The sequence below is a fragment of the Roseovarius bejariae genome, assembly GCF_009669325.1.
Taxonomy (GTDB): Bacteria; Pseudomonadota; Alphaproteobacteria; order Rhodobacterales; family Rhodobacteraceae; genus Roseovarius; species Roseovarius bejariae.
The window spans coordinates 1,297,118-1,353,319 of record NZ_SZWE01000001.1; the positions used below are offsets into that span (position 1 = coordinate 1,297,118).

Annotated in this window: 58 protein-coding genes and 1 tRNA gene (2 of these 59 only partly in view); 33 read left to right on the forward strand and 26 right to left on the reverse strand. The window is 62.0% G+C overall.

What is annotated here, in order from left to right; genetic code table 11:
• From bluB to FDP25_RS06230, 8 genes are all read left to right on the forward strand, one after another.
• A protein-coding gene (gene bluB, locus FDP25_RS06200) for a 5,6-dimethylbenzimidazole synthase (RefSeq protein WP_154149943.1) crosses the window boundary here: on the forward strand, positions 1-518 show its 3' portion. Its footprint begins 112 nt before the window's first position; the window shows 518 of its 630 coding nt (coding positions 113-630); the start codon falls outside the window, past its left edge; its stop codon occupies positions 516-518.
• A 1-nt stretch (position 519) separates the two neighbouring features.
• Complete coding sequence (locus tag FDP25_RS17045) at positions 520-663, forward strand: hypothetical protein (protein WP_172982761.1); 144 nt, start codon at positions 520-522, stop codon at positions 661-663.
• Positions 660-1,184, forward strand: coding sequence for a ribosome maturation factor RimM (gene rimM, locus FDP25_RS06205; protein WP_154149944.1), 525 nt, complete (start codon positions 660-662; stop codon positions 1,182-1,184). The genes FDP25_RS17045 and rimM overlap by 4 nt, the downstream gene beginning before the upstream one ends.
• The gene (gene trmD, locus FDP25_RS06210; protein WP_154149946.1) at positions 1,181-1,978 is read left to right on the forward strand and encodes a tRNA (guanosine(37)-N1)-methyltransferase TrmD; all 798 of its coding nucleotides are present in this window, start codon (positions 1,181-1,183) and stop codon (positions 1,976-1,978) included. Before rimM ends, trmD begins: the two co-directional genes overlap by 4 nt.
• A gap of 274 nt (positions 1,979-2,252) precedes the next feature.
• Positions 2,253-2,636 (forward strand): 50S ribosomal protein L19, encoded by a 384-nt coding sequence (gene rplS / locus FDP25_RS06215; protein WP_154149948.1) that lies wholly within the window; start codon positions 2,253-2,255, stop codon positions 2,634-2,636.
• Positions 2,637-2,647: 11 nt separating this feature from the next.
• Positions 2,648-2,869, forward strand: a complete 222-nt coding sequence (gene rpmE, locus FDP25_RS06220) for a 50S ribosomal protein L31 (protein WP_154149950.1) — start codon at positions 2,648-2,650, stop codon at positions 2,867-2,869.
• Positions 2,870-2,997: 128 nt separating this feature from the next.
• Positions 2,998-4,833: a tetratricopeptide repeat-containing sulfotransferase family protein gene (locus tag FDP25_RS06225; protein WP_154149952.1), complete on the forward strand. Its 1,836-nt coding sequence runs from the start codon at positions 2,998-3,000 to the stop codon at positions 4,831-4,833.
• A 103-nt stretch (positions 4,834-4,936) separates the two neighbouring features.
• Positions 4,937-5,746, forward strand: coding sequence for a division plane positioning ATPase MipZ (locus FDP25_RS06230; RefSeq protein ID WP_154149954.1), 810 nt, complete (start codon positions 4,937-4,939; stop codon positions 5,744-5,746).
• Positions 5,747-5,786: 40 nt separating this feature from the next.
• Here FDP25_RS06230 and FDP25_RS06235 read toward each other — a convergent pair whose 3' ends face one another.
• A complete protein-coding gene (locus FDP25_RS06235) occupies positions 5,787-6,686 on the reverse strand; it encodes a DMT family transporter (protein WP_154149956.1) in 900 nt (299 codons plus the stop codon).
• Between the two features lie 306 nt (positions 6,687-6,992).
• Entirely contained in the window at positions 6,993-7,733 is a 741-nt protein-coding gene (locus tag FDP25_RS06240; RefSeq protein ID WP_154149958.1) for a class I SAM-dependent methyltransferase, read from the reverse strand.
• Between the two features lie 63 nt (positions 7,734-7,796).
• Between FDP25_RS06240 and gloB the strand changes: the two genes are divergently transcribed.
• The 3 genes from gloB to FDP25_RS06255 all read left to right on the forward strand — a co-directional run bounded on the left by gloB (position 7,797) and on the right by FDP25_RS06255 (position 12,027).
• On the forward strand, positions 7,797-8,564 hold the full coding sequence (gloB, locus tag FDP25_RS06245; protein ID WP_154149960.1) for a hydroxyacylglutathione hydrolase: 768 nt from the start codon (positions 7,797-7,799) through the stop codon (positions 8,562-8,564).
• 155 nt (positions 8,565-8,719) lie between these two features.
• Entirely contained in the window at positions 8,720-11,053 is a 2,334-nt protein-coding gene (gene clpA, locus FDP25_RS06250) for an ATP-dependent Clp protease ATP-binding subunit ClpA (protein WP_343031970.1), read from the forward strand.
• Positions 11,050-12,027 carry a M23 family metallopeptidase gene (locus tag FDP25_RS06255; RefSeq protein ID WP_154149962.1) on the forward strand — a complete coding sequence of 326 codons (978 nt, stop codon included), beginning with the start codon at positions 11,050-11,052 and terminating at the stop codon, positions 12,025-12,027. The genes clpA and FDP25_RS06255 overlap by 4 nt, the downstream gene beginning before the upstream one ends.
• Positions 12,028-12,087: 60 nt before the next feature.
• Here FDP25_RS06255 and FDP25_RS06260 read toward each other — a convergent pair whose 3' ends face one another.
• The 3 genes from FDP25_RS06260 to FDP25_RS06270 all read right to left on the reverse strand — a co-directional run bounded on the left by FDP25_RS06260 (position 12,088) and on the right by FDP25_RS06270 (position 15,845).
• Positions 12,088-14,004, reverse strand: a complete 1,917-nt coding sequence (locus tag FDP25_RS06260; RefSeq protein WP_154149964.1) for a peptidoglycan -binding protein — start codon at positions 14,002-14,004, stop codon at positions 12,088-12,090.
• 3 nt (positions 14,005-14,007) lie between these two features.
• Positions 14,008-15,246, reverse strand: coding sequence for a biopolymer transporter ExbB (locus FDP25_RS06265; protein ID WP_154149966.1), 1,239 nt, complete (start codon positions 15,244-15,246; stop codon positions 14,008-14,010).
• Between the two features lie 68 nt (positions 15,247-15,314).
• A complete protein-coding gene (locus FDP25_RS06270; RefSeq protein WP_154149968.1) occupies positions 15,315-15,845 on the reverse strand; it encodes a gamma-glutamylcyclotransferase in 531 nt (176 codons plus the stop codon).
• Positions 15,846-15,914: 69 nt separating this feature from the next.
• On the opposite strand from FDP25_RS06270, the gene FDP25_RS06275 reads away from it, so the two are divergent.
• Positions 15,915-16,922, forward strand: a complete 1,008-nt coding sequence (locus tag FDP25_RS06275; RefSeq protein ID WP_154149971.1) for a DUF2125 domain-containing protein — start codon at positions 15,915-15,917, stop codon at positions 16,920-16,922.
• Between the two features lie 118 nt (positions 16,923-17,040).
• Here FDP25_RS06275 and FDP25_RS06280 read toward each other — a convergent pair whose 3' ends face one another.
• The 14 genes from FDP25_RS06280 to hisD all read right to left on the reverse strand — a co-directional run bounded on the left by FDP25_RS06280 (position 17,041) and on the right by hisD (position 29,249).
• Positions 17,041-17,646, reverse strand: coding sequence for an extensin-like domain-containing protein (locus FDP25_RS06280; RefSeq protein WP_154149972.1), 606 nt, complete (start codon positions 17,644-17,646; stop codon positions 17,041-17,043).
• Between the two features lie 3 nt (positions 17,647-17,649).
• Positions 17,650-18,573: a prephenate/arogenate dehydrogenase family protein gene (locus tag FDP25_RS06285; protein WP_154149974.1), complete on the reverse strand. Its 924-nt coding sequence runs from the start codon at positions 18,571-18,573 to the stop codon at positions 17,650-17,652.
• Complete coding sequence (hisC, locus tag FDP25_RS06290) at positions 18,570-19,655, reverse strand: histidinol-phosphate transaminase (RefSeq protein ID WP_154149976.1); 1,086 nt, start codon at positions 19,653-19,655, stop codon at positions 18,570-18,572. Before hisC ends, FDP25_RS06285 begins: the two co-directional genes overlap by 4 nt.
• A gap of 116 nt (positions 19,656-19,771) precedes the next feature.
• On the reverse strand, positions 19,772-20,398 hold the full coding sequence (locus FDP25_RS06295) for a hypothetical protein (protein ID WP_154149978.1): 627 nt from the start codon (positions 20,396-20,398) through the stop codon (positions 19,772-19,774).
• Between the two features lie 149 nt (positions 20,399-20,547).
• Positions 20,548-21,168: a 30S ribosomal protein S4 gene (gene rpsD / locus FDP25_RS06300; protein WP_343031971.1), complete on the reverse strand. Its 621-nt coding sequence runs from the start codon at positions 21,166-21,168 to the stop codon at positions 20,548-20,550.
• Positions 21,169-21,424: 256 nt separating this feature from the next.
• Positions 21,425-22,489 carry a Hint domain-containing protein gene (locus tag FDP25_RS06305; RefSeq protein ID WP_154149980.1) on the reverse strand — a complete coding sequence of 355 codons (1,065 nt, stop codon included), beginning with the start codon at positions 22,487-22,489 and terminating at the stop codon, positions 21,425-21,427.
• An 88-nt stretch (positions 22,490-22,577) separates the two neighbouring features.
• Positions 22,578-23,510, reverse strand: coding sequence for a lipid A-modifier LpxR family protein (locus tag FDP25_RS06310; RefSeq protein ID WP_154149982.1), 933 nt, complete (start codon positions 23,508-23,510; stop codon positions 22,578-22,580).
• 126 nt (positions 23,511-23,636) lie between these two features.
• Positions 23,637-24,779, reverse strand: coding sequence for a M24 family metallopeptidase (locus FDP25_RS06315; protein WP_154149984.1), 1,143 nt, complete (start codon positions 24,777-24,779; stop codon positions 23,637-23,639).
• 219 nt (positions 24,780-24,998) lie between these two features.
• Positions 24,999-25,583 (reverse strand): GNAT family N-acetyltransferase, encoded by a 585-nt coding sequence (locus FDP25_RS06320; protein WP_154149986.1) that lies wholly within the window; start codon positions 25,581-25,583, stop codon positions 24,999-25,001.
• On the reverse strand, positions 25,580-25,978 hold the full coding sequence (locus FDP25_RS06325; protein ID WP_154149988.1) for a ketosteroid isomerase-related protein: 399 nt from the start codon (positions 25,976-25,978) through the stop codon (positions 25,580-25,582). Before FDP25_RS06325 ends, FDP25_RS06320 begins: the two co-directional genes overlap by 4 nt.
• A complete protein-coding gene (locus FDP25_RS06330; protein WP_154149990.1) occupies positions 25,975-26,436 on the reverse strand; it encodes an arsenate-mycothiol transferase ArsC in 462 nt (153 codons plus the stop codon). The genes FDP25_RS06325 and FDP25_RS06330 overlap by 4 nt, the downstream gene beginning before the upstream one ends.
• A 6-nt stretch (positions 26,437-26,442) precedes the next feature.
• Positions 26,443-26,922: a UPF0262 family protein gene (locus FDP25_RS06335; protein ID WP_154149992.1), complete on the reverse strand. Its 480-nt coding sequence runs from the start codon at positions 26,920-26,922 to the stop codon at positions 26,443-26,445.
• A 182-nt stretch (positions 26,923-27,104) separates the two neighbouring features.
• Positions 27,105-27,659 (reverse strand): L,D-transpeptidase, encoded by a 555-nt coding sequence (locus FDP25_RS06340; RefSeq protein ID WP_154149994.1) that lies wholly within the window; start codon positions 27,657-27,659, stop codon positions 27,105-27,107.
• A gap of 285 nt (positions 27,660-27,944) precedes the next feature.
• Positions 27,945-29,249 (reverse strand): histidinol dehydrogenase, encoded by a 1,305-nt coding sequence (hisD, locus tag FDP25_RS06345; RefSeq protein WP_154149996.1) that lies wholly within the window; start codon positions 29,247-29,249, stop codon positions 27,945-27,947.
• Between the two features lie 157 nt (positions 29,250-29,406).
• On the opposite strand from hisD, the gene FDP25_RS06350 reads away from it, so the two are divergent.
• The gene (locus FDP25_RS06350; RefSeq protein ID WP_154149998.1) at positions 29,407-29,805 is read left to right on the forward strand and encodes a c-type cytochrome; all 399 of its coding nucleotides are present in this window, start codon (positions 29,407-29,409) and stop codon (positions 29,803-29,805) included.
• Here the strand turns inward: FDP25_RS06350 and FDP25_RS06355 are convergent.
• Positions 29,796-30,263 (reverse strand): DUF2948 family protein, encoded by a 468-nt coding sequence (locus FDP25_RS06355; protein ID WP_343031972.1) that lies wholly within the window; start codon positions 30,261-30,263, stop codon positions 29,796-29,798. The two genes, FDP25_RS06350 and FDP25_RS06355, sit on opposite strands and share 10 nt — an antisense overlap.
• Positions 30,260-31,528, reverse strand: a complete 1,269-nt coding sequence (murA, locus tag FDP25_RS06360) for a UDP-N-acetylglucosamine 1-carboxyvinyltransferase (RefSeq protein WP_154150000.1) — start codon at positions 31,526-31,528, stop codon at positions 30,260-30,262. The genes FDP25_RS06355 and murA overlap by 4 nt, the downstream gene beginning before the upstream one ends.
• Positions 31,529-31,779: 251 nt before the next feature.
• On the opposite strand from murA, the gene FDP25_RS06365 reads away from it, so the two are divergent.
• From FDP25_RS06365 to FDP25_RS06395, 7 genes are all read left to right on the forward strand, one after another.
• Positions 31,780-31,854 (forward strand) — tRNA-Thr (locus tag FDP25_RS06365).
• Positions 31,855-32,007: 153 nt separating this feature from the next.
• Complete coding sequence (locus tag FDP25_RS06370; RefSeq protein WP_154150002.1) at positions 32,008-33,054, forward strand: rod shape-determining protein; 1,047 nt, start codon at positions 32,008-32,010, stop codon at positions 33,052-33,054.
• 38 nt (positions 33,055-33,092) lie between these two features.
• On the forward strand, positions 33,093-34,019 hold the full coding sequence (gene mreC, locus FDP25_RS06375) for a rod shape-determining protein MreC (protein ID WP_154150004.1): 927 nt from the start codon (positions 33,093-33,095) through the stop codon (positions 34,017-34,019).
• Positions 34,012-34,584, forward strand: coding sequence for a rod shape-determining protein MreD (locus tag FDP25_RS06380; protein ID WP_154150006.1), 573 nt, complete (start codon positions 34,012-34,014; stop codon positions 34,582-34,584). The genes mreC and FDP25_RS06380 overlap by 8 nt, the downstream gene beginning before the upstream one ends.
• On the forward strand, positions 34,581-36,500 hold the full coding sequence (gene mrdA / locus FDP25_RS06385; protein ID WP_154150008.1) for a penicillin-binding protein 2: 1,920 nt from the start codon (positions 34,581-34,583) through the stop codon (positions 36,498-36,500). Before FDP25_RS06380 ends, mrdA begins: the two co-directional genes overlap by 4 nt.
• Entirely contained in the window at positions 36,497-37,636 is a 1,140-nt protein-coding gene (gene rodA / locus FDP25_RS06390) for a rod shape-determining protein RodA (RefSeq protein ID WP_154150010.1), read from the forward strand. Before mrdA ends, rodA begins: the two co-directional genes overlap by 4 nt.
• A 4-nt stretch (positions 37,637-37,640) precedes the next feature.
• Positions 37,641-38,576 (forward strand): 2-hydroxyacid dehydrogenase, encoded by a 936-nt coding sequence (locus FDP25_RS06395; protein ID WP_154150012.1) that lies wholly within the window; start codon positions 37,641-37,643, stop codon positions 38,574-38,576.
• Here FDP25_RS06395 and FDP25_RS06400 read toward each other — a convergent pair.
• Genes FDP25_RS06400 through FDP25_RS06410 form a run of 3 tightly spaced genes read right to left on the reverse strand, consistent with a single transcriptional unit; the run spans position 38,570 to position 40,822 of the window.
• Entirely contained in the window at positions 38,570-39,898 is a 1,329-nt protein-coding gene (locus FDP25_RS06400; protein ID WP_154150014.1) for an MATE family efflux transporter, read from the reverse strand. The genes FDP25_RS06395 and FDP25_RS06400 overlap by 7 nt on opposite strands.
• A complete protein-coding gene (locus tag FDP25_RS06405; RefSeq protein ID WP_154150016.1) occupies positions 39,891-40,400 on the reverse strand; it encodes a PaaI family thioesterase in 510 nt (169 codons plus the stop codon). Before FDP25_RS06405 ends, FDP25_RS06400 begins: the two co-directional genes overlap by 8 nt.
• Positions 40,400-40,822, reverse strand: coding sequence for a PaaI family thioesterase (locus FDP25_RS06410; RefSeq protein WP_154150018.1), 423 nt, complete (start codon positions 40,820-40,822; stop codon positions 40,400-40,402). Before FDP25_RS06410 ends, FDP25_RS06405 begins: the two co-directional genes overlap by 1 nt.
• Before the next feature lie 119 nt (positions 40,823-40,941).
• Here FDP25_RS06410 and FDP25_RS06415 point away from each other — a divergent pair, with 119 nt between their 5' ends.
• From FDP25_RS06415 to FDP25_RS06455, 9 genes are all read left to right on the forward strand, one after another.
• Complete coding sequence (locus FDP25_RS06415) at positions 40,942-41,310, forward strand: MerR family transcriptional regulator (protein WP_154150020.1); 369 nt, start codon at positions 40,942-40,944, stop codon at positions 41,308-41,310.
• Between the two features lie 198 nt (positions 41,311-41,508).
• Positions 41,509-41,913, forward strand: a complete 405-nt coding sequence (locus FDP25_RS06420; protein WP_154150022.1) for a MerR family transcriptional regulator — start codon at positions 41,509-41,511, stop codon at positions 41,911-41,913.
• A 27-nt stretch (positions 41,914-41,940) separates the two neighbouring features.
• Positions 41,941-43,737 carry an acyl-CoA dehydrogenase C-terminal domain-containing protein gene (locus FDP25_RS06425; RefSeq protein WP_154150024.1) on the forward strand — a complete coding sequence of 599 codons (1,797 nt, stop codon included), beginning with the start codon at positions 41,941-41,943 and terminating at the stop codon, positions 43,735-43,737.
• Positions 43,738-43,757: 20 nt separating this feature from the next.
• A complete protein-coding gene (locus tag FDP25_RS06430) occupies positions 43,758-43,970 on the forward strand; it encodes a hypothetical protein (protein WP_154150026.1) in 213 nt (70 codons plus the stop codon).
• A 17-nt stretch (positions 43,971-43,987) separates the two neighbouring features.
• Positions 43,988-45,124, forward strand: a complete 1,137-nt coding sequence (locus tag FDP25_RS06435; RefSeq protein WP_154150028.1) for an acyl-CoA dehydrogenase family protein — start codon at positions 43,988-43,990, stop codon at positions 45,122-45,124.
• A gap of 59 nt (positions 45,125-45,183) precedes the next feature.
• Positions 45,184-45,423: a hypothetical protein gene (locus FDP25_RS06440; RefSeq protein WP_154150030.1), complete on the forward strand. Its 240-nt coding sequence runs from the start codon at positions 45,184-45,186 to the stop codon at positions 45,421-45,423.
• Positions 45,420-46,055, forward strand: coding sequence for a glutathione S-transferase family protein (locus tag FDP25_RS06445; RefSeq protein WP_154150032.1), 636 nt, complete (start codon positions 45,420-45,422; stop codon positions 46,053-46,055). Before FDP25_RS06440 ends, FDP25_RS06445 begins: the two co-directional genes overlap by 4 nt.
• Positions 46,056-46,070: 15 nt before the next feature.
• The gene (locus tag FDP25_RS06450) at positions 46,071-47,282 is read left to right on the forward strand and encodes an acetyl-CoA C-acetyltransferase (RefSeq protein WP_154150034.1); all 1,212 of its coding nucleotides are present in this window, start codon (positions 46,071-46,073) and stop codon (positions 47,280-47,282) included.
• A gap of 25 nt (positions 47,283-47,307) precedes the next feature.
• Positions 47,308-49,503, forward strand: a complete 2,196-nt coding sequence (locus tag FDP25_RS06455; protein ID WP_154150036.1) for a 3-hydroxyacyl-CoA dehydrogenase NAD-binding domain-containing protein — start codon at positions 47,308-47,310, stop codon at positions 49,501-49,503.
• Between the two features lie 66 nt (positions 49,504-49,569).
• Here the strand turns inward: FDP25_RS06455 and meaB are convergent, their stop codons facing one another.
• Positions 49,570-50,544 carry a methylmalonyl Co-A mutase-associated GTPase MeaB gene (meaB, locus tag FDP25_RS06460; RefSeq protein WP_154150038.1) on the reverse strand — a complete coding sequence of 325 codons (975 nt, stop codon included), beginning with the start codon at positions 50,542-50,544 and terminating at the stop codon, positions 49,570-49,572.
• Positions 50,545-50,632: 88 nt separating this feature from the next.
• Here meaB and FDP25_RS06465 point away from each other — a divergent pair, with 88 nt between their 5' ends.
• The 4 genes from FDP25_RS06465 (at position 50,633) to FDP25_RS06480 (ending at position 55,995) form a co-directional block, all read left to right on the forward strand.
• Positions 50,633-51,331 (forward strand): DUF3108 domain-containing protein, encoded by a 699-nt coding sequence (locus FDP25_RS06465; RefSeq protein ID WP_172982762.1) that lies wholly within the window; start codon positions 50,633-50,635, stop codon positions 51,329-51,331.
• A 30-nt stretch (positions 51,332-51,361) separates the two neighbouring features.
• Entirely contained in the window at positions 51,362-53,836 is a 2,475-nt protein-coding gene (gene hrpB / locus FDP25_RS06470) for an ATP-dependent helicase HrpB (protein ID WP_246175783.1), read from the forward strand.
• A gap of 75 nt (positions 53,837-53,911) precedes the next feature.
• Positions 53,912-54,370 (forward strand): NUDIX hydrolase, encoded by a 459-nt coding sequence (locus FDP25_RS06475; RefSeq protein WP_154150044.1) that lies wholly within the window; start codon positions 53,912-53,914, stop codon positions 54,368-54,370.
• Positions 54,371-54,513: 143 nt separating this feature from the next.
• Positions 54,514-55,995, forward strand: a complete 1,482-nt coding sequence (locus tag FDP25_RS06480; RefSeq protein ID WP_343031974.1) for an inorganic phosphate transporter — start codon at positions 54,514-54,516, stop codon at positions 55,993-55,995.
• Between the two features lie 9 nt (positions 55,996-56,004).
• Here the strand turns inward: FDP25_RS06480 and gndA are convergent, their stop codons facing one another.
• On the reverse strand, positions 56,005-56,202 hold the 3' portion of the coding sequence (gene gndA, locus FDP25_RS06485) for an NADP-dependent phosphogluconate dehydrogenase (protein ID WP_154150046.1). 1,203 nt of this gene lie beyond the right edge of the window; only the last 198 of its 1,401 coding nucleotides appear in the window; its start codon lies beyond the right edge, outside the window — the gene reads right to left on this strand; it ends in the stop codon at positions 56,005-56,007.

Genomic DNA, 56,202 nt, shown 5'->3' on the forward strand with positions numbered 1-56,202 from the left:
GCCTCGACACCTTTTGCCTGGCCCCCTCAGTGGGTCTGAGTGAACCGTGGCGCGTCGTGCGCGTCGACAGCGCCGCGGCCCGCGCTGCCGCGCTTGAGAACTTCACCCAAGCCAACGACGCGGCCCTTGCCGGGTATAACGGTGAAAAAGCAAAGCTTTACAGCACCTTGAAACTTTCCGGCATGAAGGAGGCGCCCATCCAACTGGCCGTCTTCTGCGACGAAAGCACCGACAAGGGCGCCGGTCTTGGCGCAGGTACCATGCCCGAAACCCGCCGCTATTCCGTTGTGGGCGCCATCACCCAGTTCTGGCTTACCGCCCGTGCGCATGGTCTTGGCGTCGGCTGGGTCTCTATCCTCGACCCTGACCGCCTGAATGCCGATCTAAACATCTCGAAAGATTGGATTTTGGTGGGCTACCTCTGCGTCGGCTGGCCAGAGGAAAACAGCAATACACCCGAGTTGGAACAAGCCGGATGGGAAGAACGGCGCGGTAGCCTCCCCCTTGAGGTGCGTTGACATGTTCCGCATCATCCGACTTGTCATTCTCTGCCTCATCACCTTCGTCGCCGGTATTTTGTTCGAACGCCAAGCCCATGGCGAACGCTGTGTCGCGAAGGGCGGTACCATGACCGGCCCCATCTGCACAGGAGCGGCACAATGACCGATCAAATTTGCCTAGGCGCAATCGCCGGTGCCTTTGGTGTAAAGGGCGAAGTGCGATTGAAAAGCTTCACCAGTCTGCCCGAAGACGTGGCCGCCTATGGCGCATTGACCACCGAGGACGGCAGTCGCGCCTTCACCGTCACCCTCACAGGCCAGACCGCCAAGGGCGCCTTGGTTGTCAGGCTGTCGGATGTGTTGACCAAGGAACAGGCCGATGATCTGCGCGGTGTGCGCCTGTTCGTGCCGCGTGACCGCCTACCCTCGCTGCCGGATGATGAGTTTTACCACGCCGACCTTATCGGTCTCGAGGTCTTTGATACCGCGGGCGGCAGCCTTGGGCGGGTCAAGGCCGTGCTGAATCACGGGGCCGGGGATTTGCTTGAGGTGCATGGCCCCGCGCTCAAGTCCACCGTGCTCTTGCCCTTTACACGTGAGGTCGTGCCGACCGTCGACCTGACCCAAGGCCGCATCATCACCGACCCGCCCGAGGGCCTTTTCCCCACTCCGGAGGAAAAATGAGCGATACGCCCAAATCTCACGGCCGCAAATCCATCTCGGCCAACCTGAAACCTCAGGACCTGATGGCCGAAACCCCGCATCTGGCCAAGGCATGGCGCGCGCAAGTCATCACCCTTTTGCCACAAGCCTTTCCCGGTGTTCTGGGCGAAAGCCTGACCGGCCGGGCCCTCAAGGATGGGCTGTGGCAGCTGGATACCGTCGACCTGCGCCCCTTTGGCGAGGGCAAGCACCGCAACGTGGATGATACCCCCGCAGGGGGCGGGGCTGGTATGGTCCTGCGCCCTGATGTGATGGGCAGGGCCATCGACGCGGCCCGCGCCTCCATGCCCTCCGCCGCGCCTATTCTCTACCTCAGCCCACGAGGGCGCCCCTTTGATCAGGCTATGGCGCGGGAGTTGTCCACCACCTCTGGCGTCACCCTGATCTGTGGCCGGTTCGAGGGCCTGGACGAGCGCGTGATAAAGCACTACGGCATTCAGGAGGTCAGCCTTGGGGATTTCGTCCTCACAGGTGGGGAAATCGCGGCGCAGGCCCTGATTGACGCCACGGTCCGCCTGATCCCCGGGGTTCTGGGCAATGCCGACTCGACCGAGGAAGAAAGCTTTTCTGACGGATTGCTGGAACACCCGCAATACACGCGCCCCCCCGAATGGAAGGGTCACAAGATCCCCGATGTCCTGATGTCCGGCCACCACGGCGAGATCGCCAAATGGCGCCACGAACAGGCCAAGGAGACCACCCGCACCCGCCGCCCCGATCTTTGGGCCGCTTACCAAAAGCGTAATGCGGATTAAGCAGCCTCGGCCCTTGCCAGACAGGTATTTTTTGCCTAAAAGCCGCCCAACCCGCTCAGGTTTCTGAGTCGGGCGTGTTTTCTGTTGCGCCTGTGCCTTCGGGTTTCTTCATCCGGGCAAGCAGGGCCGCACCAAACGGACGACACGGGAAAACAGATAACGCCGATCTGACCTCTGGCGGGCGCGACACGCGGACCCGGACGAAGACCAAGAGCTCTCAGACCGCACCACACCTTTGCGGGACAAACCGCAAGCAATGTTAGGAGATGATCAGATGGACCTGATCGCACAACTCGAAGCCGAGCAAATCGAAGAGCTCGGCAAGACCATCCCGGATTTCAAGGCCGGTGACACCATTCGCGTCGGCTTCAAGGTGACCGAAGGCACGCGGACCCGTGTTCAGAACTTCGAAGGCGTCTGCATCAGCCGCAAGAACGGTTCGGGCATCGCCGGTACGTTCACCGTGCGCAAGATTTCCTTTGGTGAAGGCGTGGAACGTGTGTTCCCGCTTTACTCGACCAACATCGAAAGCATCACCGTGGTACGTCGTGGCCGTGTGCGCCGCGCCAAGCTGTACTATCTGCGGTCGCGCCGCGGCAAGTCGGCCCGTATCGCCGAAGACACCACTTACAAGCCCAAGTCCGGCGCATCGGCATAAGGAGCGGCACGATGAAAAAAGACATCCACCCCGATTACCACTTCATCGACGTCAAGCTGACCGATGGCACCGTTGTCCAGATGCGTTCGACCTATGGCGCAGAGGGCGACACCCTGTCGCTCGACATCGACCCCTCGGCACACCCGGCATGGACCGGCGGCGGTACCCGCCTGATGGATACCGGCGGCCGCGTGTCGAAGTTCAAGAACAAATACGCCGGTCTGGGCTTCTAATCGCCCGATCCGCTGTTACGCCAAAGGCGCCGCCCCTTGTGGGCGGCGTTTTTCTTTTTGCCGGGCCTGACGAAATCTAAACCAATTGCCCCCACCCTGCGGGCCGTATCACGCAGGAAAGGGCTGTCATGGCTGTCAAAGACCGAAGTATTTCGCAAACCCTCGATCTGGCCAAGCGTGCGCAGCGGCGCGGCGCAATCCAAGAGGCCCGGGCGCTCTACGAAGAGGTGCTGTCACGCTTTCCTGCCAACCGGCGCGCCAAGGATGGCTTGCTGTCACTCGACACGCCCGACCCTGCGGCACGCCGGGTCGATCAAGCGCAAGTCGACACGGTTTTGGCCCTTTATCGCTCGGGCGATTATGAAAAGGCACTGAAGCAGGCCACGGCCCTGCACCACAAAGCGCCTGAGATTGCCGCACTGTCCGATATCCGCGCGGCATGCCTTCGCGCCATGGGGGCACCTGACAAGGCTCTGGCGATCTATCAAGCCTCCCTCAAGGGGCGGCCCGATGACGCGCAGCTTTGGCGCAACTGCGGTGCGGCGCTCAATGACCTGCAAAAACTGTCCGAGGCCGAGGGGTGTTTCGCCAAAGCATGCGACCTGTCGCCCGACAGCGCCGATCATTGGTATATCCTTGCCGAATGCCGTGAGATGCGGGGGCATCACCGCCCTGCCTTACAGGCCGTGACGCGTGCGCTCGAATTGGACCCGGGCCATGCCGATGCCCTTAACCTGCTGGGGTCGTTGTTGCGGGATTTGGGGGAAATTGATCTGGCAAATCAAACGCACAAACAGGTCCTGAACAGCACTCGCGCACCGCGGCCCCTTAGCGCAGCACAGACAAACCTTGGCATTCTGGCCGCCGCACAGGGGAAGACCGAAGAAGCGAAAGCATTCTACACCCAAGCCATTGAGACCCGACCCGACAATATCCAGGCACATCGAAACCTTGTACGGTTGACCCGTTACACCCCGGATCACCCACATCTGACGCAATTACGAAACTTGGTGAAAAGGCCGGATTTACCGATCCCGGACCAATCCGTCATTCATTTTGCCATGTTCGAAGCCCTTGATCAGTTGGACGATACGGAAACCGCATTCTTCCACCTTGCACGTGGAAATGCGTTGCGACAGGCACAGCTACGCTATGACATCGGGAAAGACGCAACGCTCTTCAACCATCTCAAAGCACTGACCGAAGAAGTGCCGCCCGCACCCCGGATCACACAGGGTCCGCGTCCCATTTTCATAGTGGGCATGCCTCGGTCCGGCACCACGTTGAGCGAATGCATCCTTGCGGGGGCTGCCGGAGTTCACAGTGCGGGAGAAATCCCCGCCCTCGGCAATGCCGCCTCGGCCATGTTGCGGCGCCTGCGGGACGGTGGGCACAAGGTTTTGGAAAAGGTGGAACTCGAACAGTTCGAGACATCTCTGCGGGCCGAACTTGCGCTTTATGCGCGAGGCGCTCCCGTCATCACCTGCAAGACGCCGCTGGATTTCCGGTGGGCCGGTCTGACCTTGGCCGCAATGCCTGATGCGCGTGTCGTCCACCTTGTCCGCGACCCGGTGGAAAACAGTTGGTCCAACTACCGGACATGCTTTTCGTCGAACGGGAACGGATTTGCCTATGATCAGGCCAATCTTGCCAGGTTTTGTAACCTGCACAGGATGCTCATGCAGTACTGGAAGCAGCGTTTCCCAGAACGCATTTTGACCCTTCCCTACAGCGACCTGACGCGTGATTTCGAGGATATGGCCCGACGTCTTGTATCTTTCTGCGGTTTGGGGTGGTCAGATGCCTGCCTTCGTCCCGATGCAGCCAAGTCCCCGGTTCTGACAGCCAGTGCTGCACAAGTACGCAAACCGGTATATAACGGCAACCGGGGTGATTGGCGGCGTTACGAAGCGCATTTGACACCATTACTGGAAGGGCTGGCACAAAACGAGATAGCCCTGTAATCCATTCTTCAACGCATTATCTGGGGCTTTCCAATTCAGCACCTGGCATATACTGTAGCGCCACCGTCACGGGTCAACACGTGAGACAAAGGGGTTCGGGGAAATGGCGCATATTATCGTCGTCGGCAACGAAAAGGGCGGCGCGGGCAAATCCACAGTGTCCATGCACGTCGCCACAGCGCTTGCACGAATGGGCCACAAGGTAAGCGCGCTTGACCTCGATCTGCGGCAAAAGACCTTTGGCCGCTATTCCGAGAACCGCCGGAAATTCCTTGAAAAATCGGGGCTCAACCTTGCCAGCCCTTACTATCACGACCTCCCCGAGGTAGACCCCGAGACCCTCAAGCAGGGGGAGAACATCTATGACCGCCGACTTTCCGCGGCGGTGGCAGAACTGGAACCCGACAGTGATTTCATCGTGATCGATTGTCCCGGCTCGCATACGCGGTTGAGCCAGGTGGCGCATAGTCTGGCCGATACTCTGGTCACACCTCTGAACGACAGTTTCGTCGATTTCGACCTTCTGGCGCATGTGGATGACGACGGAAAAAAGATCCTCGGCCCGTCCGTTTATTCAGAAATGGTGTGGAATGCCAGACAGTTACGCGCCCAAGCCGGACTCAAGCCGATTGATTGGGTGGTGGTGCGGAACCGGTTGGGGGCGCAGCAGATGGTTAACAAGAAAAAGATGGGCGAGGCGCTGGAAAACCTGGCCAAGCGCATCGGGTTTCGCACCGCGCCCGGTTTCAATGAGCGGGTCATTTTCCGGGAGTTGTTCCCCCGTGGCCTGACCCTTCTTGACCTCAAGGATGTGGGTGTGAAGCAACTCAACATTTCGAACGTCGCCGCCCGGCAGGAATTGCGTGACCTGATCAAGGAATTGGACCTGCCCGGGGTCGAGGTGGATTTTTAACGCGCGCCCCGCGTGGCAAAATCCCTTCTTTTACAACATGTTATGCCGGGGGCCCCGTCCTTGGCTGCGGACGATTGCGCATCCGCCGACGCTGCATCAGGACCCATAGGTTCGACGCGAAGAGCACACCGATCACCACGACCCCACCGGCAAGCGCCCATGGTCCGGGGTCTTCCCCCACGATCGCCCAGACAAGGATCGGGGCAAGCACCGATTCGAGCAATATCAACAAGGCCACCTCGGCGGAACTGATGTAGCGCGGGCCAAGGGTTAACAGGGTGGTCGATACGGTAATGAAGGCCCCATGCGCGAGAATCAGGTTCCACTGGGCCTCGAACGCCGGCATCGGATCGGCCACGGGCCAGACCACCATTGAGGCCCCGATGTAGGCCAGCGGAATGGCCGGCACCATAGATGTAGCGCGCACCCTGCGCACCGCGGTCATGGCCGCGGCGAAGCTGGCCGAGACACAAAGCGCCACCAGATCACCCGTCCAATGGGCGCCGTGGGTCTCGCCGGAGCCCCAGGCGATGATGCCCAGACCCACGAAAACGCCCATCATGGTTAACACCATGCGGCGGCTGACGGCTTCGCCCAGAAACACCCGGCTGAAGATCGCGGCAAACACCGGCATCGAGGCGATGATGAAGACCACGTTGGCAACGCTTGTCCATGTCACGGCCAGAACGAACCCCGGCGCGGTGGCGGCGATCAATACGGTATAAATCAAGCCCGGCACGCCCGTCTTGAGAACAGATTTGAAGCCACCCACCCCTTGAAAAACAAGCAGTCCCAGTAGGATAAGCGAACCCGAGACAATCCCGCGCCAAAAGGTGATGGTCGGTGCGCTGGCGTCGATCAAGCGGACGAAAAGCGAGTCCGGCACAACGAACAGCACCCCGAGCGTGGTAATCAGCAGGCCTTTGACATGATCATTCATGTCCTGCATCAGTTCACAGTTTTTTAAGCAAAGTAAAGACGCCCGAAAAAAGAACGAGCGTACGAGTCGTACGTTTTAACCATGACTTTCGTACGGAAATCGGGGGATGGTCAGAATAAATCGTACAAGTCGTACGTTTCGTACGAAACTCGGCGCATCGTTTTGGGGATAATACGCGCGAGGCAGCACGGCTGAACTGGGCCTTGCGCCACATTCATTCATCGTTACGCCCGGGCTTGCCCCGGGTGGGCGGCCCTTCTTATGTCTTTCAAGCGTTCACCTTGCCGCACAGACGGCCCCATCAAATCAAACCGGCTTGACCTCGGGCTTGGGCTTGAGCACCTCTAATGGCCGCCGGACGGTTTCACGCAGGCCGGGGCCGGAGGGGGCCTGCACCCGCTTGGTGGCCTCGACCATCAAAACGCCCCCGGCCGCGACCGGCGAAAGATGCCCGCCCAGTTGTTCCCACATCCCGGCGGTCTTGCGCCAGAAGCGGCGCGCCGAGGGAGGTTGATAAAGCGTGGTGCGATGGCGCAGCGGCATGAACTGATGCGCCTTGAGCTGGTTTTCCAACTGCGATTGCGAATAGGGCCGACCATAACCGAAGGGCGTGGCATCGCTGCGCGACCAGAGGCCGGCGCGGTTGGGCACCACGAAAAGCACCGAGCCACCGGGGCCGAGCACCCGCCAGCATTCTTCCAGAAGCGGCGAGGGCTGATCGCTGGTTTCCAACCCGTGGACGACCAAAAGCTTGTCGACGTGGCCGGTCTCCAGAGGCCAGCGGGTTTCCTCGCAGAGGACCGAGACGTTTTCCATCCCCTGCGGCCAGCCAATCACGCCCTGCGGCCCCGGCATCAACCCGATCACCCGCCGGGCATCGGGCAGGTAGGGGCGCAGGAAGGGCACGGCAAAGCCATAGCCGACCACGGTTTGCCCCTGCGCCTCGGGCCAGAGGTTGAGGACGGATTCGCGCACCGCCTTCTGGGCCGCACGGCCCAGTTGGCTGCGGTAATAGAAATTCCTGAGATCCTGCACATCAAGATGCATTGCAGCCGCGCCTGTGATCCGTCACTCTTGAGCGTAACAATAACCATGATTTGGGGAAACACCATGACATTAGAGTTTGAGACCGTGCCCTGCCTCTCGGACAATTATGCCTACCTGGTGCATGACCCCGCAACCGGCGCCACGGCGGCTGTCGATGTGCCCGAGGCGGGGCCGATCCTGGAGGCGCTCAAACGTCGGGGCTGGACGTTGACGGATGTCTTGTTGACCCATCACCACTGGGATCATGTGGACGGGTTGAGCGATCTGCTTGAGGCCGCGCCTGCGCGGGTGGTCGGGGCCAAGGCCGATGAACACCGCCTGCCGCCGCTGAACCTTGCGGTGCGAGAAGGGGATCGTGTGATGATCGGGGACGAGGCCGGGGAGGTGATCGATGTTTCCGGCCATACTGTGGGCCATATCGCCTTTCATTTTCCCGACTCGAAACTGGCCTTTACCGCCGATAGCCTGATGGCCCTTGGCTGTGGTAGGGTGTTTGAAGGCACCATGCCGCAGATGTGGAAGAGCCTGTCGAAACTGGCCGCCCTACCGGAGGACACGGTGATTTGTTCAGGCCATGAATATACGGCCGCCAATGCAAAATTCGCCCTGAGCATTGATCCGGGCAACGCGCGCCTTATATCCAGAGCGCAGGCGGTTGACGCGGCCCGCGCGAAGGGTGAGCCAACCGTACCGTCGGTTCTGTCCGAGGAATTGGCAACAAATCCATTCCTGCGCGCCGGTGATCCGCAACTTCAGGCGGCGCTTGGGATGACGGGCGCGGACCCGGCAGAGGTATTTGCCGAGATTCGCAACCGCAAGGACAGGTTTTGACCCGCTGCCTGACGCAAATCATGCATCCGTCACGAAAAGTGAGCGGGTGCGACCAGAAAATCCTTGAAGCCATGGCAATATCGACCAAACTTTAAGGTTATGAGGCCAAGGTTGGTGGGCAGGCCCCATCGGCCCAGATCAGAAGGAGCACCAAAGTGCCTTCATTCTCGAACACCCTGGAACAGGCGATTCACGCGGCCTTGGCGCTGGCCAATGCGCGGCAACATGAATTCGCCACGCTGGAGCATCTGCTTTTGGCGTTGATTGACGAGCCCGACGCGGCGCGCGTGATGAAGGCGTGCAGCGTCGATACCGAGGAACTGCGCGGCACGCTGGTGGAATTCATCGACGAGGATCTTTCGAACCTCGTGACCGAGATCGAAGGCTCTGAAGCGGTGCCGACGGCGGCCTTTCAGCGGGTCATCCAGCGGGCGGCGATCCACGTGCAGAGTTCCGGGCGGACCGAAGTGACCGGGGCGAATGTTCTGGTCGCGATCTTTGCCGAGCGCGAGTCGAACGCCGCCTATTTCCTGCAAGAACAGGATATGACGCGCTATGACGCGGTGAACTTCATCGCCCATGGCGTGGCCAAGGACCCCGCCTTTGGCGAGGCACGCCCGGTGCAGGGCGCCGATGGTCTTGGCGACGAGCATGAGAGCGCCGCGCAGGAGTCGGACGCGGTTGAGGCCGGGGAATCGGCGCTGGCCAAGTATTGCGTGGATTTGAACGAAAAGGCCCGCGCGGGGGATGTCGATCCGCTGATCGGGCGCGACTCCGAGGTGGAGCGCTGTATCCAGGTGCTGTGCCGCCGGCGCAAGAACAACCCGCTTTTGGTGGGCGATCCGGGCGTGGGCAAGACGGCGATTGCCGAAGGTCTGGCGCATAAGATCATCAAGGGGCAGACGCCCGAGGTTCTGTCGAAGACGACGATTTACAGCCTCGATATGGGCGCGCTTCTGGCCGGGACGCGCTATCGCGGGGATTTCGAGGAACGGCTGAAGGCCGTGGTGACCGAGTTGGAGGACCACCCCGACGCGGTGCTGTTCATCGACGAGATTCACACGGTGATCGGTGCCGGGGCCACGTCGGGCGGGGCGATGGATGCCTCGAACCTTTTGAAGCCCGCGTTGCAGGGTGGCAAGCTGCGCTGCATGGGCTCGACCACCTTCAAGGAGTTCCGCCAGCATTTCGAGAAGGACCGTGCGCTGAGCCGCCGGTTCCAGAAAATCGACGTGGTCGAACCCACCACCGACGATGCGATCAAGATCCTCAAGGGGCTCAAGCCCTATTTCGAGGAGCATCACAGCGTCAAATACACCAATGACGCCATCAAATCGGCGGTGGACCTCTCGGCGCGTTACATCAACGACCGCAAGCTGCCCGACAAGGCCATCGACGTGATCGACGAGGCAGGCGCGGCGCAACACCTGATGGCGGCCTCGAAACGCCGCAAGAGCATCGGGGCCAAGGAAATCGAAGCCGTGGTCGCCAAGATCGCGCGCATCCCGCCGAAGAACGTCAGCAAGGACGATGCCGAGGTCCTCAAGGACCTCGAAAACTCGCTCAAGCGGACTGTCTTTGGGCAGGACAAGGCCATCGAGGCGCTGTCGGCCTCGATCAAGCTGGCGCGGGCCGGGCTGCGGGAACCGGAGAAACCCATCGGCAACTACCTGTTTGCCGGGCCGACGGGCGTGGGCAAGACCGAGGTGGCCAAGCAACTGGCCGACCTCTTGGGCGTGGAGCTTCTGCGCTTCGATATGTCGGAGTACATGGAGAAACACGCCGTCAGCCGGTTGATCGGCGCCCCGCCGGGATACGTGGGGTTCGATCAGGGCGGCCTTTTGACCGATGGCGTGGACCAGCATCCGCATTGCGTGCTGCTTCTGGACGAGATCGAAAAGGCGCACCCGGATGTTTTCAACATCCTGTTGCAGGTCATGGACCACGGCAGCCTGACCGACCACAACGGACGCACGGTGAACTTCCGCAACGTGGTGCTGATCATGACCTCGAACGCGGGCGCCGCCGAACAGGAAAAATCCGCCGTGGGCTTTGGCCGGGACCGCCGCGAGGGCGAGGATACCGCCGCGATCGAGCGGACCTTCACGCCGGAATTCCGCAACCGTCTGGATGCGGTGATTTCCTTCGCGCCGCTGCCCAAGGAGGTGATCCTGCAAGTGGTCGAGAAGTTCGTGCTTCAGCTTGAGGCGCAACTGATGGATCGCAATGTCACCATCGAGCTGACCAAGCCCGCCGCCGAATGGCTGGCCGAAAAGGGCTATGACAGCAAGATGGGCGCACGGCCCCTTGGCCGCGTGATACAGGAGCACATCAAGAAGCCGCTGGCCGAGGAATTGCTGTTCGGCAAACTGGCCAAGGGCGGCGTGGTCAAGGTGGGCGTCAAGGACGGCAAGATCGACCTGAAACTGTCCGGCCCCGACCGCCCGCGCCTGTCGGGCAAGAAGCCGCCACTACTGACTGCCGAATGACGCGGGCGTTCCGGCAAGCCCTTGCCGCGCTGAGTTTGACGGTCGCCGCCCCGGCGGCGGCCGATCCCCCTGCCCTGAGCCTGCCGATCGACTGCACGCTGGGCACCTCCTGCTATATCGAGGATTACGTGGACGCGCGCCCCGGCGAGGGGCAGCGCGATTATACCTGCGGGCTGAAATCGCGCGACGGGCACCGTGGCACGGATATCGTGCTGTTATCCTTCGAGGCGATGGTGCAGGGCGTGGATGTTCTGGCCGCCGCCCCCGGCGTGGTGGATGCCACCCGCGACGGGATGGAAGACGTGGCCGTGAGTGCCGAGACCCGCGAGGCGATCCGGGGCCGCGAGTGCGGAAATGCCGTGCGGATCGATCACGGCGACGGCTGGAAGACGCTCTATTGTCATTTGCAGAAGGGCAGCTTGCAGGTTCAGAACGGCACACGGGTCGAGGCCGGGGATGTGCTCGCGCGTGTGGGATTGAGCGGGCTGACAAACGTGCCGCATGTGCATTTGGGGGTGCTGAAAGACGGCAAGATCATCGACCCCTTTAACCCCGAGACCAGCGAAACCTGCGGCACAGCCACGGGTGATGGTCTGTGGAAAGACGCGCCGGACTATCATCGCGCCGGGCTGTTCACCGCCGGGTTTTCCGGCGATGTCCCCGATTTCGACGCGGTGAAATCGGGCCGCGCCCGGATCGAGACCGCGCGGGGCTACTCAAACCTCGTGCTGTATGGGCATGTGTTTTTCGCAGAGGCCGGGGACAGGCTGGATTTTGTCATCAACGGCCCGGAGGGCGAGGTGTTCCGCAATGACGTGACGCTGGAGGCTCCACAAGCACAGCTTTTCCGTGCCATGGGGCGCAAGGCGCCCGAGGACGGTTGGCCTGCGGGGGAGTACCGGGGATACGTGACCCTATCGCGGGAGGGGCACATCCTTGCGGTGCGGCATGCGGATGTCGAGGTGATGCGGTAGCCACGAAATCTTGAAAAGATTTCGATCCGATGTCTTTGAAAGACATCGGCGCGGCGCGTCTTATTTCCCGGTGAACTTCAACTCGATCCGCCGGTTTTGCGCGCGGGCCTCGGGCGTGTCGGCACCGTTCACAGGCTGATATTGACCAAAGCCATTGGCCGAAAGCCGTTCGGGCGGCAGGCCGAGGAAGTTGATCATGTAGCGCACCACGGACAGCGCGCGGGCCTGGCTGAGTTCCCAGTTATCGGCAAACTGCGCCCCGGCCCTCACCGGCACGGTATCGGTGTGGCCATCCACTTGCAGAACCCAGTCAATGCCCTCGGGAATCTCGCTTATGACGTTGCGCAGGATGCCGGCGACCTTGGCGATCTCACGTTCGCCGCTTTCCGACAACCGTGCCTCACCCGGAGCGAAAAGCACCTCGGAGGAAAAGACGAAACGGTCGCCGACGATGCGCACGCCTTCCTGTGCGCCCAGCAAATCGCGCAGCCGGCCAAAGAACTCCGAGCGGTATTTTTCGAGGTTGCGGTTCTGCTCTTCGAGCAGTTTGGCGCGCTCTTCCTCGGCCTTGGCGCGGGCGCGTTCCTCGGCGGCGGCACGGGCGAGTGCTGTGTTCAGGTCTTGGCCCAGAGATTGCAGTTGTACGTTTTGCGCCGCCTCGCGCACCTTGGCATCGTCCAGAAGTGCCTGTAGCTGGCCCAATTGATCGCGCAGGGCGGCAACCTGCCGATTCAGGAGGGCCTGCTGTTTCTGGGCCTCGCTGGCGAGTTCCTCTTGCTCGGCCAGTTCGGCGCGGGCTTGGGCCAGAAGGGCGGCGCGTTCCTCGGCCTCGGTCAGGGTTTCGGCGGCATCGGCTTCGGCAGCTTCTTTCGCGGCAAGGGCGCGTGCCAGTTGGGCGCGCACCTCTTCGGCCTCAAGGGCCTGGGTTTCGGCGATGGTGCTTTGCGCGACAACTTCGGCAAGGCGCGCCTTGGTGGCCTTCAACTCGGCGCGGAGGGCGGCCAGATCGGCATTGGCCTCGCTTGCGCCGGTTTCGGCTTGGCGCAGCTCTTCCTCCAAAGCGGCGATGCGGGCGTCGCGGTCGGCAAGGCTTGTCTCGGTTTCCTCTTGGTCCAGCAGGGCGGCGGCGAGGCGGATATCGAGATCCTTCTGCGCGTCGCGGGCGGCGGCCAGAAGGGTCAGCGTTTCCTCGGCGCGCTTGCGTTGTTCTTCCAGCGCCAGCGTCATGGCGGTGAGTTCGGCGTCGGCGTCTTGCAGCTTTTCGCGCAGGGCCTCGGCCGCGGCGGCTTCGGCCAGACGGGCCTTTTCGGCTTCCGAAAGGTCGGTTTCGAGGGTTTCGATTTGGCTGGCCATTTGCGCCTGCGCCTCTTCCGAGGATTGCCGCAAGTCGGCCACAAGCGCCTCAAGCGCTTCGCGGCGGGCGGCGGCAAGGCGGGCGGCCTCGGATTGGGCGTCCACCTCCTCGCGCAGGGAGGCCAGCGTCAGTTCAAGCGCCTCCTGCTCGGACAAGAGCGCGTCGCGTTCACCTTCCAGGTCGGCCACCTGCCCCAGTGCCGTGTCACGTTCGGCCAGAAGGCCCGCGACCTGTTCCTCGAAGCTGGCGATGCGGGATCGGGCGGCGGTGAGGGCCTCGGCCTGTTCGGCGGTCTGGCTTTGCAACTGCGCGATCAGGGTGGCCTGCTGTTCTTCGCGGGCGCGGGCATCGCCCAATGTGCTGGTCAGCTCCCCTACCCGTTCTGTGAGGGTGGCGTTGCGGTCCTGCTCAAGCCCGAGGGCCTGCGCCAGTGCGGCCACTTCGGAGGAAAGCTCATCCAGTTTGCTGGCCTGCCCGGTGATGGTTTCACGCAGGACGAATTGCACGACCATGAAGATCGTTAGCACAAACATCAGCACCAGAAGAAGGCCGGTCATCGCGTCGACGAACCCCGGCCAGATGGAGGCCTGAAACCGTGTGCCTGTGCGCCGCGACAGGGCCATGGATCAGCCCTCCTGCGTTGGGGGCGTTGGCCGCGGTGCTTGCCCGGTGCCGCGGGCGCGTTGCGGGCCGCTGCTGCGCGGCAGGGAGCGGATCGCGGTGGAGAGCGCCGCCAGATCGGTGCGCAGCTCGGTCATGGTTTCCTGCCGTCCGGCGCTGATCTCTTCGAGGATGCGCAACATCTGCACGTCGATGGAGCGCAGGCGCATCCGGCTTTCGGCATCCAGCCCCGCCTCGCCCGTGTGCTCGCCCTGACGTTCCATCAGTTCGATCAGGCGTTCCTGCCCCTCGGCCACGCGGGTCAGGGCGGTGTTCACGGGGTTGGTATCGCTCATCCGGTGGGTCAGGCGTTCGACGGAGTCGGCCAGCACGCCAAGTTTTTCATCGACCATGGAGCGGCTGACATCCGATTGGGTCAGCATCATTTGCAGGCTTTCCATCTGCTCGGCCATGTAATCGATAACCGGGGCAACAGCCGCGGCCTCGCCCGTGGCCTCGCTGTCGCTTCCGGCAAAGCCGACGCGGGTGATGGTGGACATCCACTCCTCAAGCTCGCGGTAGAAGCGGTTTTGGCCGTGGCCCGCGAAGAGCTCCAACAACCCCACGACAAGCGAGCCGGCCAGCCCCAGAAGCGAGGAGGCGAAGGCCACGCCCATGCCGCCCAACTGCGCCTCGAGCCCGGTCATCAGGCGGTTGAACACCTCAACCCCGCCTTCGCCGTCTTGCGGTGCAAGGCTGCGGATGGTGTCGACGACCGCCGGAACCGTCGTGGCCAGACCATAGAAGGTGCCCAACAGCCCGAGGAAAATCAGCATGTTGACGATATAGCGGGTGATTTCGCGCGCCTCGTCGATACGTTGCGCGACGGAATCGAGGATCGAACGTGCCGAGGTCTGGGCGATCTGCATCCGCTTCTTGCCGCGTTGCCGCAGAAGCGAGGCAAGCGGCGCCAGAAGCTGTGGCGCCTTCGTCATTTCATGGCCCGGCGTTTCGGCGGCGAAGCCTTCGATCCAGCGGACCGAACCGATCAGTTGAAAGACCTGCCAGAAACAGGCGACCACGCCGATCAGAAAGACAAACAGGATAAACCCGTTGAGATAGGGGTTGGCCTGAAAGACGGGCAAGACGCGCGGCAGGGCCAGGAAAGCCCCGAAACACGTCAGCCCCAACACGATCAGCATCAGCGTGATCTGGCGAAGGGGATGTGAAAACTTTGGCTCGACCTCACGGTCCGGCTGCGCCATTGGCACGGCTCCCGGCGGTGGTTCTTGTTGCGTCAACCCTACGCGTCAAAACCCCCTAAGCCAAGGTTTTATGCGCATAAATGCCGGACGCGCTCGGCTAGCCAGTCCAGTTCGGCATCGCGAATACCCAGCTCGTGCAGATGGGCGGCGGTATTGTAAAGATATTCGGTATTCGGGCCGCGCCCGCCCACGGCGCTTGCAATGATGCGGGCCTGCTCCTCGAGGTCCAGGCCGCCGCAATATTGCACATGGTCGGGGTCGATCACGTAGGTCACCGCCTCGACCACCCGGCCATCGGCCAATTCAAGCTCCAACAGACGCTCCAGATAGGCCGCCGAAACCAGTTCTCGTTCACGCAGGTAGGCCAGTGTCTGGTCTTCCTCGCCCGCCGCCACCGAAAGCGCCACGCCATGACAGCGCGCGCCCTCCATCGCATCCAGCGCCAGAACGAGGCCCGGAGCTTCTTCGGTGCCGCGATGATGGATCGACCGCATACAGAAACTGCGGTGATAATCGGGCAGCGTGGCGATCACCCGTTCGGCCACGTTGAACCCGGGATTCCACACCAAAGACCCATAGCCGAAAACCCACATCGTCATTTTGCTGTTCCTCTTGCCACACAGGCCTTAAACACCATCCCGAGAGAGCAGAAAAGGGGGCCATGGCCCATGCGTTTGTTGCTGGCACTTCTGATCGCGGTTGTCGCGCTTTGGTCGGGATATTGGTATATCGGATCAAGCGGCGTGCAATCGGGCTTTGCCGCGTGGTTCGGGGAGCGGCGCACCGAGGGCTGGATGGCCGAATACAGCGACCTGACCGTTCAAGGCTTTCCCAGCCGGTTCGATACGGTGATCGAGAATCTGGCGCTGGCCGATCCGGACACCGGGCTGGCATGGGAAGCGCCGCGGTTCCAGATCAATGCGCTGAGCTACAACCCCGGCCATGTGATCGCCGTCTGGCCGGACCAGCAGTTGATCGCCACTCCGGTTGAGAAATACGAAGTGAAGAGCCGTGACATGCGGGCCAGCGTGGTGGTGGGTGCAAGCACCCGCCTGCCCCTGAAGCGCAGCACGCTGACAGCGGAGGCGCTGGAGGTGACCCCCGCAGGCCGGGACGAGCCGACACGCATCGAAGCGCTGAGCCTTGCCGTTGAGACGGTGCCCGTCCGTACCGACCCGACGTATCGGTTTGGCCTGCGGGCCGACGGTGTCGCGCCCTCGGTGCCGGTGCGCGCGCAGCTTGACCCGCGCGGCAGCCTGCCCGAGGCGCTGGAAGCCTTGCAGGCCGATATGGTGGTGGAGTTCGACAAGCCGTGGGATCGCGGCGCGATCGAGGAGGCCCGGCCACAGCCCCGGCGAATCAACGTCAAGCTGGCGCAGGCCCGCTGGGGGCGGTTGGAGCTTCAGGCGGCGGGCGAGGTGACGGTGGATGCGCGCGGCGTGCCCACCGGCGAGATCACGGTCAAGGCCCGCAATTGGCGCGAGATCCTGGAACTGGCGGTGACGGCGGGGGCGATCCCGGAGGGGTTCGCCGGGACGCTGGAAGACGGGCTTTCCCTTCTGTCGCAGATGGCGGGAAACCCAAAGACACTGGATATTCCGCTTGGGTTCCGCTCGGGGCGGGTGATGCTGGGGCCGGTGCCGATCGGGCCGTCGCCGGTTATTCGGTTGAGGTAAGTGGATTGGGGGCCTTGCCCCCGACGCCCTGCGGGCGCCTCCCCCAGAGTATTTTTGGAAAGATGAAACCCCGGGTGGGCGGATGCCGTATGGTGCGCATTGATGGCGCACCGCCGACTTACCGGCAGTAGGAGCCGCTTCGGTACTCTGCCGTGTCGAAATGGAAGTGATCCTGATGGTGGCGGTCCGAGTTCGGGCCGAGCACCGTGCCGAAGGGGCCGCAGGCGCTTTTGTGCAACTGGCGCAAAACGCGGCCCTTGTGGCCCTTGTTCCAGTCGTTGAGCACGGTGATGTCATTCCCGTCGCGCAACTGGATTGCGGCGATGTCGATGGCGTTGCCCTTGGCGTGTTCCGACAGGCGGGCACCGCGGCGGCTATTGCGGGTGCGGCAGGCATAATGCGCCGCGACCTTGAGGCCAGTGGCGCCGCCACCCATCTTGCCGACGGCGGGTGTCAGGCCGCTATCGACCCAGCCCTTGAGGGTGCGCGCGGTGCGGCAGTTCATCAGCGAAGATTGGCTGAGCGTGATCCCGCCCACCGAGGTCACGCGCACCGCCGCGTCGATGCCGCAGGCGCCGTTCCCGGGAACCGGGCCGACCACGACGCCCTTGATCGACGGGTCACCGCAGACCGAGCCTTTGGAGGAAACGACGGGGTCGTTGGAACGCCCCCCGACAAGGGAACACCCCATTAAAATCAATGGGATAAGCAAAGCAACACGCATGGATCAACCCTTTTTCACACGTCCGAAATCAGGGGCATCGGTATCTTGCCCCGCCTCGATGATACCGCGCCGGATGGCACGTGTGCGGGTAAAGTAATCGAACAGGTGGTCGCCGTCACCCGTGCGAATGGCGCGTTGCAGGGCGAAGAGTTCCTCGGTGAAGCGACCGAGCACTTCCAGCGTCGCCTCCTTGTTGGTGAGGAAAACGTCGCGCCACATGGTCGGGTCGCTGGCGGCGATGCGGGTGAAGTCGCGGAACCCGGCGGCGGAGTACTTGATGACCTCGCTATCGGTCACGCGGCGCAGGTCATCGGCCACGCCGACCATGGTGTAGGCGATGAGGTGCGGCGCGTGGGAGGTGACGGCGAGGACCAGATCGTGGTGTTCGGCATCCATCTCATCGGTGAGCGCGCCCATGCCCTGCCAAAGCGCCTCGACACGGGCCACGGCCTCGCGGTCGCTGCCCTCGACCGGGACGATCAGGGACCAGCGGTTTTCGAAAAGCTCGGCAAAGCCCGAGGTGGGGCCGGAATGTTCGGTGCCTGCCAGCGGGTGGGCGGGGACGAAATGCACGCCTTCGGGCAGATGCGGGCCGACGGATTCGATCACCGCTTTCTTGACCGAGCCCACGTCGGACACCGTGGCGCCGGGTTTCAGGGCCGGGGCGATTTCGGCGGCGACGGCGCCCATGGCGCCCACGGGCACGCAAAGCACGACGAGGTCCGCCCCCTCCACGGCCTCGGCTGCGCTGTCGCAGACGCGGTCGCACAGGCCGATCTCGCGCGCGGTGGCGCGGGTGGCCTCGGAGCGGGCGAAGCCGGTGACTTCGCCGGCCAGACCGTGGCGTTTCATCGCCCAGAACATCGACGAGGCGATCAGGCCCAGACCGATCAGCGCCACGCGGTCGTAGATCGGCGCGGCACTCATGCCCCGTTCCCCATGAACTGGCCCACCGCATGGGCCACCCGGCGGCAGCTTGCCTCGTCCCCGACGGTGATCCGCAGGCAATGCGGCAGGTTGTAGCCCGCCACCGGCCGCACGATCAGGCCCTCGGATTTAAGGTGCGCGTCACAGCCTTCGGCCTCGGCGCGGCTGGCAAAGCGGGCGAGGATGAAGTTTGCGGTCGAGGTGTCGGAGGGCACGCCATGTTCGGCCAGGGCCTCGGCCAGCCATGCGCGCAGGCGGGTGTTGTCCTCGCGGCACTTGGTGGCCCACGCCTCGTCGCGCACTGCCGCTTCGGCGGTGACAAGGGCGGCTTGGCTGAGGTTGAAAGGGCCGCGCATCCGGTTCAGGACATCGACCACATGCTGCGGGCCATAGCCCCAGCCGACGCGCAACCCGCCCAGCCCGTAAAGCTTGGAAAAGGTGCGGGTCATCACCACGTTTTCGCGGCTGTCCACAAGGCCCGCGCCGCCGTCGTAGCCTTCGACGTACTCGGCATAGGCCCCGTCCAGCACCAAAAGCACGTGATCGGGCAGGTTTTCGGCCAGCCGGGCGACCTCGCCGTCACCGATCATGGTGCCGGTAGGGTTGTTGGGGTTGGCGATGAACACCAGCTTGGTGTTCTCGGTACAGGCGGCAAGGATCGCGTCCACATCGGTCACGCGCTCACGCTCGGGCACCTCGACGGGGGTTGCGCCATTGGCCATGGCGCTGATCTTGTACATGGCAAAGCCGTGTTCGGTGTGGATCACCTCGTCGCCCGGCCCGGCGTAGGCTTGGCAGAGAAAGGCGATGATCTCATCGCTGCCCACGCCACAGACCACGCGCGCCGGATCGACCCCGTGCACCTCGCCAATCGCCTCGCGCAGGGCGCGGTGATCGGTCGAGGGATAGCGGTGCAGGTCATAGGCCGCCTTGCGGAACGCCTCTTTCGCGGCCTCGCTGGGACCGAAGGGGTTTTCGTTCGAGCTGAGCTTGACCACGTTCGAAACACCCGCCACGTGGCTGGCCCCGCCCTGGTAAAGCTCAATATCCATGATCCCCGGCTGGGGTGTGATCTTGGTCATGTGGACATCTCCCTTGGCGCGGTTCTAGCTTTGCCCCTTGGCCTTGACCAGAACCAAAAACGTACGCCTGATAATGTGTCGCCTTGCTGCATCCATTGGGTGGGGCGATGCCCTGTTCAATCGTAGCCCAGGTTGGAGTTAATCATCGCAAGTAGCTCAGCGGCATTCGGAACTTGCTCGAAAGCGACTGGCACAGTGAGCGCCCCCCAATGAACCGGTTGGCCGGAATGGGAGAGCCCAAATCCAAATGGATTAAGCTCTTGTTGATCCAATAACGTCCCGACTCTCAGGGATGGGTGGGGACGGGTCGCAAAAATCTCGTACGGATAGGTCGCGGAATGCGCGTTCGACACCACATAAAGCCGGGTTCCAGCGTGCCAGTTGCGCCCGCGGCGGCAAACAATGGAACGTTTGTTGGTTACAAAATAGAGCAAAGTGCAGAGGACCGTTTGCCTTTCATGGGCCGACCACATCGCGGTACATAAGAAAGCAAGCGACGCAGCGCTGTACACCCATATGGCATCAAATCGCCCAAATGACGCGTTATCCGGGATGAAAGGCAAGGTACTCCACATCGCCAAGGCACCGAATATCATCGAGATAAGGCGAGTTCGCTCGGCTCCGATAGGCTGAAAGAACCGGCGTCCATATTCGGGCCGCCCTGTCCAGATCACGTGTTCATCGGCATCCAGAATGGTGTTGAGTTCGCCGTGCGAAAAAACGTCGATTGAAACACCGCTCATTCTGCAAAATATCCCTTAACCGAAGCACTGGCCAGACGTGCCACAAAATCCATAAGTTACAACGTCGTTTACACTACATCCCAAACACAAAAAGAAAAAGCCGCGGCGGGTTTCCCCGTCGCGGCCTTGGATCCTGTGGCGCAGAGGTCTTAGTTCTGCGCGTAGAATTCGATGACGAGGTTCGGTTCCATCTGCACGGGATAGGGCACATCGCCCAGGCCCGGGGTGCGGACGAAGGTTGCGGTCATCTTGGAATGGTCGGCCTCGATGTAATCGGGAACGTCACGTTCGGGCAGTTGGGTGGCTTCGAGAAGCGCGGTCATCTGCTTGGAACGGTCGCGGACCTCGATGACGTCCCCTTCTTTCACGCGGTAGGAGGGGATGTTGACCTTCTTGCCGTTCACACGGACGTGGCCGTGGTTCACGAACTGACGTGCGGCAAAGATGGTGGCCACGAACTTGGCGCGGTAAACGACCGCGTCCAGACGGCGCTCCAGCAGACCGATGAGAATCTCACCGGTGTCGCCGCGCAGGCGCTCGGCCTCCGAGAAGATGCGGCGGAACTGTTTTTCCGTCAGGTCGCCGTAGTAGCCTTTCAGCTTCTGCTTGGCGCGCAGTTGCAGGCCGAAGTCGGACATCTTGCCCTTGCGGCGCTGACCGTGCTGGCCGGGGCCGTATTCACGGCGGTTGACGGGGGATTTCGGACGACCCCAGATGTTTTCGCCCATCCGGCGGTCGATTTTGTACTTGGCAGACGTGCGTTTGGTCACGGCTGATCTCCTTTATGGTGGCATTTCAGCTTGATCCGATAACCGGTTCCCACTTTTCGGGCTGAAATCGCGTCTCAGCTCAAACCGTGGGGCAGTCAGGCGGTCAGCCTCGTGCCGTTGCTAAAGGGCGTTGTCCTCTGGTCTTACCCGGTTTCCCGGCGCCTGACAGGGTTCCCCTTGCGGGGGCCACCAACACCAATGAAGCCGCGCTTATACGCGCGTCAGATGCAGAGTCAACCACGCAAATGCAGCTGTCTCAGGCCGCCTCGTGCAGCAGGATCGCCGCCTCGGAGCTGTTCAGGCTGCGGCGCGCGAAACTGCCGTAGGTGTGCGGCTCGCTTTCGAGGTGCGGGTTGAGCGCCAGAAGCCTTGCGCGGTCCTCGTCGGCCAGTGTGGACAAGGCCGTGCTGGCGGGGTGGAAACTTTCGGTCTCCACGCCATTGGCCCAAAGCACCTGATGGCGCGGCAGCATGAGGTGGATATAGGTCACCTCGCGCAGGGCCGCGTCCACGGTGACCGTGGACTGGTTCACCAGATCGCGGGCCGTGACCAGAACCTCGGGGGTGTTGAACAGCGCGCGCGCCTCGTCGCCTTCCAGAAGCATCCGGTGGCTGGGCGAGACCAGCAGCTCCTCATCCGGGCGGTCGCCGCCAAACGCGCCTGCCTTGATGCGGATGGGCCGCAGGTAGGGCATGGCGAAAAGCCGGGCGCCAGTCATACGGCGCTGGCCGATCCATTGGATTTCCTCGGCGCCGTTGTCCTTGGTCTGCACCATGTCGCCTTCGCGCAGGTCTTGCACCAGGCGCGGGCCATCGGGGGTATGGATGCGCGTGCCGGGGGTGAAACAGATCACCCCGCCGGTTTCCGGCCCGGTCGAGGGGTGCCGCAACCCTTCCAGCGATTGGTGCACCACCCACATTTCCGTATTGCGCGGGGGGATTTCATCGACAAACAGCAAGAGGGGCGGCGTGCCGCCGCCCACTTCGATCAAGGTCACGGTAAAGCTGCGCGCCCCATCGGTGACAACGAACCCGCTGTCCATCAGGGGATCGTTCACCTTGACGCTGTCAATGTCGCTTGTGTTGGTCCGTGCCGCACCCACAAGGCGCCGCACCAGTCGTGCCGCCCGTTTGCGGCAGTTTGTTCCGTCGTCTGCCTGTTCCAGTCGCAGGACCTCGTTGGGTCCATCCACGCGCACCGCGTCACCCCGCCAAGACCAAGCGGCCCCGACACTAAGGGATTGGATCGGTGCGGAGTCGAGTCCGTCCACTTCCGTCTGCGACCAGGAGATGACAAACGCGCCACGAAAGCCCGTCTTCATTGCCTGTATGCCTGCCTATTTATTTTTTTATTAACGGGACGTTAACAAAACCGAATCACTCTGGGAAGCCCCCACGATTCGGTTTTGGTCAGAATTTCAGATCGAGACGCACAGAACCCACAACCTGGGCCTCGCGCTGCGCCTTGAATTCCTTGTCCAGCCACGTGACCCCGTAGAACAGCTTAGTGCCCTTGGCGCTTTCCCAATGCACGCCAGCACGCAGGCGGTTGCGCGTATCGGTCAGGCGGTAGCCACGCGATGACGGGAGGAACGCGCTATCGTCCACATAGGCCACATCGCCGCCCAGCACGAAGCTGAGGCCATGGGTCCGATCGTCGATGGCCTTGTAAAGCTGCCCGGTCACCGGCTCGCGCAGCATCAGGCCGCCCTGCCCCAGACCGCCGAACATCACGTCGGCCCCGGCCCGGACCATGGATTCCGCGCCAAGCCATGCCTCGACGAAGGGGCGCAGGCCGGTGCCCGACCCCACCCGATAGGTGCGGCCCATCTCCATCACCGCGGTTGCGTGGGCATCGTTGCCGATCTGCCCCGCCGTGGTGACGGGCGAGGGATCGCGCCCGCCCATGACGTCGTGCAGCGTCTCCTGCACATCATCGAAGCCCAATTGCGGTCCTGTCACGGTGACATCGGCGCCCAGCGCCACCTCGGCGGCACCAGCCATGAAATGACTGTGCACCCCCATGGTGAGGGCCTGTGTATACGGGCGGTCGCCGGCGGCCGGGGCCACAAGGTTTTCCGGCCCCATGATCTCGGCGTTGAAGCGCAGCTCCAGCATCCGGCCGAAGGCATCCGGGCGCTGCCCCTGCCACTCGGGGCCCCAAAGATAGCTGAGCGCGATAGAGCCGGTGCGCCACCGGTCAAAGCCGTCACCGATCACATCATTGGTGATCAGGCGACCATGCCCAAGGTACTGTCGCCCGCTTTCGGCTTGTGCGGATGAAGAGGCAAGACCAGTCAAGGCAAGGGCCGTGGCCAACACGGCGGCAAAAAGGCGCGTCATTTGCGTTCCATTCCAAATTCATCGCCCCCCGGCATTGGCCCGAATACCACCCCGGCGGGTATCTGACCAGTTGTCAGATGTCAGCCGCGCAGGGGTGTGTCCGATTTGCGCCGCTCGCCGCAAACCCTAGGCGATATGCGGCCCCGGCGGTGTGGTGGTCAGGCACTCGGCCCCGTCCGGGCCCAGAAGAACGGTGTTGGACACAAAGAAATTGCCGCGTCCGGTTTCCGTGAACCACGACATGAGGTGGAAGGTCATCCCCTCCTGCATCACCAGATCCGAGTCATGCCGCAACCCCGTCACCCGTGGCCCGCCCGTCCACGACGGCGGAAAGCCGATCCCCACCAGGTAACCGCAGTGATGGCGGCGGTATTCGGGCATACCGGCGGCATCCACCACCGCCTGCCAGCCGTTGTAAACGTCCCTCGCCAAGACCCCCGGCTTCAGCGCCTCCAGCGTGGCGGCAAAGGCGCGTTGCGCAAGCTCGGCCATCTCGGCGTCTTCGTCGGAAATCCCGCCGATATTCACCAGCCGCCCCATCGGCGCGTTGTACCGCGCCACGCAGCCCGCGATCTCAAGAAATACCGCCTCGCGGTGTGTCCCCTCGCCCCAGCTCGTGTGTTCCTCGGCCATGCGCGCGGCGGGGCGCAGGAAAGGGCCGAACCCCGGCGGGGTGCCGCCCGCGCGGGTCATGGCGGCCAGGCATTCGGCAGCCACATCGGCCTCCGCCGCGCCGTCGTGCACGGCGGCAATCGCCGCCTGCGTGCCTGCGTCGGCGGCCTTGGCCGCGCGCCGCATGAAGCCCTGTTCCTCGGGCGACTTCACAAGCCGCAGATGATCCACCATGCCGGTGATGTCCTGCCACGCGGCCGCTCCAAGCCCCGCCTTGATCTGCACGCCCATGCCATAGGCCAGCCCCGAGGACATCTCCTCAAGCCCCACGACCTTCCCAGCCGCCTTGCCCGCCATATGACGCAAGAGCACATCAGCGGCAGACTCGGAATCGCTATGGCCCACGAAATCGGCGTTGCGCACCATGTTGCGAATGGCCACCTGCTCCATCTGCCGGGTGATCAGGATCATGTCCCCCTCCGCCGGCACGATCAGGACATGCGGCGCGAAATACCCCCAGTGATCCAACCCGATCAGGTAAAAGATATTCTCGGGCGCGGACAAAAGGGCGATGTCCAGCCCGCGCGCCGCCATGGCCCTGCGCGTCGCGGCAAGGCGGCGGTCCAATTCGGCGTCGCTGAATGGGTTGCTGTGCATTTTTCGCGCTCCCTTGGGGTGTTCGGGATATGGTCGGCGCAGCGCGGCGCGGCACCTGTCCCGATTGCGCCCTTTCCCGGCCTTTGCACGACAAAGCACGGGGATCAGCGCCGATCATCCAGGCCACGCAGGCGAATCCCTGCATTGGCCCACCCCCCCCGGTTCCCTTCCATCAACTGGCCTATGCGGCAACCGTCCGCGCATTCCTGCGCGTTACGTTCACAGACGGCGCATCCAGAATTGCAGGGGGTGGTCGGTCTCGGCCTCTTGGTCGATGTCTTTCCATGAAAACCGTGCCACCGCACCCTCGACCGGCGCATAGCCACGTTTGCGCCAGAAGGCGTCAAGCGGTTTGTAATCGCTTGGCCGTAACGGGTGATCCTTGGGCCGCTGCACCCCACAGAAGGCCGCATGGCCATGGCCAAGGGCGCGGGCGTGATCCTCGCGCGCATTGAAGAACGCGTGACCGATGCCTTGGCCACGGTACTGTGGCAAGAGTACGCTTTCGGCGCAGTAGAAGATGTCACTCAGCGGTATATCCTGACCGGCGAAGGCCGCCGCGAAATCCTCGGCGTGGTCCTGCATCGGCGTGCCGGTCGAGGCACCGACCAGCCGATCGCCGTCAAAGGCCCCGACAAGGATCGCATCCGCACTGTCGCGGTAGGTTTGCAGGTAGGACTCCTCATAGGCGGCATCGCCATCATAGAGGTAGGGCCACGCCCGGAACACCTCGATCCGCAGGCGCGCCACATCGCCCAGCGCCGCGGTCAGCGCCGTGCCCGTCAGCCGCTCCACCCGGATCATTTGGAAACCTGTCGCATCCAGTCGGCAAGGTTGTAATAGGTCACAACCCGGGTGATCAGCCCATCCTTGAGCGAGAAAAACGACCCGGCAGGCAAGCGATAGGTCTGGCCATCGGCCTCGGGCAGCCCCTCGTCGGTTTCCAGATAGGTGCCGTTCACCACATATTCCGCCGCCCCACGGGTGCCGCCCTCGGCCTCGAACACCACCATATCGGTCAGGGTCTCGCGGTAACAGCGGTTCATATGCTCGCAAAAGGCACGGAAGGCATCCTTGCCGGTGCGCACCGCGCCTTCGTTGACGTGATGCGCCACGTCATCGGACAGGCAGGCCAGCATGGCGGCCACATCGCCCCGGTTGAAGGCGTCGAAATAGGCTTGGATCGTGGATTTGCTCATGGTTCGCTCCTTGGGTCGCCCCAACGCTCGGTGAGGTGTGAGATGATCTGATCACGGGTCTGGCGATAAGCCTCCAGCTTGGCCTCGCGCGTTTCGCCCAATCCGGTCGGGTCCATGATCGGCCAATAGACCACCTCAAGGTGGAACACCCGCGTCAGTTCCAGCGCCCGGCGCTGGCTTGCGGGGCTCAGCGCCACGATCAGGTCGAAAGACGACAGGTCATCGCCCCATTGCTCCATCTCGTCGAAGCTGCGGGTGCGGTGCCGGGCCAGTTCCACGCCGATCTCGTCGCAGACGGCGATGGAAAACCCGTCGATCTCCAGATCGCTTTTGACACCGGCGGATTGCACATAAGTATCGGTGCCATAAAGCTTTTTCATGATGCCCTCGGCCATGGGCGAGCGCACGGCATTGTGGTCGCAGCAAAAGAGCACCGATTGGGGAAGCTCCTGCACCATCCCGCCTCACCCCCCGAAATGCAAAACGCAGATCAGGGTAAACAGGCGCCGGGCCGTGTCGCTATCGACGCTGGCCTTGCCTTCAAGCCGTTCTTCAAGGATGCGCGCACCCTCGTTGTGGATGCCGCGGCGGGCCATGTCGATGGTTTCGATCTGGCTGGGCGGCATGTTCTTGACCGCATCGAAATAGCTTTCGCAGATCGCCCAGTAATCCTTGACCACCTGCCGGAAGGGGGACAGCGACAGGTGAAATTCCGCCGCCGGGTCATCGGTTTCGGTGCGGATATCGAAGACCAGCCGCTTTTCGCGAATGGACAGCGCCACGCGATAAGGCCCCTTGGGCACCTCGCGCCCCTCGCGTTCGGGCAGCGCAAAGGAGTTTTCCTCGATCAGGTCGAACATCGCCACCTTGCGCTCCTGCTCGATCTCGGGCGTGGGCGGCGGCAGGTTGGCGTCATCCAACTCGATGTGACTGATATAGGACATGGGTCATCCCCTCACGGCGGTCGTTCGCAGGTTCCCTAGCGCAGGGTTGCCCATTGGGCAATGCAGGGCCGCGACGGGGCATGGGGATTTTGCGGCGTTGTGGCTTGCGGGATGCGGCGCCGCATCGCGGGGCAGGCCACACAACGAGATTCCGTCCTGTGCGGCCTGCGAAGCTTCAATCGTCAGATCAGCCGAACCTGGGTGCCGACCTCCGTCAGGTCGAAAAGCTCGGCGATTTTTTCGTTGTAAAGGCCGATGCAGCCATCGGATGATCTGCGCCCGATCTTGCGCGTGTCATGCGTGCCGTGAATACGGTAGTACTGCCACGACAGGTGCAATGCATGCGTCCCCATGGGGTTCTCTGGCCCCGGCGGAATCGTGACCGGCAGGCTTGGGTCGCGCTCCCGCATGGAGGGCGTGGGCGTCCAGCTGGGCCCGGCCACTTTCTTGATAATGCGCGTATAGCCCAGTTTCGTCAGTTCCGGACTGCGTGGGACCGAGGTTGGAAACAGCCTGTACAGGCTTTCATCTTCCGACCAGAAATGCAGCGCGCGCGATTTCGTATCGGCGACGATTGCACCGTGTTTCAGATCGTCGAAGTGATCGCGCCAATCCATCGTGGCAAAGCTGGAAATATTCCTGCGAACGCCCTGCCCGGGGGCGGCCTGTACGGCGGGGGCGGCCAGCATCGCCGCGCCAAGCCCGATCACCGCGCGTCGGGTCATAAGTGTTTTCATGTTCTGCTCCATGGTTTCCTACCCGGTTTTCGCGGGCATCCAACATGGGGCGACATCACGTTTCAAATCACGAATGTGTTTATTCGCGTGAGGCTTCGAGATCGTGGCTTGTCGGTGCCGGGTTACGTACGAAACGCACGTACGTTTCGTACATTTCTCACCGCGCGCCCTGTTAATTTCGGGGGTGTCGGCAAAAAATACCGACGCGATACCGACGTCTTGCCGACGCGGTGCAGAAGGTGGTTTTTGCCGTTAACCCAAGGGGTTAGCTCCGATTCGCAGGGCTCACCCCTCGTTGAGGTGATTCAACCGCGCCCGCACGCTCAATCCGTGGGCTTCCAGGCTCTCGGAAATGGCGAGGGTTTCGGCAGCGGGGCCGATGGCGCGCAGGGATTCCGGGGTCATGCGGGCCAGCGTGGTGCGCTTCACGAAGTCCATCACCGACAGGCCCGATGAGAACCGCGCCGAGCGCGCCGTGGGCAGCACGTGGTTCGGCCCGCCCACGTAATCGCCAATCGCTTCGGGCGTCCATGCGCCAAGGAAAATGGCCCCGGCGTGGGTGATCTTTTCACTCAGACCTTCGGCATCAGCCACGCAAAGCTCAAGGTGTTCCGGCGCGATCCGGTTTGATAATTCCGCCGCTTTATCAAGGTCTTGTACGATAATGACTGCCCCGAAATCGCGCCAGCTTGCACCGGCGATCTCGCGGCGCTCAAGGCTCGTGAGGTTGCGCTCCACCGCCGCTTCCACGGCCTTGGCCATGGCCGGGTCATCGGTGATCAGGATGGCCTGCGCGCTTTCGTCGTGTTCGGCTTGGCTCAGCATGTCCAGCGCCAGCCATTCGGGGTTGTTGTCGCGGTCGGCGATGACAAGGATTTCCGAAGGCCCCGCGATCATGTCGATGCCCACCTTGCCGAACACCCGGCGCTTGGCCGCAGCCACGAAGGCATTTCCCGGGCCGGTGATTTTATCAACGGGATCAATGCTTTGCGTGCCATAGGCCAAGGCCGCGACGGCCTGTGCCCCGCCAATACGATAGATCTCGTCCACCCCCGCGATCTGCGCCGCCAGCAGGACCAGGGGGTTGGCCTGCCCGTCCGGTGTGGGCACCACGATGGCAAGGCGTTCGACGCCCGCCACCTTGGCCGGAATGGCGTTCATCAGCACCGATGAGGGATAAGAGGCCAAGCCCCCCGGCACATACAACCCCGCCGCCGACACCGGCGTCCAGCGCCAGCCCAAGGTGGCCCCGCTCTCGTCGGTCCAGCTTTCGTCGGCAGGTTTCTGGCGTTCGTGATAGGCCCGGATACGTTCGGCCGCCAGCTCCAGCGCCTCACGGTCATGGGTCGGGACTTGTGCGACCAACTCATTGATTTCACTGGTGGAAAATCGCAGCGTTTCAGGCGTCAATTCCAGCCGGTCGAACTTGGCGGTCAGCTCGATCAGGGCCGCATCGCCCCGTTCGCGCACGTCCTTGATGATCGCGGCCACGGTATCGTCCACATCCGGCGAATCCTCGCGCTTGGCGCTCAGCAGGGCGGTGAACTGTGCCTCGAAATCATCGGCACTGGCGTCAAGAAAAACCGGCATGGCAGGGCCTCCGTTGGTTGCTGTGCCTCCCTTAGACCGATGCGCCCGAAGCCTCAAGCACGCAGGGGCCGTTGACGCCCGTCAACGCAGGCCTCGTGATCTTTTCTCAGGATGCAAGAGGGCCAGCGAGGCCCGAAAAAACACAAGGAAATCCGCCATGAGCAAACTGACGACCATATCCTCTGCCGCCATCCTTCTTGCCTTGGGCCTGATGCCTGCGGCCGCTGATGAAATGGGCCAAGCGGAATACATGAACAGTTGCGCGACATGCCACGGTGAATCCGCAGATGGCAACGGCCCGCTGGCCGAGTTGATGACCGTTCCGGTGCCGCCGCTGACCAACCTAAGCGCCCAGAATGACGGGATTTTTCCCATGCTGAGGGTGATCCACACAATCGACGGTCGGCCCGGGATCAAGGGGCATGGGTATCCGATGCCGGTCTGGGGCAAGCGGTTTCAGGCGGATGTCGAGAACGCCGGGCCCTACGGCGCCGAAACCCTGGTGCGCGGGCGTGTTCTTTCACTCGCGCTGTATCTTGAATCCATTCAGGAGTGATCCGGCACCTTGCCCGACGGCGCGCGATAGGGGCGTGTGACATCCTTGAGGGTGACATCCAGTGCCTCGATCTCAAGCCTGATGGCCCCGTCGCCCGCCAGCGTCAGGATCAGGTGACCGCTGCCTTCCTCGCCCGGTTCAAAGGTGACGGATAGCAGCGACAGCACGGTATCGCGATCATTGCGGTCGATACCCTGACTGGCCACGCGCAGCACGTTGTCGATCACCAGAAGGGATTGCACACGTTCCGGCGCGTGGCGATCACGGCCCTGATCCTCCCAGCGGAAGCGATTGATCAGAATGGCAAAGCGCCGCTCGGCGGCGCGCCACGTCATCTCGGTGATGGGGAAAATCGCGTCCTGGGCCAGCGACGAAACAACCTGCAAATCCTCGGGGTCCATGGCCCCGAGGTTCAGCGGGGCCTCGGCCCCGTCTTCGAATTTGGCGTCTTCGCTCACTGTCCTGAAACCCTTTCGATATGGGCGCCGACATTGCCCAGTTTCTCTTCGACCCGTTCATAGCCACGATCAAGATGGTAGACCCGGTTGACGATGGTTTCCCCTTCGGCGGCAAGCCCCGCGAGGATCAGTGAAACACTGGCGCGCAGGTCAGTGGCCATGACGGGCGCGCCCTTGAGACGCTCGACCCCGGTCACCGTAGCGGTGCCGCCCTGCACGTCGATCTCGGCCCCCATGCGCATCAGCTCGGGCGCGTGCATGAACCTGTTTTCAAAGATTTTTTCCTCCAGAACGCTGGTGCCTTCGGCGGTACACATCAGGGCCATCATCTGGGCCTGAAGGTCGGTGGGGAATCCGGGGAAGGGTTCGGTCGTGACGTCCACGGCGCGAACGCGGCCATTACGGCGCGCAACCTTGAGGCCCTTTTCGGTTTCCGTCACTGCGATGCCCGCTTCGTCCAGTTTTTCGCAGAAGGCCCCCAGCAGGTCGATTCGACCGCCAAGGCACTCCACCTCGCCGCCGCAGATCGCCGGGGCCAGCATATAGGTCCCCAGTTCGATCCGGTCGGTGACAACCGGGTGCGTCGCCCCGCCAAGGCGGTCAACGCCCTGAATGGTGATCGTGTCGGTGCCGTCACCCTCGATCTGCGCCCCCATGCGACGCAGGCAATCGGCCAGATCGACGATCTCGGGTTCGCGCGCCGCGTTCTTGAGGACGGTCGTGCCCTTCGCCAGCGTCGCCGCCATCAGGGCGTTCTCGGTGGCCCCGACAGAGACAACGGGAAATTCGAACGTGCCCCCCTTGAGCCCGCCGGGGGCCTTGGCGTGCACGTAGCCTTCCTTCAGTTCCAACTCCGCACCCATGGCCTCCAGCGCCTTGAGATGCAGGTCAACGGGCCGCGCCCCGATGGCGCAGCCGCCGGGCAGCGAAACAACGGCATGGCCATCCCGCGCCAACATCGGCCCTAGGACAAGGATCGAAGCGCGCATCTTGCGCACGATGTCATAGTCGGCCACGTGGTTGTCGAGCGCGTGGCTCGACATCACCAGAACCTGACCGTCCTGCAATTGCGACACTTCGCAGCCCAGTGATTGCAGCAGGGCCGACATGGTCTTGATGTCCGACAGGCGCGGCGCATTGGTCAGCGTCAGCGGTTCATCGCTCAGAAGCGTGGCGGGCATCAGCGTGAGGCAGGCATTTTTCGCCCCCGCGATCGGGATCTGGCCATTCAATGGGCCATTGCCCTTCACGATAATCGAATCCATCGGTTACTTGTCCTTTTGCTCGGGCGGTTTTGCCTCATCTGGTGCCGTGCGCGCACGCGTTTGCGCCTTACGCCTTGCAAGATTGGCCTTCAAGGCCGCCTTGAGGCGGTCTTCTCGGTCATCGGCCCGTTTGCCGGGCTTTTGGGTGGGCGTCTTTTTTTCCATACCCCCTTCCTACAGCAGGTGCAAAAAAGCGTCCAGATAACCCTTGCGCCCTCGTAAAGAAGGGTCTAAGGAGCGCGCCACGAGTTGCTGCTGTAGCTCAGTGGTAGAGCGCACCCTTGGTAAGGGTGAGGTCGGGAGTTCAATCCTCCCCAGCAGCACCATTTCCCTTTTTTTGGCGGATTGACGCGCATGTCGGCGCAAGCGGTCAAAAGTGCCCCTTTCACCCGCCCTAGCCCCGCTCTATAAGGGCTGCGGCCCGCCTCTGCCCGAGTCGCGGCCCCAATACCTATTCGGATCACAGGACGCCGACACATATGCCGCTTTTTCAGAATATTCCCAGCCTGTTCTCATCGGACATGGCAATCGACCTCGGGACCGCGAACACGCTGGTCTATGTCAAGGGCCGCGGCGTCATCCTGTCAGAACCTTCGGTGGTGGCCTACCACGTCAAGGACGGCGTGAAGAAAGTGCTGGCCGTGGGCGAAGATGCCAAGCTGATGCTGGGCCGGACACCGGGCAGCATCGAGGCGATCCGCCCGATGCGCGAGGGTGTGATCGCCGATTTCGACACCGCCGAGGCGATGATCAAGCATTTCATCCGCAAGGTACACAAGCGGTCGACCTTCTCGAAGCCCAAGATCATCGTTTGCGTGCCGCACGGCGCGACCCCGGTGGAAAAACGCGCCATTCGGCAATCGGTCCTTTCGGCGGGTGCGCGCCGCGCGGGCCTTGTGGCCGAACCCATCGCGGCGGCCATCGGTGCGGGCATGCCGATCACCGACCCGACCGGCAACATGGTGGTCGACATCGGCGGCGGGACGACCGAAGTGGCCGTTCTGTCGCTGGGTGACATCGTCTATGCTCGCTCGGTCCGTGTGGGTGGTGACCGCATGGACGAGGCGATCATCAGCTACCTGCGCCGTCAACAGAACCTTCTGGTGGGTGAATCCACCGCCGAGCGCATCAAGACTTCGATCGGCACGGCGCGTATGCCCGACGACGGGCGCGGGGCCTCGATGCAAATCCGTGGCCGGGACCTGTTGAACGGTGTGCCGAAAGAAACCGAGATCAGTCAGGCACAGGTGGCCGAAGCCTTGGCCGAGCCGGTGCAAACCATCTGCGAGGCGGTTATGACCGCATTGGAAGCCACCCCACCCGATCTGGCCGCGGATATCGTGGATCGCGGTGTGATGCTGACCGGGGGCGGCGCCCTGCTGGGCGATCTGGATTTGGCACTGCGTGAGCAGACGGGGCTGGCCGTGTCGATTGCCGATGACAGTCTGAACTGCGTCGCACTTGGCACCGGCAAGGCGCTGGAATTCGAGAAACAGCTTCGCCCGGCGATTGACTACGATAGCTGACAGGCGCAGATTTTCGTTCCACAGGCGAAGGGAAAGCTTTGGCCAGGGACCGCGCACAGAACGATGACTACAAAGGCCCCCTGAAACGGTTGTTGATCGGGGTCCTGTTGCTGTGCCTCGTGGGTATTTTCCTGCTGTGGCGGATCGACAGCCCCCGCGTCGAGCGGTTTCGCGCGCAGGTGATCGACCGCGTCGTGCCCAACTTCGACTGGGCCATGGCGCCGGTGACGGGGGCGGTGAATATCCTGCGCGATTTCCAGAGCTATCAGCGACTGTATGAACAAAATCAGGAACTGCGCCGCGAGCTGAAGAAGATGAAGGCGTGGAAAGAAGCCGCCGTGCAGCTACGCGATGAAAACGCGCGATTGCTGGACCTCAACAACGTGCGGGTCGATCCAAGGCTGACCTTCGTGACCGGCGTGGTCATGGCCGACAGCGGATCGCCCTTCCGGCAATCGGTGCTGATCAACGTGGGTGCGCGGGACGGGATTGTTGATGGATGGGCCGCGATGGATGGCCTGGGCCTTGTCGGCCGGATTTCCGGGGTTGGGCAGAATACGGCACGCGTGGTGCTTCTGACCGATACGTCCAGCCGGATTCCGGTGACGATCCAGCCGTCGGGGCAGCGCGGCTTGATGATTGGTGACAACACCTTGGCCCCGCCGATCAGCTTTATCGAAACCCCGGATCAGGCCCGCCCGGGCGACCGGGTTTTGACATCGGGCGATGGCGGGGTCTTTCCTGCGGGCCTTGTCATTGGACGTCTGGCCGAAGATCCGGGCGGGCGTATGCGTGTCCGGCTGGCTGCGGATTATGAACGGCTGGAATTCCTGCGCGTGTTGCGCAGCTACGGATATGAGACGATCGAGGACCCCGGCGCCTTGATCGTTCCACTGGATACGGCCCCACCGGACGCGGCACCCGATGACGCCCTGTCTGCGGAGGGAGGGCCCGCAGATGGCTGAACGCAACACGACACGGCTTTATGTAAAACGGCTGGTTTATGTCGCGCTCTGGCTTGGGCTGGTTTTTCTGCACCTGCTGCCGATCGATGTGGCGCGTCCCTCGCCTCTATCGGCGCCCTCGTTTCTGGAACGCATCTGGACCGGGCCGGACCTGCATCTGGCGATCACCTTTGCCTGGGTCTTGCGGCGACCCGAGTATGTCCCGCCCCTTCTGGTGGCGGGAACATTCCTGATGTCGGACCTGTTGTTGCAGCGCCCGCCGGGTCTTTGGGCGGCCCTTGCCCTTGTCGGGAGCGAGGCCCTGCGGTCGCGCGCGCCGGGGCTGCGCGACCTGACATTCCCGGTGGAATGGCTGAACGTGGCGACAACAACGCTTGCGATGTTCCTTGGTTACAGGATCATTCTGGGCGTGATGATGATCGAGACAGGGCCGCTGAGCCCGACCTTGATGCAGGCGCTTGTAACGATCGCCATCTACCCGCTTATCGTTGCCCTGTCTCAACTTCTGTTCGGGGTGCGCAAACTGGCGCCTGGGGATATTGACGGGATGGAGGCCCGGACATGAGACGCCCGGGCCGCGATAGCGCGCAAAGCCAGCGTTTGATCACGCGACGCGGGTTGATCGTGGGTGGTGCACAGGCGCTATTCATGGGCGGGCTGGCCCTTAGAATGCGCTACATGCAGGTCGAGCAGGCCGATGAATTCCGCCTTCTGGCCGATGAAAACCGGATCAGCATTCGGCTTTTGCCACCGACGCGCGGGCGCATTTTCGACCGCAACGGCGTGACCGTTGCAGAGAACGTGCCGAGTTACCGGATCACGATGGTTCCCGAAGAGGCCGGCGATGTGGACAATGTCATTGCGCGTCTTGCCCAGCTTGTCGAGCTTACCCCCGAGGAACTGGAGCGCGCGAAACGTGACCTCAGCGAGGCCCGCGGCGACACCGCCGTGACCGTGGCGGACAGGGTCAGCTGGGACGACATCAGCCGCGTTGCCGTGAACACCCCGGCCCTGCCCGGTGTTGCGCCCGAGGTGGGGCTTTCGCGGCGTTATCCCCGGATCGGTGATTATGCCCATATCGTTGGCTATGTCGGGCCCTATTCCGAACGTGATCGCACCCGCATTGACGCCCCCGAGCAACTTCTGCGCATCCCGCGCTTTCAGGTCGGCAAGTTCGGCATTGAAGCCGCGTATGAAAATGCCTTGCGCGGCAAGGCTGGCACGAAGCGGGTGGAAGTCAACGTGCGTGGGCATGTCATGCGTGAACTGGAGCGGCAGGAAGGCCAACCCGGAACCGATGTTCAACTGACCATCGACTCGGATTTGCAATCCTATATCAGCGCGCGCCTTGCCGGAGAAAGTGCCGCGGCTACTGTGATGGATTGTGACACGGGTGATCTTCTGGCTTGCGTGTCCTCCCCGACCTTCGATCCCAACCTCTTTGTACGCGGCATTTCCGTGCCCAACTACAGAGAGCTTCTGGAAAACAAGTATCGTCCGCTGCCCAACAAGGCAGTGCAGGGTGTCTACCCGCCTGGATCGACGTTCAAGATGGTTACCGTTCTGGCCGCCTTGGAAGCAGGCACGATCGACCCCGAGGAAACGATCTACTGTCCTGGCCACCTTGAGGTTGCAGGTCGCCGCTTCCATTGCTGGAAACGCGCGGGCCACGGAAATGTGGACATGCATCGTTCGCTTCGTGAAAGCTGCGATGTTTATTACTATGAGTTGGCATTGCGCACGGGGATCGAAAACATTAGCGCCATGGCCGAACGTTTGGGCCTTGGCATAAAGCACGATTTGCCACTGACTTCGGTTGCGGCGGGCCTGGCCCCGACGAAGGACTGGAAACGCCGGGTGCGGGATGCCGAATGGGTGATTGGCGATAGCGTGAACGCTGCCATCGGTCAGGGTGACGTTCTGGCGTCCCCTCTGCAATTGGCCGTGATGGCGGCGCGGTTGGCCACCGGACGGTCGGTTGCCCCTCGGGTCATTCGCTCCATCGACGGCGTCGAAAGTCCCACAGGCCATGGCGACGACATGGGCCTGAACGAAAACAACCTGCGCCACATCCGGCAAGCGATGTATGCGGTATCCAACAGCCGACGGGGCACGGCCTATTCCAGCCGCATCATCGAGGATGCCTTTCGCATGGCAGGCAAGACCGGCACCAGTCAGGTTCGTTCGGCCGTGGTGGATAACAATTCCGTTCCTTGGGAGCAGCGGGACCACGCTCTTTTCGTGAACTTCGCACCCTTCGATGCTCCAAAAATCGCCGTATCGGTTGTCGTGGAACACGGTGGCGGCGGCTCACGGGCGGCGGCACCGATCGCCCGCGACATCACGCTTCAGGCGTTATATGGAGAGGATCCGCCGCTGTCTGCCTACCCGTCCAAGGATCGCAGGCGCATTCAATCCCAGCAAGAGGAACTGCGCCGTGCTCGCACACGTCCTAACGATGGCAGGAGCGATCGGGCATGAGTTATCTTGAATACACGGTGAAAACCACACCAACCGGGCTGCGCAAGGTGCTTTATCTGAACTGGCCCTTGGCAATCCTGCTGGCGGCGATTGCCAGTGTCGGTTTCCTGATGCTCTATTCGGTGGCGGGCGGATCGTTCAGCCCTTGGGCGGAGCCACAGATCAAGCGCTTTGCCCTTGGTTTTGCCATCATGTTCACAGTGGCCATGGTGCCGATCTGGTTCTGGCGCAACATGGCCGGGGTCGCTTATGGCCTATCGGTCCTACTGTTGCTGGCCGTCGAATTCTTTGGCACCAGCGCAGGGGGCGCACAGCGTTGGATCGACCTTGGCTTCATGCGGCTTCAGCCATCGGAATTGATGAAAATCAGTCTCGTGATGTTTCTGGCCGCCTACTATGACTGGCTCCCCGTGAAGAAAACTTCGCATCCGCTTTGGGTACTGGTTCCCGTGGTGATCATCCTTGTGCCGGCCGGTCTTGTTTTTGCACAACCTGACCTTGGTACCGCTTTGTTGTTGATGCTTGCCGGAGCAACGATGATGTTTTTTGCGGGCGTACATTGGGCCTATTTCGCGGCTGTTTTCTCGATGGCGGCAGGCCTGATTTTCGCGGTGTTCCAATCACGGGGGACCGATTGGCAAATCCTGCGGAATTATCACTATGACCGGCTGGATACTTTCCTTGATCCCGCCTCGGACCCGCTCGACAAGGGGTATCACATCACACAGTCGAAGATCGCCCTTGGCTCGGGCGGATGGACGGGCAAGGGGTTCATGCAGGGCACGCAATCGCGGCTCAACTTCCTGCCAGAGAAACACACCGACTTCATCTTCACTACACTGGCCGAAGAGTTCGGCTTTGTCGGTGGGTTTTCTCTTTTGTTGCTTTACACGTTGATCCTTGTCTTCTGCGTGTCCATAGCGCTGTCCAACCGGGACAGATTTTCATCACTGATGACACTTGGCATCGCGACAACCTTTTTCCTGTTCTTCGCGGTCAATATGTCGATGGTGATGGGCATGGCGCCAGTGGTCGGTGTCCCCTTGCCATTGGTCAGCTACGGGGGGTCGGCCATGTTGATCCTCATGCTGGGATTTGGTTTCGTCCAAAGCGCACATATTCACAAACCGAGGTAACCTGATGCCGCTCAATATCCTGTTCGCCGCCAGTGAAGATCGCTGGCAGGCTTATGAAGCGCCTTTGCGCGAGGCCTTGTCCGACATCGGACAAGGCGATGCCAATCTCGCTTTGGACATTCCGGCGGCGGAGGTGGATTACATTGTGTATGCACCGAGTTCCGAGGTTCAGGATTTCATGCCCTACACGCGCACCAAGGCGGTTTTGAACCTGTGGGCCGGGGTTGAGGGGGTCGTGGGCAACGACACCCTGACCCAGCCCTTGGCGCGCATGGTGGACGACGGGTTGACCCAGGGCATGGTGGATTGGGTCGTGGGCCACACGATGCGGCATCATCTGAACACCGACCTGCACGTCATGAACCAGGACGGCAAATGGCGCCGGTATGTCCCGCCCCTGGCCCCGGATCGCCCGGTCACCATTCTGGGCCTTGGCGCGCTTGGCCGCGCCTGTGGCGAGGCACTGGCCGGGCTGGGTTTCCCGGTGACAGGCTGGAGCCGGTCGCAAAAGGATGTGGAAGGCCTGCGGTGTCTTTCGGGCGACGAAGGGCTGGTGCAGGCGCTTTCCGATGCGCAGATCGTGATCCTGCTTTTGCCACAGACCCCCGATACCGAGAACCTGCTGAACGCCGCCCGGTTGGACTTGCTACCCGAAGGGGCGGTGATCATAAACCCGGGTCGCGGGCCGTTGATTGACGATGACGCGCTTCTGTCCGCCCTGGACTCCGGCCATATCGGCCATGCCACGCTGGATGTATTCCGGGAAGAGCCCTTGCCGGCCGAACACCCCTATTGGGCGCATCCCAAGGTCACGGTGACACCGCATATCGCATCGGAAACCCGGCCCAAAAGCGCCTCGCGCGTGATCGCCGAAAACATCCGGCGCGGCGAGGCCGGGGAGCCTTTCGTGCATCTGGTCGATCGCAGTCTGGGTTACTGACGCCCGTCAGCGGCGTGCTCAAGCGCCGGGTAGCGCGCGCCGAGTGTCGCGGCGCGCGCCACGAAGCTGATGAGCAACGCCAGCCAAAGACCGTGGTTGCCAAGTAGTGGAACCAACAGGGTAACAGCCACGGCATAGGCCAATAGACTGAGCGCCATCATGTTGCGCATGTCGCGGGTTCGTGTCGCCCCGATGAAAATGCCATCCAGCATGTAGGACCCAAGGCCAAGAACGGGCGCGACCACCATATAGGGAAGATAAGTGCGTGCCTCGGCCTGCACGGCAGGAACCTTGGCCATAGTGTCGACAATCATGCCTCCCAAGAGGGCGAACCCTGTGGACAGGATCCCCACACTGACCAACCCCCAAAGGCTACTGACGGTGGCGGCGCGGCGGAGATGGCGACTATCCCTGCGGCCCATGGCATTGCCCACCAAGGCTTCGGCGGCAAAGGCAAAGCCGTCAAGCGCATAGGCGGTGATGTGCAAGAACTGCAACAACACCTGATTGGCCGCGAGGGTGACATCGCCAAAATCGGCGCCCAGAAACAGGAAAGACAGGAAAATCGCCTGAAGCATCAGGGAGCGCAACAGGATGTCGCCGTTGACCTGCCCCATGTGGCGCAGGGCCTGTTGGTCGAATACACGCGGCCAGTCGCGCCATGCGGGGACCCTGAAAGCACCACGGCACAGCCAAAGCCCAAGCGCCAGCCCGCCCCATTCTGCAAGGAAGGTGGCAAATGCCACACCCTGCACACCCCATCCAAGGCCAAGCACGAACCATAGGTCGAGGCTAATATTCAAACCGTTCATCAACAACTGGATGAGAAGCACGGCACGCGTACGTTCAAGTGCAATGAGCCAGCCGGTAATGCCGTAGATGGCGATCATCGCCGGGGCGCTCCAGACCCGGATGCTCAGGTACTTGTGCGCGAGGTCTTCGACCTCGGCACTGGCGGGCGCAATCAGGAAGGCCCCGGAGAAAAGCGGGATTTGCAGGATAATAACCGCGACACCGCCTGCCAATGCGATCATCAGGGCGCGGGTCAATAGTGCTGCCACCTCGCCGCTGCGCCCGGCGCCATGGGCCTGACTGGTCAGGCCGGTCGTGCCCATGCGTAGAAAGCCAAAGACCCAGTAGAGTGCAGAGAGGATAATCGCGCCGATGCCTACGGCCCCGATAGGGGCCGCCTGCCCCAACTGCCCGACGACACCGGTATCGACAGCCCCGAGAATCGGGACCGTGATATTGGCCAGAAGGATCGGAAGGGCGATCTTCAGAACCCGTTTGTGGGTGATCGTCCCCGGAACGCCCTCAGCCATCCCGGCGCGGCATCAGGAAATGCCCCGAGGCCTGCGCGAAGGGGCGGGCGCGATTGTCCTGCCATGCCTCGACATGCACAGACGCATAGCGACGGCCCGAGCGGGCCACCTGCGCACGCGCATAGGCATCGCGCGGTAGGCCCGAGCGCAGGTAATCGACAGTAAAGTCGATGGTCTTGGGCAGGCGCGGCAGTTTGCCCTGAGCAAGGTCATCGGGGTCAAGCTTGCCGGTCTCGATTTCATTCCAGAGCATGGCCCAACTCAACCCGATAATCGCCGTGACCTCCAAAAAGGCCGCCGTTGCCCCACCATGCAGCGCAGGCAAAAGCGGGTTGCCGATCAGCTTGTCCTGAAAGGGCATGACCGCCGTCAGTTCATCCCCGCGCCTGTCAAACTCTATGCCAAGGAACTGGCTATAGGGGACACCATGGACAAGCGCATTGAGGGCCGCATCGCGACGTTGCTTGACCACTTGCACGGGTTCGGGGCGGGCGCGCGGCATCACTTGGCCTCCACGGTAAAGGTACCCGTGGCCGTGGCCACGGGGCGGTCTTCATCATCATCCATGGCCCGCGCCCGGACAAAGGCCACCGACCGGGTGATGTGATAGCATTCGGCCCGGGCCTTGATCCGCTGCCCTGGCGTGGCCGGACGCATGTAGTCGATACGCAGATCGATCGTCGCAGTAGCCCCCGGGTTTTTCGGATGGCTCATCGCCGCCGCCCCGCAACAGGTATCCATAAGCGCCGAGACTGCCCCGCCGTGGATCACGCCGGTCTCGGGGTCGCCGATGAACCTTTTGTCGTAGTCCATCGCGATCTCGGCCGTTCCTTCACCGATCTCGGTCAGTTCCATTCCAAGGGCCTCGGAATGAGGGATGGCGCCTATGAATTGCTCGGCGATCTTTGTCTTGTCGGGACTCATGCCTGTTTCCGCTTGGTGGTTGCCCGCCCTTTATGGGCCCGAAGGCAGGCAAGCTGCAAGGCCAGTGGTTGCCCTTGTCGCGATGAGGGCCTACGCTTTGACCCACGGAGGCTTGAGCGATGACTGAGACCCGCCTGTCATTCAAGGAAATGTGCGCGAAGTTCGATGTGACGCCGCGCACCTTGCGCTATTACGAGTATATCGAATTGCTCACTCCCGATCGTGAGGGGCGGTCGCGCTTTTACGGCCCGCGCGAAGTTGCCCGAATGACCCTGATCATGCGCGGCCGGCGGTTCGGGTTTGCACTGGAAGAAATCCGCCAATGGCTTTTGATTTATGAGCATGAGGGCAACGAGGCCCAGATGCGCAGCTGGGTAGAGCTGGCGGATCGTCAGTTGCAGGAGTTGGCCGAACAGCGCAGCCAACTGGATGAAGCGATTGAAGAGCTTCAATCCCTGCGCGACGAGACAGCAAAGAGCCTCGGATGACTCGGGCGCGACGAGCGCGGCAAGTTGAAGATCTTGACGCAAGGGCAAGAAAATTGCGCCCGGCACAAGCTTACCCTTACTGATCTTACGTAAACTTTAAAGTGACGTGACGTATCTCTTACGTCAACCTAGGGGCCTGTTGTATCGAATCTGCAAGACGCGCAAATCGGCCTTGCTGACCAAGCAAGAGTAATATTGATGACACATGAGACCACGATGACTATCCGCGAGATGTGTGATGCCTTCGGCGTCACGCCACGCACCCTGCGGTTCTACGAGTCCAAGGAACTTCTGTTTCCAATCCGCGAAGGGCAAAAGCGCCTGTTTACCAAGCGCGACCGCGCGCGACTCAAGCTGATCCTGCGCGGCAAGCGTTTCGGCTTCAGCCTTGAAGAGATCCGCCAGCTTCTGGACCTTTACGACAAGGGCGACCAGCAACTGACGCAGCTGACACAATCCTACGAGATCGCACAGGAACGACTGGTTGATCTGGAACGTCAGCGCGATGAGCTTGAAGGGGCGATTGCCGATCTGCGCGACCAAATGCGTTGGGGCGAAAAGATGATCGCCTCGATCCGCCAATCCAAGAAAGCCGCCGAGTAACCCGGCACCACGTCAAGGGAGAGAGCCATGCCAACCTATACCCCGCCCACCAAGGACATGCAGTTCGTGTTGCATGATGTCTTGAATGTCTCGGCTTCGGATATTCCGGGCTATGACGAGCTGGACCGTGACTTTACCAATGCGGTTCTGGAGGAAGCCGGGAAACTGTCGTCCGAAGTTCTGGCGCCGCTGAACCCGGTGGGCGACAAGCAGGGTTGCAGCCTTGAAAACGGTACCGTGCGGACGCCCGAGGGGTTCAAGGATGCCTTTGACCAGGTTCGTGACGGGGGGTGGACGGCCCTCGATTGCGACCCCGAGTATGGCGGTCAGGGCCTTCCCTATCTGGTGTCTACTGCCGTGGGCGAGATGTTCTCGGCCGCCAATATGGCCTTCAACATGTATCAGGGGCTGACGCATGGGGCATACAACGCCATTCACGCCCATGGCTCGGACGAACAGAAACAGAAATACCTGCCCAAGATGGTCACCTGCGAATGGGGCGGGACCATGAACCTGACCGAGCCGCATTGCGGCACCGATCTGGGCCTGATCCGTACCAAGGCCGAGCCGCAAGACGATGGCACCTACAAGGTCTCCGGTCAGAAAATCTGGATCTCGGCGGGTGAGCACGACATGTGCGACAACATCATCCACCTCGTGCTGGCCAAACTGCCCGATGCACCCGAGGGCGTGAAGGGGATTTCCCTGTTCATCGTGCCCAAGTTCATGGTGAACGACGACGGCAGTCTCGGGGATCGCAACGCCCTGTCTTGTGGCGGGCTTGAGGAAAAGATGGGTATCCACGGCAATGCCACCTGCGTGATGAACTATGACGGGGCCACCGGGTTCCTCGTCGGTGAGCCGCACAAGGGCATGCGCGCCATGTTCACCATGATGAACGAGGCGCGGCTTGGCGTGGGCCTTCAGGGTTATGCCCAAGGCGAGGTCGCCTATCAAAACGCGCTCGGCTTTGCGCTTGATCGTTTGCAGGGCCGCGACGTGACCGGCGTGCAAGCCCCCGACAAACCCGCCGATCCGATCATCGTGCACCCCGATGTGCGCCGCAACCTGATGGATCAAAAGGCATTTGTCGAAGGCGCACGGGCCTTTACCTTCTGGGGCGCGTCGATGATCGACGCTAGCCACCGGAAAGGCGATGAGGAGGCCGAACAGATGATCTCGCTTCTCACGCCGGTGATCAAAGGGTTCCTGACGGACAAGGGGTTCGAAACCACGGTTCTGGCGCAGCAAACGCTTGGCGGGTCGGGCTTTACCCAAGAATGGGGTCTGGAACAGTTCGTGCGCGATGCCCGGATTACCATGATCTACGAAGGCACCAACGGCATTCAGTCGCTCGACCTGGTTGGCCGGAAACTGGCGCAAAACGGCGGCAAGGCGATCATGGCCTTCTTCGACATGATGAAAGCCTACATCAAGGACAACGCGGGCGAGGACGAGGATTTCGACGCCCAATTCCTTGAGCCGCTCAAAGCCGCCAGCAAGGATTTGCAGGCCGCTGGCATGTACTTCATGCAAAACGGCATGAAGAATCCAAACAACGCGCTGTCGGGCTCCTATGACTTCATGCACCTCTTCGGGCATGTCTGCCTTGGGCTGATGTGGGCCAAGATGGCCAAGGCCGCCAAAGGCGCCCTTGACGGTGACGCCGGTGATGCCGCCTTCTTCGAGACGAAAATCGCAACCGGCCGCCACTACATGGCCCGCCATCTGCCGATGACCGCAACGCACCTCAAGCGGATCGAAACCGGGGCAGATACGGTCATGGCGCTTGCACCTGAACAGTTTGCAAGTTCCGCAGGCTAAACACAAAAGGGAGGACAGCCATGCCAAAACGCTTTCGCCTCACACGCCGCTTCAACGCCGCGATGACCGAGGATGGATACCGTCGCCTGCGCCGCTTTGCACAGGAGGCCGGTCTGGACGAGGGCGAGGCGCTGTCCTTCCTGTTCGAGAATTTCGACAGCGTGATCAATGAGGATACCTTCGGGCACCGCCTGCGTATCTTCAATTCCGAGCTGGAGGCGCGCAAACGCTGACACGGGAGGAGAGCCCAATGTCTGCATGGATGACGGACGAGCACCGGATGCTTGCCGAGATGACCGCCGATTTCATCGGCACCGAATGGGCGCCGCATTTCGAACGCTGGCGCAAGGCCGGTGAAATGGATCGTGATATCTGGCAACAGGCCGGAAAGCTGGGCCTGCTCTGCCCGTCGATCCCCGAGGAATACGGCGGAGCGGGCGGTGATTTCGGCCACGAGGCGGTGATCTGCATCGAGCAAAGCCGCGCCAATTTGGCCAGTTGGGGCAACCCGATCCATTCCGGAATCGTGGCCCACTATGTCTTGGCCTATGGCAGCGAAGAGCAAAAGCAACGCTGGCTGCCCAAGATGGCCTCGGGCGAGGTGGTTGGTGCCTTGGCAATGACAGAACCCGCCGCCGGGTCGGATGTGCAAGGGATCAAGACCAAGGCCGTCCGCGACGGCAATGCCTATCGCCTCTCGGGGCAAAAGACCTTCATCACCAATGGCCAGCACGCGGATTTGATCATCGTGGCCGCCAAGACAGACCCCAAAGAAGGGGCCAAGGGCACCTCGCTTGTGGTGGTCGAAACCGAGAACGCAAAAGGCTTTTCGCGCGGTCGCAACCTTGAAAAAATCGGCTGCCACGCGGCGGATACATCTGAGCTTTTCTTCGATAATGTTGAAGTTCCGCCCGAAAACATCCTTGGCGGTGACGAGGGCAAAGGTTTCTACCAGATGATGGAACAACTGCCGCAGGAACGCCTGATCATCGCTTGCGGCGCACAAGGGGCCATGGAAGGTGGCATTGCCCGAACGATTGACTATGCCAAGGAGCGGCAGGCCTTCGGTGGGCCGCTCACCCAATTCCAGAACACCCGCTTCAAGCTGGCCGAATGCCAAACGAAGGCCACGGTGGCTCGTGCCTTCCTAGACGAATGCATCGCCGAACACTTGCGCGGCGAACTGAGTGTCGAAAAGGCCGCCATGGCCAAGTACTGGATCACCGATACACAGGGCGAGGTGCTGGACGACTGCCTGCAATTGCATGGCGGCTATGGCTACATGGCCGAATATGACATCGCCGAGATGTGGACCGACGCGCGCGTGCAACGCATCTACGGCGGCACCAACGAGATCATGAAAGAACTGATCGCGAGGGCGCTATGACATGTCCCGATGTGCACCTGGCCAAGGTCGAACCGGGGGTTTCACACCCCCGGACCCCCGTGGAGTATTTTGAGAAAGATGAAGGGGAACGGTCCACCCTGTCCGACGCGCGGGCCTACTGGCATCAGACGCCGGATCAGGGCTTCACCTTTCACGGCCATCGGCTCTCCAGCCTGTACCGCGCCTATGATGAAACACGAAACCCGTTAAGGAAAAGTGAAGGTCCATTCGCTTCATCTTTCCCAAAATACACACATCCAACACCCGCCAAGATCGCGGCATTGGGAGGAAAAGCATGACGATCAAACTCTATTGCATGGGCGAGTCGGGCAATGCCTACAAGGCGGCACTTGCGCTTGAACTCGGCGGACTCGATTGGGAGCCGGTTTTCGTTGACTTCTTCGGCGGCGAGACCCGCTCGGAAGAGTTCCGCAAGATCAACGTCATGGGCGAAGTGCCCGTGATGGTCGATGGCGAGGAGACCTTCACGCAATCGGGTGTCATGCAGATGTATGTCACCGAGATGACCGGCAAGTTCGGCGGCGAGACACCCGCCGAACAGCGCGAAGTCATGCGTTGGATGCTCTGGGACAACCACAAGCTCAGTTCGCAGGCGGGCATGACCCGTTTCCTGATGAACTTCCTGCCCGAGGAAAAACGCCCCGCCGAGGTGATCGGCTTCATGCAAGGCCGCCTCAAGGCCGCCTACAAGACACTGGACGCGCATCTTGAGGGCCGCGACTGGATCGTCGGCAATGCCATCACCAATGCCGATATCGCCTGCTGCGGATACCTGTTTTACCCCGAACCCTTCGGTTTCGACCGCAAGGATTGGCCAAACATCGACCGGTGGCTTTCGAACATCGAAGCGACACCGGGTTGGAAACACCCCTATGACCTGATGCCCGGCTCCCCCGCGGACCGGGCCTGACCCAAGGAGATCATGATGACCGACGCCTATATCTATGACGCCGTCCGCACGCCGCGCGGCAAGGGCCGCAAGGACGGCGCGCTGCACGAGGTCACCGCCGTTCGGCTGTCGACCCAAGTGCTCAATGCCCTGAAAGACCGTAACGGCCTAGACGGCCACGCTGTCGAGGACGTGATCTGGGGTAATGTCACACAGGTGATGGAGCAAGGTGGCTGTCTTGCGCGGACTGCCGTTCTGGCCTCGGATCTCGACGAGTCGATCCCCGGCCTGGCAATCAACCGTTTCTGCGCCTCGGGCATGGAGGCGGTGAACCTTGCCGCCAACCAGGTCATGGGCGGCGCCGGAGAGGCCTATATCGCCGGAGGTGTCGAGATGATGGGCCGTGTGGCCATGGGCAGCGACGGTGCGGCGATTGCCGTGGACCCCAGCGTTGCCATGGACACCTATTTCGTGCCGCAAGGTATTTCGGCCGATATCATCGCCACCGAATACGGCTTCAGCCGCGATGACGCCGACGCGCTTGCCGTGGAAAGTCAGAAGCGCGCGGCGGCGGCTTGGGAGGCCAAGCGGTTCGCCAAGTCGATTATCGAGGTGAAGGATCAAAACGGTCTGACCATTCTGGACCACGATGAATACATGCGCCCGGGCACCGACATGCAGGCGCTTGGCAGCCTCAACGCCAGTTTCCAGCAAATGGGCGAGGTGATGCCGGGTTTCGATGCCGTTGCAAAGTTGAAATACCCGCATTTGGAAAAGATCAACCACATCCACCATGCCGGGAATTCCTCGGGCATCGTGGATGGCTCGGCCGGGGTTTTGGTCGGCAGCAAGGCATTCGGCGAGAAATGGGGCCTCACGCCCCGCGCCCGCATTCGCCAGACCACCAAGATCGGTACCGACCCGACGATCATGCTGACCGGGCCGGTCCCCGCCACGCAAAAAGCCCTGAACGACAGCGGGATGGCGATCTCGGACATCGACCTGTTCGAGGTGAACGAGGCCTTTGCCAGCGTCGTGCTACGCTTCCAGCAGGCCTTCGATGTCGACCCCGACCTTGTGAACGTCAATGGCGGCTCGATCGCCATGGGCCACCCGTTGGGGGCCACCGGCGCGATCATCATCGGCACGTTGTTGGATGAGCTTGAGCGCACCGACAAAGAGGTCGGCCTTGCCACGCTCTGCATCGCATCCGGCATGGGTGCCGCCACGATCATCGAGCGCGTGTAAGACAGCGCCAACAGGAGATTGAGACATGACTGATTTCACCATGGAAAAAGGCGCCGATGGCGTCGCCGTCATCACCTGGGATGTGCCGGGCAAGTCGATGAACGTGATGTCGATGGAGGCATGGCCGGTTCTGGAGGGCCTTGTCGATGACGCGCTGGCCGATGATGCGGTCAAGGGGATCGTAATCACCAGTGGAAAGGAAGGATCCTTTGCCGGTGGGATGGACCTGAACGTTATCGCCAAGATGAAGGAAATGGCCGGTGACAACCCGGCACAGGGCCTGATGGACGGCCTGATGAACATGCACTCCATCCTGCGCAAGATCGAACGCGGCGGCATGGACGACAAGAACAAGGGCGGCAAACCGATTGCCGCCGCCCTGCCCGGGACAGCGCTTGGTATCGGGCTTGAAATCCCTCTGGCCTGCCATCGGATTTTTGCCGCCGACAACCCAAAGGCCAAGATCGGCCTGCCCGAGATCATGGTCGGCATCTTCCCCGGCGCGGGAGGCACGACGCGACTGGTGCGCAAACTGGGGGCAATGGGGGCCTCGCCGCTGCTTTTGGAAGGGAAGTTGAACGACCCGAAAAAGGCGAAATCCGCAGGTGTCGTGGATGAGGTCGTCCCCGCCGACGAGCTGCTCGCCAAGGCCAAGGAATGGGTCTTGTCAGAGCCTTCATTCGTCAAACCGTGGGACGAAAAGGGCTACAAGATGCCCGGCGGCGCGCCGTATCACCCCGCTGGCTTCATGACCTTCGTGGGGGCCTCGGCCATGGTCAACGGCAAGACCCAAGGGGCTTTCCCGGCGGCCAAGGCCCTGCTTTCGGCGGTCTACGAGGGTGCGCTCGTACCTTTCGATACCGCCCTCAAGATCGAGGCCCGTTGGTTTACCAATGTTCTGATGAACCCCTCGTCCTCGGCCATGATCCGCAGCCTCTTCATCAACAAGGAAGCGCTTGAGAAAGGCGCAAACCGCCCCGACGTGCCGGACGAAACCGTCAAGAAGGTTGGCGTGATGGGCGCGGGCATGATGGGTGCCGGTATCGCGCTTGTCTCGGCCATGGCGGGAATGGAAGTGGTTCTGATCGACCAGAAGCAGGAAGCGGCCGACAAGGGCAAATCCTATACCGCCGATTATATGGACAAGGGCATCAAGCGCGGCAAGGCGACCGAAGAGAAGAAAGAGAAGACCCTTGGCCTGATCACGGCCACCACCGATTATGCTGCGCTTGAAGGCTGTGATCTGGTGATCGAAGCGGTGTTCGAAGACCCGAAGGTGAAGGCCGAGGTGACCAAGAAGGTGCTGGACGTCGTTGGCGATAATTGCATCTTTGCCACCAACACCTCGACTTTGCCGATCACCGAACTGGCCAAGGCCTCTGACAAGCCCGAGCAGTTCATCGGCATCCACTTCTTTTCACCCGTTGAAAAGATGATGCTGGTGGAAATCATCAAGGGTAAGGAAACCGGCCCCCGCGCCGTCGCCAAGGCGCTGGACTACGTCCGCCAAATCAAGAAAACCCCGATCGCGGTAAACGATGCGCGTTTCTTCTACTGCAACCGTTGCATCATCCCCTACATCAACGAAGGCATCCGCATGGTGGCCGAAGGCGTAGCGCCCGCGTTGATCGACAATGCCGCGCGTCAACTGGGTTTCCCGGTGGGGCCGCTGCAACTCGTCGATGAAACCTCGATTGATCTTGGCGCCAAGATCGCCCGCGCCACCAAGGCCGCCATGGGCGATGATTATCCCGATGCCGCCGTGGACGAGGTGATCTTCTGGATGGAAGGCGAAGGACGCCTTGGCCGCAAGGCGAACGCCGGGTTCTTCGACTACGATGATAAGGGCAAGCGGCAAGGCTATTGGGAAGGCTTGGCCGAAAAATATCCGCAGGCCGAGGAACAGCCCGACCTGATCGAGGTGCAGCATCGCCTGATGTTCGCGCAGGTCTTGGAAGCCGTGCGCGCACTTGAGGAAGGTGTTCTTGAAGATATCCGCGAAGGTGACGTGGGCGCGATCCTGGCTTGGGGCTTTGCCCCGTGGTCGGGGGGGCCGTTCAGCTGGCTGGACATCATCGGCACGCCCTATGCCGCCGAACGCTGTGATCAACTGACCGAGGCATATGGCGCGCGGTTCACCTGCCCTGACCTTCTGCGCGAGATGGCCGCGAAAACCCAGAGTTTTTACGGTCGGTTCGGGAATGAAGCGCAGGCCGCCTGAACAAGGCACAACTTGATACAAGAAAGCGCCCCGGTTCGGGGCGCTTTTTCTTTTGGCAAGGCAAGGTCAGTCGTTCAAACTCTCCAAAAGCCGCTTTGCCGCCACGGTCGGTGTGATCGCCCCTTCGGCCACGGCATCGGCAGCGTCACCCATGGCCTGTTGTGCCTCGGGGGTGCGCAGGCGGGCCAATAGCCGCTGTTTGACCTCTTCTTCGAACCAATATCGTGCCTGAGCCGCGCGGCGGCCATCGAAATGCCCTGTCTCACGCCGCCATTCGACAAGCGATGTCATCTCCTCCCACGCGGTCCGCAACCCCTCTTCCTCAAGCGCCGAGACCATCATTGCCTTGGGGAAACCTTCGGGGTCCTGTGGGCGCTTGCGCAGCAACCGCAGGGCACCGGAATAATCCGAACAGGTCCGCGTTGCCGCTGGTTTCAAATCGCCATCGGCCTTGTTGATCAGGATGATATCGGCCATCTCCATGATGCCGCGCTTGACGCCCTGCAACTCGTCCCCACCCGCGGGCGCGAGAAGCAGAACGAAGAGGTCCGACATCTCGGCCACGACGGTCTCCGATTGGCCGACCCCCACGGTTTCGATCAAGACCACGTCGAACCCCGCCGCTTCGCAGACGGCCACGGCCTCACGCGTGCGTCGGGCCACACCGCCAAGGTGCGATTGGCTGGGCGACGGTCGGATAAAGGCGTTCGGGTCGCGGCTCAGGCGTTCCATACGCGTCTTGTCGCCAAGGATCGACCCTCCCGAGCGCGCCGAACTGGGATCAACGGCCAGAACCGCCACACGCAAGCCCTGCCCCGTCAACATGGTGCCGAAACTCTCGATGAAGGTGGATTTTCCCACCCCCGGCGTGCCCGACAGGCCCACGCGGATCGCCTGCCGGTTCGTGTCCTTGAGCAGTTCCAAAAGCTCGGTCGCCTGCTCCCGGTGATCCGCGCGCGCGCTTTCGATCAGGGTAATCGCGCGGGACAGGGCGCGCCGATCCCCCTTGATTATTTTCTCGCTGAGCTGTGCAATGTCCATGGAAGAGGCCCGATGTTCGAATGGTCCCTTCCCTATGCCTTGTGTGGCTGGCGAATGTCCAGACCAGCGCTGTTTCGGAGTGCGCGCCATGCGAAAGTTGCTTTGTCTTGCCCTTGTCCTGTTTGGAGTTCCACTGGCCGCCGAGGAGAGAACCGCCATTCTCTATGATGTCCATTTGATCGGCGCCAAGATCGGCGAAATCACGATTGTAGGGCAACAAGCGAATGGCCAATACGTCGCGCGATCACAGTTCAAGACCACCGGCATTGTCAGCGCTCTGAAACAAATGCACGGGGATGTTTCAGTCAATGGGCGGGTGTCAGCCGATGACCATACACCCGGGCACTATTCAGAGACCATCAATGACGGTCGGCGCTTTACCGACGTAAAGGTCCGCTTCGGCGGTAGCGAACCCAGGCTATTGTCCGGTGACCCGGACAGCAGCGCGCCCCCTGCGGATACCAGCACATTGCGCAATGCGCTTGATCCGCTCACCGCCCTCTACCTGATCCTGCGTGACCAACCCCAAGATGGCCTGTGCCGGTTCAAACGGGATATTTACGACGGTCACAGACACGCGCGACTGCTGCTTGGCAGCCCGCGCAAGGGCAAACAGCGCGTGACATGCTCCGGCGAGTATCGCCGACTTGAAGGCTATTCCAAGTCCGAGAAGAAAGAGCGCAACATCCCCTTCACAGTGTTGTATACGCAGGACGCCGAAGCCATGTCGGCGACCCGGATCGACATCAAGACCAAGTACGGCAAAGCGATTTTGCTACGTCGCTAAAGCGCGGGCACTATGGAAAAGTCCGCTCGCATGAAGGATAAGGCGGGCATGACCACATGCCTGCCCATCCATGATGCGATCGCCCCCCTTCTGGACGCCCTCAAAAGCCGCGGGCGTGCCGTCCTGCAGGCCCCCCCGGGCGCGGGTAAGACCACCGTGGTCCCCTTGGAAATCCTGTCCGCGAAATTAACCAGGGGCCGTATCCTCATGTTGGAGCCCCGCAGGCTGGCCGCGCGGGCCGCCGCCGAGCGAATGGCACAAACTCTTGGCGAGACACCGGGCAAGACCGTGGGGTACCGGGTGCGGGGCGAGGCCAAGGTTTCGAAATCCACCCGTATCGAGGTGGTGACCGAAGGTATCCTGACGCGCATGTTGCAATCCGACCCCGAGCTATCGGGCATCGGCGCGGTGATCTTCGACGAGTTTCACGAACGCTCCCTCAATGCCGATCTGGGTCTGGCCCTATGCCTTGAGGTCGCCGGCGCCCTGCGCGATGACCTGATCCTGCTGGCCATGTCGGCAACGCTGGATGCCGCCCCGGTCGCGGCCCTGATGGGCGATGCCCCCGTGATCACCTCGCAGGGGCGCAGTTATCCCGTCGAAACCCGCTGGCTTGATCGCCCCGTCCCCAAGCAACGCCGGTATGAGGAGGCCGTGGCGGATCTGGTCCTAAAGGCCATCCCGGAAACCGAAGGTGGCGTTCTGGTCTTCCTGCCTGGAGAGGGCGAAATCCGCCGGGTCGAAGGCCTGTTGCAAGGTCGTTTGCCTCCCGATTGCCACTTGCGGCCGCTCTTCGGGGCCATGGAGTTTGCCAAGCAGCGCGCGGCCATTGCCCCCAGCGACAGTGGGCGCAAGATCGTTTTGGCGACATCCATTGCCGAGACCTCTTTGACAATCCAGGACATTCGCGTTGTCGTTGACGGAGGCCGGGCGCGCCGGGCACGTTTCGATCCGGGATCGGGCATGTCGCGCCTTGTGACCGAAAAGGTCACCCGCGCCGAGGCCACACAGCGCGCGGGCCGGGCCGGGCGCGTGGCTGAAGGAACCTGCTTTCGCTTATGGACCAAGGGCGAGGAAGGCGTGCTTCTGGCCTATCCACCCGCCGAGATCGAGGCCGCTGACCTGGCTGGTCTTTCGCTTGAACTGGCGCTTTGGGGGGCCGCGCCCGATGATCTGGCTTTTCTCACCCCGCCCAACCCCGGCGCCTATGCCGAAGCGCAAGCCCTGTTGCGGATGCTTGGCGCGCTTGACGATCAAAACCGGATTACCGGGCACGGCAAAACGCTGGCTGCCCTTCCACTGCATCCACGACTGGCGCATATGCTGGCCGTGGCGGGGCCCGAGGCCGCGCCGTTGGCGTCCCTGATGGCGGATCGTGACCCCCTGTCACGCGGGGCCCCTGTGGATTTGTCGCTACGCCTGTCCGCCTTGCGCGACCCACGTGCCTATGCAGACAGGCACCCCTGGCCCGCGAACCGGGGAGCGATCGAACGTATCCGCGCCGAGGCAAAACGCCTGCGTGCACAGGCGAAGAAGGCGGATACCAAAGGGTTGAGCGATGCCAGCATGGCCGCGCTTGCCTATCCCGACCGCGTCGGCCTCAGACGCAAGGGATCAGACCCGCGTTTCATCCTGTCCGGTGGCAAGGGCGCGATCCTGCCGCAGGAGGACGATCTGGCCGCCGCGCGCCTGATCGTCGCCACAGACCTTGATGGCAACCCGCGCGAGGCTCGTATCAGGCAGGCGGTGCAAATCTCAGAAGCCGAAGTGCGTGACCTCTTCGGCGGTCAAATCGAATGGACCGAGCGCTGCGCATGGGACAAGCGCGACCGTCGTGTCGTCGCCCGACGTCAAGAATGTTTCGGGCAGGTCATTCTGGATGACCGTGTCTGGAAAGACGCCCCCCAAGACCAGATCGCCCTCGCCATGCTGGAGGGGGTGCGTGATCTTGGCCTGAACTGGTCGGATGCCGCCCGCCGCTTCGTGGCCCGGGTCGAGTTGGTTCGGGACGGCGACGATACCCTCCCTGACATGCGCGAGGCGGCCTTGCTTGATGGCTTGGAGGATTGGCTTTTGCCGCATCTGGCCGGGGTGAAAACCGCGCAGGATTGGAAGAGTTTCGACATGCTGGAGGCCCTGCGGGCCCGCCTGACCTGGGATCAGATGCAAAGGGTGGATGCCGCCGCACCCGCCCATTTCACGACCCCCTTGGGCCGCAAAATTCCGATCGACTATGGGGGAGAGACACCCGAAATATCGCTGCGTCTGCAAGAGATGTTCGGCCAAACATCTCATCCCATGGTTGGTCGGGCACCATTACGGGTGACGCTGCTTTCCCCCGCCGGGCGGCCCGTACAGACGACCATGGATATTCCCGGATTCTGGGCCAATTCCTACGCTGACGTGCGCAAGGACATGCGCGGGCGTTACCCCAAGCACCCATGGCCGGAAGACCCGACCGAGGCCGACCCGACGCTTCGGGCCAAGCCACGCAAGGGGCGGTAATTTGCATTTCCCAAGTTCTCCCATATATTGTTTGCATAACAGATAATTAACTCTGAGCAGGCTAAAGCACTTCGCATGACTGAAGGTATCAAAAGAGCATGGACCGAAATGGTCCAACCATTGCTGCGACGTCCGCCTGAATGTCAGGTTGCGGCGCTTTGTGTCCGTGACGGGCAGTCCGGGCCGGAGGTTCTGGTCGTGACCAGCCGCGGTTCGGGTCGCTGGGTCATTCCCAAGGGCTGGCTGATGGAAGGAAAGACTGCCGCCGAGGCGGCGCAACTGGAAGCCTGGGAAGAGGCCGGTGTTAAATCGGCTGCCTGTGATGGTGAGCCGATTGGCCACTACTCCTATGACAAACGCCTTGATGATGGCTATGTCACGCCGGTCGAGGTGCAGGTTTACCGGATGACGGTGACCGAAACCGCCGACATCTTTCCCGAAGCGCGGGAGCGTAACCGCCGGTGGATTTCCCCCTCGAAGGCCGCGGAACTGGTTGACGAGCCCAGCCTTCAGGCAATTTTTCGGCAGATGTAACAGTTATGTAACGGTTTCATGACGACCGTGCATTGCTAAAAACCACCAGACCAACTAGCGGTGTGAGCCACAACGTATCGCGATATTTGTGCATTGCATTTATCGCGTAACGCTTTGGACGTGCTAGACGGGAGGGTGGCGCCGTGGCCGAGACGCCGGAAACGAACCAGTGGAAGACGCTGGACAAGGACCTCAACCGCATTTCACAAGTCGAATACGCGACATCCTATGTCTCGCGACCGCTGGTTGGCATGGGGCTGGCGCTATTCTTCATGGTCATCGCGGGCATCGGGGCCGCACTGTTCTTCGGTACCTACCCCAGCAATATGGTCGTCGTCGCGGCGGCCGTTTTTGGCGCGTACATGGCGCTGAACATCGGGGCCAACGATGTGGCGAACAACATGGGGCCTGCGGTGGGGGCAAATGCCCTGACGATGGGCGGTGCCATCCTGATCGCCGCCATCTGCGAATCCGCCGGCGCGCTTTTGGCCGGTGGTGATGTTGTCTCAACCATTTCCAAGGGGATCATCGACCCCGACAGCGTAGCCGAGGCGCGGGTATTTATCGGCGCCATGATGGCCGCCCTGATCTCGGCGGCGCTATGGGTCAACCTTGCAACGAAGATCGGTGCGCCGGTCTCGACCACCCACTCGGTCGTGGGCGGTGTGATGGGCGCGGGGATCGCCGCCGCCGGGTTCACCGCAGTCAGTTGGCCCACCATGGGCAAGATCGCGGCCAGCTGGGTGATTTCGCCCGTTCTGGGTGGTCTGATCGCGGCCCTTTTCCTTGCCCTCATAAAATCCCGCATCATTTATCGTGAGGACAAGATCGCCGCGGCGCGCACCTGGGTACCGATCCTAGTGGGCATCATGGCCGGGGCCTTTGCATCTTATCTTGCCCTTAAAGGGTTGAAGCGGATCATCAAGATCGACCTGCAAACCGCCCTTCTGGTCGGACTGGTCCTCGGGATCGGTGTCTGGGCTCTGACGCGGCCCCTGATCCGGCGGCAATCGGAGGGAATGGAAAACCGCAACAAATCACTAAAGGCCCTGTTCGGCTTGCCACTTGTCTTCTCGGCGGCGCTCTTATCCTTTGCGCATGGGGCAAATGACGTGGCCAATGCGGTCGGCCCTCTGGCCGCTATCGTTCACGCCAGCGAATTCGGCGCAGCCGCCGGCAAGGTGGCCATCCCGATGTGGGTCATGGTGATCGGGGCGTTCGGCATTTCATTCGGCCTGTTCCTGTTCGGGCCCAAGCTTATTCGCATGGTCGGTAGCCAGATCACCAAGCTGAACCCGATGCGCGCCTATTGCGTGGCGCTTTCCGCCGCGATCACGGTGATCGTCGCCTCGTGGCTGGGCCTGCCGGTGAGTTCCACACATATCGCCGTGGGCGGGGTCTTTGGCGTGGGGTTCTTCCGCGAATGGCACATGGAGCGGAGATTGCGCAACGGCCGTCAGGCCGCCGGAAAACCCAAGGCGCTTCCGGCCGAGGAACGCCGCCGCCGCAAGCTTGTCCGGCGCAGCCACTTCATGACGATTGTCGCCGCATGGGTGATCACCGTTCCCGCTGCCGCGATCATGTCAGCCATCATATTCTACCTTGTGAACAGCGTGATTGCCTGAGGGCGCCGCTCAATCCCACCACGGGCCGTGATGCTTGCCCTCTTGCCCGAGGCGTTCAAAGCCGTGATAGCCGAAGAAATCCCGCTGTGCCTGAATGATATTGGCCGTGCCATGGCCTTGCCGCATGGTGTCGTACCACGCGAGTGCCGCTGAAAGCGCCGGCACGGCATGGCCCCCTTTCACCGCCCCTGACACGACCTCGCGCAG

Coding starts and splice junctions, on each gene's coding strand:
- FDP25_RS17045 (WP_172982761.1), top strand. CDS start 520: ATGTTCCGCATCATCCGACTTGTCATTCTCTGCCTCATCACCTTCGTC.
- rimM (WP_154149944.1), top strand. CDS start 660: ATGACCGATCAAATTTGCCTAGGCGCAATCGCCGGTGCCTTTGGTGTA.
- trmD (WP_154149946.1), top strand. CDS start 1,181: ATGAGCGATACGCCCAAATCTCACGGCCGCAAATCCATCTCGGCCAAC.
- rplS (WP_154149948.1), top strand. CDS start 2,253: ATGGACCTGATCGCACAACTCGAAGCCGAGCAAATCGAAGAGCTCGGC.
- rpmE (WP_154149950.1), top strand. CDS start 2,648: ATGAAAAAAGACATCCACCCCGATTACCACTTCATCGACGTCAAGCTG.
- FDP25_RS06225 (WP_154149952.1), top strand. CDS start 2,998: ATGGCTGTCAAAGACCGAAGTATTTCGCAAACCCTCGATCTGGCCAAG.
- FDP25_RS06230 (WP_154149954.1), top strand. CDS start 4,937: ATGGCGCATATTATCGTCGTCGGCAACGAAAAGGGCGGCGCGGGCAAA.
- FDP25_RS06235 (WP_154149956.1), bottom strand. CDS start 6,686: ATGAATGATCATGTCAAAGGCCTGCTGATTACCACGCTCGGGGTGCTG.
- FDP25_RS06240 (WP_154149958.1), bottom strand. CDS start 7,733: ATGCATCTTGATGTGCAGGATCTCAGGAATTTCTATTACCGCAGCCAA.
- gloB (WP_154149960.1), top strand. CDS start 7,797: ATGACATTAGAGTTTGAGACCGTGCCCTGCCTCTCGGACAATTATGCC.
- FDP25_RS06255 (WP_154149962.1), top strand. CDS start 11,050: ATGACGCGGGCGTTCCGGCAAGCCCTTGCCGCGCTGAGTTTGACGGTC.
- FDP25_RS06260 (WP_154149964.1), bottom strand. CDS start 14,004: ATGGCCCTGTCGCGGCGCACAGGCACACGGTTTCAGGCCTCCATCTGG.
- FDP25_RS06265 (WP_154149966.1), bottom strand. CDS start 15,246: ATGGCGCAGCCGGACCGTGAGGTCGAGCCAAAGTTTTCACATCCCCTT.
- FDP25_RS06270 (WP_154149968.1), bottom strand. CDS start 15,845: ATGACGATGTGGGTTTTCGGCTATGGGTCTTTGGTGTGGAATCCCGGG.
- FDP25_RS06275 (WP_154149971.1), top strand. CDS start 15,915: ATGCGTTTGTTGCTGGCACTTCTGATCGCGGTTGTCGCGCTTTGGTCG.
- FDP25_RS06280 (WP_154149972.1), bottom strand. CDS start 17,646: ATGCGTGTTGCTTTGCTTATCCCATTGATTTTAATGGGGTGTTCCCTT.
- FDP25_RS06285 (WP_154149974.1), bottom strand. CDS start 18,573: ATGAGTGCCGCGCCGATCTACGACCGCGTGGCGCTGATCGGTCTGGGC.
- hisC (WP_154149976.1), bottom strand. CDS start 19,655: ATGACCAAGATCACACCCCAGCCGGGGATCATGGATATTGAGCTTTAC.
- FDP25_RS06295 (WP_154149978.1), bottom strand. CDS start 20,398: ATGAGCGGTGTTTCAATCGACGTTTTTTCGCACGGCGAACTCAACACC.
- FDP25_RS06305 (WP_154149980.1), bottom strand. CDS start 22,489: ATGAAGACGGGCTTTCGTGGCGCGTTTGTCATCTCCTGGTCGCAGACG.
- FDP25_RS06310 (WP_154149982.1), bottom strand. CDS start 23,510: ATGACGCGCCTTTTTGCCGCCGTGTTGGCCACGGCCCTTGCCTTGACT.
- FDP25_RS06315 (WP_154149984.1), bottom strand. CDS start 24,779: ATGCACAGCAACCCATTCAGCGACGCCGAATTGGACCGCCGCCTTGCC.
- FDP25_RS06320 (WP_154149986.1), bottom strand. CDS start 25,583: ATGATCCGGGTGGAGCGGCTGACGGGCACGGCGCTGACCGCGGCGCTG.
- FDP25_RS06325 (WP_154149988.1), bottom strand. CDS start 25,978: ATGAGCAAATCCACGATCCAAGCCTATTTCGACGCCTTCAACCGGGGC.
- FDP25_RS06330 (WP_154149990.1), bottom strand. CDS start 26,436: ATGGTGCAGGAGCTTCCCCAATCGGTGCTCTTTTGCTGCGACCACAAT.
- FDP25_RS06335 (WP_154149992.1), bottom strand. CDS start 26,922: ATGTCCTATATCAGTCACATCGAGTTGGATGACGCCAACCTGCCGCCG.
- FDP25_RS06340 (WP_154149994.1), bottom strand. CDS start 27,659: ATGAAAACACTTATGACCCGACGCGCGGTGATCGGGCTTGGCGCGGCG.
- hisD (WP_154149996.1), bottom strand. CDS start 29,249: ATGCCGGTTTTTCTTGACGCCAGTGCCGATGATTTCGAGGCACAGTTC.
- FDP25_RS06350 (WP_154149998.1), top strand. CDS start 29,407: ATGAGCAAACTGACGACCATATCCTCTGCCGCCATCCTTCTTGCCTTG.
- murA (WP_154150000.1), bottom strand. CDS start 31,528: ATGGATTCGATTATCGTGAAGGGCAATGGCCCATTGAATGGCCAGATC.
- FDP25_RS06370 (WP_154150002.1), top strand. CDS start 32,008: ATGCCGCTTTTTCAGAATATTCCCAGCCTGTTCTCATCGGACATGGCA.
- FDP25_RS06380 (WP_154150006.1), top strand. CDS start 34,012: ATGGCTGAACGCAACACGACACGGCTTTATGTAAAACGGCTGGTTTAT.
- mrdA (WP_154150008.1), top strand. CDS start 34,581: ATGAGACGCCCGGGCCGCGATAGCGCGCAAAGCCAGCGTTTGATCACG.
- rodA (WP_154150010.1), top strand. CDS start 36,497: ATGAGTTATCTTGAATACACGGTGAAAACCACACCAACCGGGCTGCGC.
- FDP25_RS06395 (WP_154150012.1), top strand. CDS start 37,641: ATGCCGCTCAATATCCTGTTCGCCGCCAGTGAAGATCGCTGGCAGGCT.
- FDP25_RS06400 (WP_154150014.1), bottom strand. CDS start 39,898: ATGGCTGAGGGCGTTCCGGGGACGATCACCCACAAACGGGTTCTGAAG.
- FDP25_RS06405 (WP_154150016.1), bottom strand. CDS start 40,400: ATGCCGCGCGCCCGCCCCGAACCCGTGCAAGTGGTCAAGCAACGTCGC.
- FDP25_RS06410 (WP_154150018.1), bottom strand. CDS start 40,822: ATGAGTCCCGACAAGACAAAGATCGCCGAGCAATTCATAGGCGCCATC.
- FDP25_RS06415 (WP_154150020.1), top strand. CDS start 40,942: ATGACTGAGACCCGCCTGTCATTCAAGGAAATGTGCGCGAAGTTCGAT.
- FDP25_RS06420 (WP_154150022.1), top strand. CDS start 41,509: ATGACACATGAGACCACGATGACTATCCGCGAGATGTGTGATGCCTTC.
- FDP25_RS06425 (WP_154150024.1), top strand. CDS start 41,941: ATGCCAACCTATACCCCGCCCACCAAGGACATGCAGTTCGTGTTGCAT.
- FDP25_RS06430 (WP_154150026.1), top strand. CDS start 43,758: ATGCCAAAACGCTTTCGCCTCACACGCCGCTTCAACGCCGCGATGACC.
- FDP25_RS06435 (WP_154150028.1), top strand. CDS start 43,988: ATGTCTGCATGGATGACGGACGAGCACCGGATGCTTGCCGAGATGACC.
- FDP25_RS06445 (WP_154150032.1), top strand. CDS start 45,420: ATGACGATCAAACTCTATTGCATGGGCGAGTCGGGCAATGCCTACAAG.
- FDP25_RS06450 (WP_154150034.1), top strand. CDS start 46,071: ATGACCGACGCCTATATCTATGACGCCGTCCGCACGCCGCGCGGCAAG.
- FDP25_RS06455 (WP_154150036.1), top strand. CDS start 47,308: ATGACTGATTTCACCATGGAAAAAGGCGCCGATGGCGTCGCCGTCATC.
- meaB (WP_154150038.1), bottom strand. CDS start 50,544: ATGGACATTGCACAGCTCAGCGAGAAAATAATCAAGGGGGATCGGCGC.
- FDP25_RS06465 (WP_172982762.1), top strand. CDS start 50,633: ATGCGAAAGTTGCTTTGTCTTGCCCTTGTCCTGTTTGGAGTTCCACTG.
- hrpB (WP_246175783.1), top strand. CDS start 51,362: ATGAAGGATAAGGCGGGCATGACCACATGCCTGCCCATCCATGATGCG.
- FDP25_RS06475 (WP_154150044.1), top strand. CDS start 53,912: ATGACTGAAGGTATCAAAAGAGCATGGACCGAAATGGTCCAACCATTG.